This window comes from Burkholderia sp. Bp9090, assembly GCF_003857985.1.
GTDB lineage: Bacteria > Pseudomonadota > Gammaproteobacteria > Burkholderiales > Burkholderiaceae > Burkholderia.
Genome location: NZ_QTPV01000002.1, coordinates 113,877 through 170,826 on the forward strand (window position 1 = coordinate 113,877; position 56,950 = coordinate 170,826).

The window sequence follows — 56,950 nt, forward strand, 5'->3', positions numbered from 1 at the left end:
ACTCGACACGCTCGAAGCGATGGCGCGCTTTCCGCGCGTCGGGCGCTGAACGGGCCGCAGCGGACATTGACGAACGACGGAGGAAGCGAATCATGAAACGGCAATGCAATGCAGCAATCCGGAGTATGGGCACCGCGCTCGCCGCGGCTGCGTGCGTGGTGGCGATGCAGCAGCCCGCGCGCGCCGCCGACCCGCAGACGTGCCGCGACGTGAAGATGGCGGCGCCCGGCTGGACCGACATCGACGCGACGAACGCGATGGCCGGTGTCGTGCTGAAGGCGCTCGGCTATCGACAGGACGTCGCGAACCTGTCGGTGCCGATCACGTACCAGGGCTTGAAGAAAGGGCAGGTCGACGTGTTCCTCGGCAACTGGATGCCCGCGCAGGCGCCGCTCGTGAAGCCGTTCGTCGACGAGAAGTCGATCGACGTGCTGCACGCGAACCTGAACGGCGCGAAGTTCACGCTGGCGGTGCCCGACTACGTCGCGGCGGCCGGCGTGCACACGTTCGCCGATCTCGCGCGCTACGCGGACCGCTTCGGCGACAAGATCTACGGGATCGAGCCCGGCGCGCCCGCGAACCAGAACATCAAGCGGATGCTGTCCGACCATGTGCTCGGCGCGGCGAACTGGTCGCTCGTCGAATCGAGCGAGACGGGGATGCTCACGCAGGTCGAGCGCGCGGTGCGCGACAAGCGCTGGATCGTCTTTCTCGCCTGGGAGCCGCACCTGATGAACACGAAGTTCAAACTGACCTACCTGTCGGGCGGCGACGCGTATTTCGGCCCGAACTACGGCGGCGCGACGGTCAACACGGTCACGCGCGCGGGCTTTGCCGGCCAGTGCGCGAACCTCGCGCGGCTGTTCAGGCAGATGACGTTCTCCGTCGACGTCGAGAACCGGATGATCGCCGACATGCTCGACCACAAGACGTCGCCCGCGCTCGCGGCCCAGCATGCGCTGAAGGCCGATCCAGCGCTCGTCGAAGCGTGGCTCGACGGCGTTACCACGGCGGCCGGCGCCCCCGCGTTGCCGGCCGTGCGCGCGGCCCTCGACGCCCGCTGACAGCCTCCGCGCGGCCGGTTTCTCGCCGCGCCGCCCGCCTCCGTGTTTTCCCGAACGGTCGCATCGAGACCATTTGGTGTCGCCTTCAGACGGGTGACCTGAAATATGGGTTTGTATTTTTCGCCAATGGCTGCGTTATTGCGGAAAACGAAATGCCGAAGCCAGCGGACGTACCGAATTCGAATCAGCCGGCGTATTGCTGTGCGCGCCAGGCCACGGTTCTTTCCATCGAAGGGTTCAGGGAGGGTGGTCGACAATGAAGCAAAAGAAAGTTGCCGTAGCCGCCGCGCTGGCATGCGCGGCCTGTATTCCCGCCATCGGCCACGCGCAGAGCAGCGTGACGCTGTACGGGATTCTCGACGCGGGCATCACATACGTGAACAACACGGGCGGTTCGCACGTGGTCAAGTTCGATGACGGCGTCTCGTACGGGAACCGCTTCGGCCTGAAAGGCACGGAAGATCTCGGCGGCGGCCTGAAGGCCGTGTTCGCGCTCGAGAGCGGTTTCCACCTCGGCAACGGGCAGCTCGGCTTCGGCGGGGCGGAGTTCGGGCGGCAGGCTTATGTCGGTCTCCAGAACGATTGGGGCACGCTGTCGTTCGGCAACCAGCTCGACATCACCAACGAGCTCGTGTCGATCTACAACATCTCGGCATGGGGCAGCGGCTACGCGATCCACCAGGGCGACTTCGACCGCTTCAACGGCGACCGCCTGCCGAACTCGGTCAAGTTCCTGTCGAACGACCTGAACGGCGTCAAGTTCGGCGCGATGTATTCGTTCGGCAACGTCGCCGGCAACTTCCACCGCAACAGCGCATGGAGCGCGGGCGCGAGCTACACGAAGGGCGACTTCTCGATCGGCGCCGCGTACACGCGCCTGAACAACCCGAACGGCATCTACGCGTTCGACCCGTACGCGATGATCGGCACGCATACGTTCCTCGGCCAGCAGACCGTGACCGTCGATCCGGCGACCGGCGCGCGCACCGACCTGTTCGCGAACACCGCGATGGACGTCGACAGCCAGGGCACGTTCGGCGTCGGCACCAGCTACACGATCGGCAAGCTGACGCTCGACGCGAACTTCTCGTACACGACGATCAAGGGTTTCGGCCAGTCGTCGCACATGCAGGTGTATGAAGGCGGCGGCTTGTACCAGTTCACGCCGGCGCTGAGCTTCATCGCGGGCTACCAGCACACGCGCTTCGAAGGCCACCACTGGAACCAGGGCACGGCCGGCCTGCACTACCTGCTGTCCAAGCGCACCGATGTGTACATCTCCGGCGATTACCTGCGCGCGTCGCAGGGCGTCGATGCGGTGGTCGGCTACAGCTTCACGCCGTCGACGACGCAGACGCAGGCCGACGTGCGAATCGGGATGCGGCATTCGTTCTGAGCGGGGTGAGGTAGTTTTTTCGACGTCTTCAGCGAGGTCTCTCTTTGGCGCGAACCGTGGTTCGCGCTTTTTTTTTTTGCGGCGCGAGGCAACGTCGTGCGGTGTGCGCCATCCTTGCCCGCGTCCGGCGAGCATCCGGCAAGGTTTCGTTGGTTGAAGCTATCATCGCGCTTTGGCCGCATCGCGTATCGGCGATCGCCGGCCTTCCCTCCATGACGTCTCGCCGATGACCACCCCGTTACCCGAATCCACTTCGCCGTCGCCGTTACCCGCCAACCTGTTCCGCCACACACCGTTCCAGCGCTTCTGGGGCACGCGCGTGATGTCGTCGCTCGCTTTCCAGATCCTGTCGGTCGCGATCGGCTGGTACGTCTATGCGCTCACGCACAGCGCATTCGCGCTCGGGCTCGTCGGGCTTGCGCAGTTCGTGCCGATGTTCGCGCTGACGCTCGTCGTCGGGCAGGTGGCCGACCGCTACGACCGCCGGCGCATCGCGACGATCTGCCAGGGCGTCGAGGCGCTGGCCGCCGGCGTATTCCTGTTCGGCGCGGCGCAAGGCGGGCTCACCGCCCCGGGCGTGTATGCGCTGGCCGCGATCGTCGGCACCGCGCGTGCGTTCGAATCGCCGTCGGTGTCGTCGCTGTTGCCGGCCGTCGTGCCGCGCGGCGACCTGCCGCGCGCGACCGCACTGTCGACGTCCGCGAACCAGGCCGCGCAGATTCTCGGGCCCGCGTTCGGCGGGGTGCTGTATGGCGTCGGCGCGCCCGCGGCGTTCGGCACGAGCGTCGTGGCGTTCGCGATCGCGGCCATCCTGAGCGGCACGATTCCGCTGCGCAGTGCGCCGCCGGCGCGCGAACCGGTCACGCTGCGGTCGGTGTTTTCCGGCATCGCGTTCATCCGGCGCGAACCGGCGATCCTCGGCGCGCTGTCGCTCGACCTGTTCGCGGTGCTGTTCGGCGGCGCGACCGCGCTGCTGCCGATCTACGCGCGCGACATCCTGCAGGTTGGCCCGTGGGGGCTCGGCGCGTTGCGCGCGGCGCCGGCGGTCGGCGCGCTCGCAGGCACGCTGTGGCTCACGCGCTTTCCGCTGAAAGGGCGGCCGGGCCGCGCGATGTTCGGCGGCGTGATCGCGTTCGGCATCGCGACGATCGTGTTCGGGCTGTCACGCAATTTCGTGGTGTCGCTCGTCGCGCTGGCGGCGCTCGGCGCATCGGACGTGGTGAGCGTCGTCGTGCGCCTGTCGCTCGTGCAGCTGCGCACGCCCGACGACATGCTCGGCCGCGTGAGCGCGGTCAACTCGCTGTTCATCGGTACGTCGAACCAGCTCGGCGAATTCGAATCCGGCGTGACGGCTGCGTGGTGGGGCGCGCCGGTGGCGATCGTCGTCGGCGGCGCGGCGACGATCGCCGTCGCGCTGACATGGATGCGGTTGTTCCCGACCTTGCGGAACATGACGTCGCTGGAGCGCGATCATTGAGTCGACGTCAGCGGGGCGATGCGTTTACCGTTCACGGGAAACCGGCCTCATTCGCCGCAATTAATTTCAAATTGCTTTCTTGTTTCAATCGAATTCCAAACGGCATTCAGGTCGGATAATCGTCTGAACAATCAATCCGGTGCTGTCGTTTCTCGCGATGCGGGGTACCGGAGCTGAAAGCGGTGCTGGCATCATCGAGCCCACCGCGGTGGGAATCCGAAAAGAGGCTGATACTTCAGTGCCTTGCTGCACAAGGCTCCCAGCCCTGAATTTGTCAGACTGAATATCCCGATAAATTACAAAAGCCATTCATATAATTACATAAAAGTTTCCGTAATTTTTCGAAACATCGTTCTTCCGTATGACGAAGCGGGTATCGATTGAAACGAAAAGAAATATCTGGAATGATACCGATTCTCATTTTCATGACCGCGGCGACGACTGCGCTGCCGGTCACTCGTCAACCGTAGCCAGCTATGTCGCCGTCGGTCTGATCGTCGGCGGCCAGCGAGCCAGCGTATCCGTGCCTCGTGCGCGCGTCGCCGCGCGTCCACGCGGGGCGGTTTCAAATTCCGACTGGATTTTCATGCCGAACAAGACCCCGTTCGCGAGTGCGCTCGCGCTGGCCTTTGCTTTGCCTATCGCTTCGCCTGCATTCGCGCAGGGCACGAGCGCCGAATCGGCGCCGGCCGTCACCGCGAAACCGGGCAGTGCGACGCCGGCCGCGAGCGACACGCTGCCGACGGTCAACGTGTCGGGGCAGGCCGTGCATCAGGACTTCCAGGCCGAGCGTTCGAGCGTCGGCGCGAAAACCCCCACCGCGCTGCGCGACATTCCGCAGTCGGTCACGGTGATCAACAAGGCGCTGCTGGAATCGCAGGGGCTCACGTCGTTCCAGGACGCGCTGCGCAATGCGCCGGGCATCACGATCGGCGGCGCGGAAGGCGGGCAGATCGGCAACAACATCAACCTGCGCGGCTTCACCGCGCAGAACGACATCTATCTCGACGGCTTCCGCGACCGTAACCAGTACTACCGCGACACGTTCGATCTCGATTCGGTCGAGGTGCTGTACGGCCCGTCGTCGATGCTGTTCGGGCGCGGCTCGACGGGCGGCGTGATCAACCAGGTGTCGAAGAAGGCGAACGTGAAGCCGTCCGCCGAAGTGTCGACGACGATCGGCACCGACGACCACTACCGCGCGAGCGTCGACCTGAACCGGCCGCTCGGCGCGACCTCCGCGTTCCGCATCAACGCGTTCGGCCAGTCGCTCGGCTCGACGCGCGACGTGATGAAGAACAAGGACTACGGAATCGCGCCGGAGCTGCGCTTCGGCATCGGCACGCCGACGGAGATCACGCTGTCCGCGCTGATCCAGCACAACTACGACATGCCGGACTACGGCGTGCCCGCGGTCAACGGCCATCCGGCGCCGGTATCGAAGCACACGTTCTACGGCCTCACCGACGACCGCACGATCCAGGACGTGCAGACGGTGTCCGCGCGCATCGATCATCGCGTCAACGACGCGCTGACGATCAGCAACCGCACGTCGTTCTCGCACTCGATGACCGATGCGCGCGAGACGGCCGCGAACGCGGTGCTGACCGGGCCGCTCGCGTCGAGCACCGCGCTCGCGAACGGCAACTACACGTCGTTGCCGATGTCCGCGCTGTACGTGAAGCTTGCGAGTCACGATCGCGTGATCGAAAACCATTCGGTCGACAACGACACGATGGCGCATTTCAAGTTCGACACGGGCTTCGTGAAGCACGACCTGATCGCGGGCGTCGAGGTCGGGCACGACAGCTACACGAACCAGGCGTACACGCGCAGCGGCCTGCCGATCCTGTCGCTGATCGATCCGGCCTATCTGTCGTCGAGCGCGTCCAACGCGACGCAGACGCCGGCCAATCACGCTGAATCGGGCGCGACGACGCTCGCCGCGTACATGAACGACACGGTATCGATCGGCCGCGACTGGAAGTTCGTCGGCGGGCTGCGCTGGGATCGCTTCCAGGCGCATCTCGCGAACACGGTGAGCGCGCCGCGCTACGCGTCGCAGACCAACTACTTCACGAGCGTGCGGGCCGGCGTGATCTACCAGCCGACCGAATCGCAGTCGTACTACTTCTCGTACGGCACGTCGTTCAACCCGTCGCTCGAGACGCTGACGGTCACGAACAACACGCAGAACCTGTCGCCGGAACACACGAAGTCGTACGAGGTCGGCGCCAAGTGGGATCTGCTGAACGACAACCTGTCGGTCACGTCGGCGCTGTTCCAGCAGGAGAAGAGCAACGCGCGCACGCTGACGTCGACGGGCGAATACCTGCTCGAGGGCGACATTCGCGTGCGTGGCTTCCAGGCGAGCGTGACGGGCCACATCACGCCGAAGTGGCAGGTGTTCGGCAGCTATACGTACATGAACGGCGTGATCCTGAGCGCGCTCGACGGCACCCAGGGCAAGACGCTCGCGAATACGCCACGCAACACGTTCACGCTGTGGACCACGTATGCGTTCACGCCGCACTGGGAAATCGGCGGCGGCCCGACCTACATGTCGGGTCGCTACGCGGCGAACACGAACTACGTGCAGGTGGGCGGCTATACGCGCTGGGATGCAACGGCCGCGTATCACGCGAAGCAGTGGGACCTGCGCCTGAACCTGCTGAACCTGACCGACAAGTTCTATTACGATGCGCTGATCCAGTCGGACGGCGGCCGCGCGGTGCCGGGCGTCGGACGCACGTTCCTCGCGACGCTCGACTACCGGTTCTGACCGCACGCGTGCGATCGCCGCGCCATTCGATGAAAAAGGTGGAACGATGCTTGTACACATCCCGAACGTGCTGACACCCGAGCAGGTGCGCACGGTGCGTGACCGGCTCGACCAGGCGGGCGACGCGTGGGTCGACGGCCGCGCGACGGCCGGCTACACGGGCGCGCCGGTCAAGCGCAACCAGCAGATCGCCGAGCATGCGCCGATTGCGCGCGAACTGGGCGACGCGATCCTCGCCGCGGTCGAGCGCAATCCGCTGTTCATCAGCGCGGCGCTGCCGAACCAGGTCTATCCGCCGCTCTTCAACCGCTACGAAGGCGGGATGACGTTCGGCAGTCACGTGGACGGCGCGGTGCGCGTGCTGCCGAACGGCGTGAAGCTGCGCACCGACGTGTCGGTCACGCTGTTCCTGTCCGCGCCTGACGAATACGACGGCGGCGAACTCGTGATCGAGGACGCGTATGGCGTGCAGCAGGTCAAGCTGCCCGCGGGCGACATGATCGTCTATCCGGCGACGAGCCTGCACCAGGTCACGCCGGTCACGCGCGGCGTGCGCGTCGCGAGTTTCTTCTGGGTGCAGAGCCTCGTGCGCAGCGATGCACAGCGGGCGCTGCTGTTCGACATGGACACGGCGATCCAGCGGCTCAACGCCGGCGGCGCCGATACGCAGGCTTGCCGCAGCCTGGTCGGCTGCTACCACAATCTTCTGAGAATCTGGAGCGAGACGTGAGCGTTGCCGATCCCATCGACATCGACGCGGCATCCGCGTCCCGCATCGCGCCGGGCATGCGCCCGGCCGGCTCCGGCGGCGCGCGTTCGCGCCGCGGCACCTTCATCAAATGGCTGCGCAAGGTGCACGGCTGGATCGGCCTGTGGGGCGCGGCGCTCGGCCTGCTGTTCGGCACGACGGGCTTCCTGCTGAATCATCGTGCGCCGCCGCTGCGCATCCAGACCGGCGCGCCGCGCGTCGAGACGTTGCGGCTCGGCGTGCCCGATCCGCGGCCCGCGTCACCGCGCGAGCTCGAGCAATGGCTGCGTGCGCAACCGGATCTGCATCTGCCCGAACGCATGGGCCGCGTGCAGAAGGAGCCCGCGCATCCGGTCGCATGGGGCGACCGCGAAACCGTGCAGCCCGAGCACTGGCAACTCGTGTTCGCGTCGCCGCATGAAAACGTCGCGGTCGACTACTGGGTCGGCAGCGACACGATGACGCTCAAGCGTATCGGTAACGGCACGCTCGCGTGGCTGACTAACCTGCACAAGGGCGTCGGGACGAGCATCGGCTGGGTGCTGCTCGTCGATACGCTCGCGGGCGCGCTGGTCCTGCTGTCGCTCACCGGCGTGCTGTTGTGGACGGAGCTGAACAAGCGCAAGACGATCGGCGTGGTGCTCGTGATCGGCTCGATCGTCGCGATCGTGTGTGCGGCCGGCGCATAAGCGCATAACGGCTGACGGTCAGACGCCGGCGTCGCGCGCGACCTGTACGGCCGTGCCGTAGCAGATGACTTCCGTGACGCCGGACCCGATCTCGGTCGAGTCGTAGCGCATCGCGACGATCGCGTTCGCGCCGAGCTTGCGCGCGTCGGCGAGCATCTTGTCGAACGCCTGCTGGCGCGCCTTCTCGCACAGCGACGTATAGAGCGTGATGTTGCCGCCGAAGATGGTTTGCAGCGCCGCGCCGAACGAGCCGACGATCGAGCGCGAACGCACGATGATGCCCTGTGCGACGCCGAGCGAGCGGACGATCGTGTGGCCGGGCAAATCGAATGCGCTCGTGACGTGCTCGGGCGAGAGGGCGTCGACGGAGCGGGAGAAATCGGTCATGGCGGAGCACCGTGGTGCGGAAGTGGTCGAACGACGATTCTATCCGGAACGGGAAACGTGCTCGACCGGGCGCGCATGACGCATGCGCGCCCGGTGCGACTCGCGCCGGCCGAGGCCGGTCAGCGCTTGACGGTCGTACTGCCGTCGCCGCCGAGATCGACCGCATACGCAAGCGCCAGCTTGCCGAACTTCAGCGCGTGGTTCGCCTGCCGGTCCGAATTCTCCAGCGTGTCGTTCACGGTATGGATATAGGGACTGTCGTTCTGGTCGGCCTCGAACGGGAACGACGCCGGATAGCCTTGCGCATGCCACGACGCGTGATCCGAGCACGCATAGCCGCATTGCGACGTGCCGATCGCGAGCTCGGGCAGGTAGGTCTTCGCGAGGTTCGTCAGGTAGGTGTTCTGCGCGGCGTTCGTGTAGTCGGTGATCAGGTAGATGTCTTTCGGATCGCCCTGGTAGTTCGTCATGTCGAGCTGCAGCACGCCGACCACGTTCGCGTTCTGCGTGCGGAACTGCTTCGCGATCGCCTTCGACCCGAGCAGGCCGGCTTCCTCGGCCGCGTAGCCGACGAACTTGATCGTCCGTTTCGGCCGGTAGCCGTTCGCGAGCAGCACGCGCAGCGCTTCGGTCAGGCTGGCGATGCCGGACGCATCGTCGTCGGCGCCGGGCGAGCGCGTGTTTTCCGTCGTGCGGCCGACCGTCGAATCGAGGTGGCCGCCCAGCACGATCGTGCCCGAGGCCGGATTGCTGCCGCGGATCGTCAGGATCACGGATTTTTGCGGAAAGCCCGCATGCGTGAACTGCTCGACGGCGATGTCGGTGCGCGAACCGGCCAGTTGCCGCCACTGCAGCGCGAGCCAGTCCGACGCGGCGACGCCGTGCGACGTCGTGTAGTAGCGGTTCGTGAAGCCGGACAGCGACGTGATCGTGCCGACGATGTTGCTGGCCTGCAGCTGCTGGATCCAGGCCTTGATCTGCGGCGCGTTCGATAGCTGGTAGGCGGGCACGGCCGCCTGTTTCGCGAGTGCTGCGGGTACCGGCTGCAAAGCCTGCCGTGCGTCGTCGAACGAGTCGTGCACGATGTAGCCGGGCCCGTGGCCGCGCGCATGGTGGACAGCATGGGCGAGTTCGCCGAGTCGTGAATCGTCGATCTCGACGATATGCACGGTTTCGCGGCGCACGGCGCCGTCGGCCGTCTTGCCGGCGTCGACCACCGTGCTGTACTGCGCGGTTGCGCTCGCATCGATGCGTTGAAGCTGGCGGAACGCGGTGTCGCCGAGCGTGATCCACACCGGCGTCGCGTGCGCGGCGGCGGTCAGCAGCATGACGCCAAGCGCGGCGCTCAGGCGGGTCAATGTCAGAGTAGGCATGTTCGATCTCGTGAGGATGGCGATGTCGAGGAAGAGGGGCGTCGCAGGTCATGCGACGCCCCCGCCTGCTGCGGAATTACGACTTCTGCGGCACGGTCACGCCGTACGTGCAGCTCTTGTTGTATGCATTGCCGATCGCCGTGAGTTGCGCGCTGCTGTAGCCGAGCGCGGCGGCGGCCGTCAGCACCGCCTGGGCGGCGGCCTTCTGGTTCGTCGAGCTGTTGGTCATCGACAGCCCTTTCAGGAAGGCCTTGTCCATCGCCTGCGCGCCGATCGCGTCGCGCGCGACGAGGTTGCACGACGCCCAGTACTGGCCGGCCGTGTGGATCTCGGCGCCGCGTGCCTGCGCGTAGGTGCGTCCGACGTTCCAGTTCGTCACGCGGCCGCCCCAGTATTCGTTGTGGCCGTCCCAGTTGTAGACCCAGTGATACTGCGCGTCGGACGGGCTCCATTGATTGAAGTCGCGGCTGTACGCGGCGGCGAGATAGTCGCCCGTGCCTTCCGACAGGCCTTCCTGCTGCGACAGGCCGCCGTTGGTCACCCAGTCGTGGATGCCGTGGCCGAGCTCGTGGATCACGACGTCCGCATCTTCCGCGTCGTCGACACCGCCCTGGCCGAAGGTCAGCCGGCCGCTGCTCGACGAGTACGACGAGTTGTCGTCGCCCGATTCGCCGTGCGGGTCGTACTGCACGCCGCCCGTGTACTGGTAAGGCAGCGCCTTGATGCCGAGCGTCTGGTTCACGTAACGGAGGAACGTGTCGATGTGGTAGTACGTGTTCACCGCCTCGAAATACAGGTTGCCGCGCGTGAACTCGAACGTCGGCGTCGCCTGCGCCGGACACGCGTTGTCGCGCGGCGCATCGAAGTCGACGCACGACGCATACGGGCCCGACAGCACGTAGCGCGAGTTCGACTGCGCGAGATCCTTCAGCGTCACGCGCACGCGCGCCGCCGTGAGCTGGGTGGAATCGGCGTCGTTGCCGTCCTTGTAGCCCGTGCTGCCGTAGCTGCTCTTCGTCGACGAAAGCGGATCGGGCCGGAATACGAAGCCGGTGCCGTCGGTCGCATAGAACGCCTTGTCCTCGGCGCGCAGCACTTCGCCGCTGTCCGCGTCGATCAACAGTTCCCAGTCGCCCTTCGGGCCGTCCTGCGGGCGGCCGCGTACCTTCCATGCGGTATGCGTGCCGGCCTTGTCGACGAACGCGACGCGCTGTGCGTCGAGGTTCGTGAAGCCGCTGACGCCGAGATACGCGCGGGCGCGGTCGAGCGCCTGCTGCTGGTCGACCGCCTGTGTCTTGCGCGCGGTGACGGCCACGCCGTTGATCGTGTTGCTCGCGACGTACAGGATGCGGCCGTCCTTCGCGACCGTCACCGCGATGTCGCTGCCGTACACGGGCAGTCCGGCCGCCTGCTGCTGGAAGTGCACGACGGTGAAGTCGACATCGCTGCGCTCCGACGTCACCGCGAGGCTCGCGAGCGCGGCCGGGTCGAGCCCGAGCTGCGTCGCCTGCGACGCGACGAAATCGCGCGCGGCGGCCGCGGGCGTGGCGGCCGCCTTGTTCGCGCGATAGGCGGGGTTGTACAGCGTGACGGCGACGCCGTCTGCGCGGAATTGCCCCGCGGCGGTATCGGCCTTGGCCGCGGCCGGTGCCACGCCGCGCGTCAGGCTTTCGCGCAGGCTCGACGCCTGCGGGTTCGCGACCTTGGTATCGGCCGCGCTGCCGCCGACGATGCCGAAACCGAGCGCGAGACCCAGGGCGAGCGGCAATGCTTTGCGTGATGTCTGCATGGGTGATCCTCATCTCAACGGTTGGACACGCCCGCGCGCTCGTGGCGAGCAGGCACGACACGGCTCGCGCGCCGGCTCGATGGAACCGGTGCGGCGAAGCGGTGCTGGGAGATTCGACTGACTGAGGATAACTAAGCGTCAGGTCGAAACGAATCGGAACGGAATGGCGGCGGGGAAGCGAACGGCAGGCAGGTGCGGCGACGGTGAGGCGAGCATCGTCATGTCATACCCCTCGGAATTGATATCGGTTTGGCAGCCTGCGTGGCGCGACATGCGTCGGGCCCGGGCTCTCATCTCCTTAGGGCTGCCTATCTAATTGCGAGGTATGTTACAGAATATTTTCGGCAACTTTGCAATTTATTTTCGAAGGCCGCTTCGGTCCGTCGATCAATCGCCGGCATTGTTGAGCGAATGGCGGGAAACGCTGCCGGCGCGTGCAATAGCGCGCCGGATTGTACGCAAAAGCGGCGCCGTTCAGCGCGTCGCGCGGCGGTCGCTGCGCGGGCTCACGCCGAAACGCGAGCGATATGTGCGCGAGAAATGAGACGGCGATTCGAAGCCGCACGCAACGCACACCGACGTGATGCTCATGTCGGTCTGCTGCAGCAGCTCGCGTGCGCGATCGAGGCGCAGGTTCAGGTAGAAGCGCGTCGGCGTGTCGTTCAGCGTCGCGCTGAACAGCCGTTCGAGCTGGCGCCGCGTGATCGCCACGTCCTGCGCGAGCGCATCGGAGCCGAGCGGAGTTTCCATGTGCCGCTGCATCGTGTCGATCACCTGGATCAGCTTGCGGTTGTGCACGCCATAGCGCGCGGCGATCTCGAGCCGCTGGCTGTCCGAGCGCTGCCGGATGCGGCTCACGACGAACTGTTCGGAGATGGCCGCCGCGAGATCGGCGCCATGCCGCCGGCCGATCAGGTCGAGCATCATGTCGATCGACGCGGTGCCGCCCGCGCAGGTGATGCGCCGGTCGTCGATCTCGAACAGTTCCTGCGTCGCGTTCAGGCCCGGGTAGCGCTCGCGGAACGCGGCGAGCGCTTCCCAGTGCAGCGTCAGCGTTTGCGAGGCGTCGAACAGCCCGGCTTCCGCGAGCACGAAGCTGCCGGTGTCGATGCCGCCGAGCGTCGCGTCGTGCCGGTTCTGGCGGCGCAGCCAGTCGGCGAGCGCACGGTCGTAGCACACGAGCGGATCGAAGCCGGCGACGACGAACACCGTCTCGACCTGCGCGACGTCCGCGTACGCGGCTTCGGCCGCGACCGGAATGCCGTTGCTCGCGGCGACGGGCGTGCCGTCCGCGCTGATCACGTGCCAGCGGTACAGCTCGGTGCGAAAGCGGTTCGCGACGCGCAGCGGTTCGACCGCCGACATGAAGCCGAGCGCGGAGAAGCCGGGCAGCAACAGGAAGTGGAAATCCTCTGGCATCGGGGCGTGGGGTGGAAGCGGGTGGTCGTCACGTACTGCGCGGGCGCGACACGGCGAGCGGGCAGGCCCGCGCACGCCGCGCCCGGCTCGCGGAAGCCGGACGTTCAACGCACGATTATCGCGGTTTTTGCCGGCGCTCAGCGCGTTTTTGCGCCGCGCACCGTCCGGCGCGCCGTCGTCGAAGGCAGTTCGCCGAACTGGGCCCTGTACGCGTTCGCGAAATGCCCGAGGTGGATGAAGCCCCAGCGCGCGGCCGCTTCGCTGATCGGCAGGTCCGACTGCCGCGTGTCGAGCAGCAGGCGTCGCACCTGCGCGAGGCGCAGCGAGCGCGTGTAGTTCAGCGGACCGGTCTGCACGACCGACTGGAAGCTGTTCTGCATCGTGCGCCGGCTCACGCGCAGCTGCGTGCACAGGCTCAGGATGTCGACGGGCGCTTCCGGGTGCCCGATCACGTAGTCGTGCACGCGCCGCACGATGTCGGCGTGGCACGCATGCGTGAGGCGGTGCGGCGGCTCGGGCATCCGGTAGGTCAGGAGATCGACGAGCACGTTGGCGACCTCGCCGCGCAACTCGGACTGCGCACGCGCCGCATCGAACGTGGCGGGTGCCGACAGCACGCGTTCGAGCAGTGTCGCGAACTGCAGGCTTGCGCGTTCGCGTGCGGCGACCGGCACGTCGACGACGCCGCGCCGCAGCGCGCGCTCGTCGACCCGGACGTCGGCGGCATCCTCGATCTGCTGCATCAGCTCGGCGTCGACGACCACGCCGATCAGCGACATGTCGTCGGGTGAATGCAGTTCGAACGGCGAGCCGCCGCGCGCCATCACGATCGTGCCGCGCTCGATGCGCGCATCGCCGAAGGCGAAGGTGCCCGAGCCGGTGAGCGGCATTCCGAATACCGTATGGCCAGCCGGCAGGCGCCCGCGCTGGATGACGCGCACGTTCGCCGCTTCCTGGAACAACTGCACGCCGTCGAGCTCCACGTGCTTGACCGTGCTGCGATACGAGCCGCAGCCGATCTGGTCGTAACGCTGATCCCAGCCGCGCAGCGCCTCGGCATGCCGGTCTGCGTCGTCGAACATCTGGTGAAACACGAGCACGGCGCCTCCGGCGGTCGTTCGGACCGCGCAAGATTAAACCGACCGGGCGGTCGGTGCAATACGGATGAGCGCTATTCCGGCAGGGGTTCTGGCGGGGTCGGATGGGGCGCGCCGCAGGTGCCTTTCAGGCGGTTTTCCAATATCCCGAATCGGCACGCACGCGTTGCCGGTCCGGGTGCTGAACCGATTTATTGTCGAACTACAGTCGCCCCACATTACCTGAATCCCAACTGGAGGCGACATGAGAACAAGGCGACGCACCGCGGCTTTCGCGGCGACGCTGGCGTTCGCGGCGGCGTGGGACGGCAGCGCGGACGCGACGGAAAAGCCCGAGGAACTGGTCGTGCAGAAGATGCCGCCGTGGCATCCGCACGCGGTGTACGTCGTGGACATCGCGATGCCGACGATGACCGACGGGCGCATCTTCGTGTACGACGCCGACGCGAAGAAGCTGCTCGGCCAGATCGACGGCGGCTTCGCGCCCGGCCTCGCGATCTCGCCCGACCACAGGACCAGCTTCATCGCGACGACCTATTTCTCGCGCGGCTCGCACGGCACGCGCACCGACGTCGTCGAGATGACCGACAACACGACGCTCGATCACACCGGAGAGATCGTGATTCCGGCGAAGCACGGGCAGCACGTGCCGTCGCCGTACAACACCGCGTTCAGCGCGGACGGCACGCGGCTGTACGTCGCGAACATCACGCCGGCCGCGTCGGTGACGGTGATCGACGCGGTGTCGAAGCAGGTGCTGTCCGAGATCGACACCGCGGCATGCGTGCTTGCGTATCCGTCGGGGAACGACCGCTTCACCGCGCTGTGCGAAAGCGGCAAGGCGCTCACGGTCACGCTCGACGCGAACGGCAAGGAGGTGAAGCGCACGATGTCCGATGCATTCATCGACGTCGACAACGATCCGGCCTTCATCAACGCGTCGCGCTACCAGGGCGGCTATCTGTTCACGACCTACCACGGCAACGTGCGCAGCGCCGATTTCAACGGCGCCAGGCCCGCGTTCGGCAAGTCGTGGTCGCTGCTGACCGACGCCGAGCGCGCCGAAGGCTGGCGCCCGGGCGGCATGCAGCAGACGGCCGTGCAGGTCAGGCAGGACCGTTATTACGTGCTGATGCACAAGGGTGGCGACGGCACGCACAAGGATCCCGGCACGCAGGTGTGGATCTACGACCTGAAGACGAAACAGCGCGTCGCGCGCTGGGATCTCGCGCAGCAGAAGGTCGATCCGCTCGTGTCGATCCAGGTCAGCGAGGACGACAAGCCGCTGTTCTACGGGCTGACGGGCACGTCCGATCTCGTCGTGATGGACGCGCACAGCGGCAAGCTGCAGCACGTCGAGAAGCAGATCGGCAGTACGTCGACGCTGCTCGTGAATCCGTGAGGCCGCGATGACGCTCGATCCCGTACTCGCCACCAGCGCGCAGGCAGGCGCCGCCGTCGTCGTGTTGCTCGGCGCCTTCGCGAAGATGCGCCGGCCGGCCGCGTTCCGGCAGGCGCTCGCCGGCTATCGCCTGCTGCCCGATGCGCTCACCGCGCCCGCCGCGTTCGCGATTCCGCTCGCCGAAGCCGTCTGCGCCGCGGCGCTGCTGTTTCCCGATACACGCATGACCGGCGCGCTCGGCCTGATCGCATTGCTGCTCGTGTTCGCGGCCGGCGTGACGATCAACATCCTGCGCGGCCACACCGACATCGACTGCGGCTGTTCCGGTATTGCCGCGGCCGCGCGCACGGATGCGCCGCGCGGCATCGGCTGGCTGCATGTCGCGCGCGTGCTGCTGCTCGTCGTGCTGGCCGCAACCGCGCTCGTCGAGCCGGGCAGCCGCGCGGTCGTGTGGTTCGACTACCTGACGCTGTTCTCTTCCGTGCTGCTGATCGTCTGCGCGCTGCTCACCGTCGACGTGCTGCTCGCCAACGTACCGCGCCTTTCCCACCTGAGGAATTCATGATGCAAACCGCTCTCACCGTTTCCACCGCCTTGCTGTGGGTCGCCGTGCTCGCGCTCGGCGCGATCTGCCTCGCGCTCGTGCGCCAGATCGGCATCCTGTACGAACGCATCATGCCGGCCGGCGCACTGATGATCGACAAGGGGCCGGCGGTCGGCGCGATCGCGCCCGCCTTCGAGCTGACCGACATTCGCGGCTCGCAGGTGAAGGTCGGCGGCATCGATGCAGCGGGCAAGGCGACGCTGCTGTTCTTCCTGTCGCCGACGTGCCCGGTCTGCAAGAAGCTGCTGCCGCTGTTGCCGTCGCTGCAGGCGAGCGAGTCGACGCCGGTGAACATCGTGCTCGCGAGCGACGGCGATCCCGACGAACACACGCGCTTCGCGCAGAAGCACGACCTCGCGCGCTTCCCGTACGTACTGTCGCAGGAGCTCGGCCTCGCGTACCAGATCGGCAAGCTGCCGTACGCGGTGCTGCTCGACGACACCGGCACCGTGCGCGCGAAGGGGCTCGTCAATACGCGCGAGCATCTCGAGAGCCTGTTCGAAGCGAAAGAGCGTGGCGTCGCATCGCTGCAGCAGTTCGTGCACGGCGATCACGACCACGACGGCCATCAAGAGCACGCGCAGCACGCGTGATCGGCCGACCTTCCTTCAACGTCAACGGAGAACAACGGAATGGGCCTGTTTGATTCATGGTTCGAACGGTCGGCGCGTGGCGTCGCGCAGCATAGTTCGCGGCGCAGCGCGATGGCGAAGCTCGGCAAGGTGCTGGTGGGATCGGCGATGCTGCCGCTGTTGCCCGTCGATCGAACCGCGTATGCGGCCGACGCGGCCTCGGGTGCATCGGCGGCGTCCGGTGCCGCCGCATCGGGCGCGAGCGACGATCCGATGAGCTGCGACTACTGGAAATACTGCGCGATCGACGGCTGGCTGTGCAGCTGCTGCGGCGGTACGTCGAGCAGCTGCCCGCCGGGCACCACACCGTCGCCGATCACGTGGATCGGCACCTGCCGCAATCCGCACGACGGTTCGGACTACATCGTGTCGTACAACGACTGCTGCGGCAAGACGTCTTGCGGCAAGTGCTTCTGCAACCGCAACGAGCGCGAGAAGCCGCTGTACAAGCTGTCGCTGAACAACGACATCAACTGGTGCATGGCGAACGGTAATTCGAATTACCACTGTTCGGTTTCGGTCCTGCTGGGAGCGGCAAAGCAATGAAAGTGAAGCAAGCTGGAAAGATCGTGGCCGCGTGCGTGGCGGCTGCCGCCGGGTTTCTGATGCTGCCGGACGAGGCCGGTGCGCAGCAGGCCGTTCATTACCCGGCGGGCAAGAGCCTGTTCGACGCGCAGTGCGCGGTGTGCCACCAGGCGGGCGGCAAGGGGCAGGACGGCCTCGCGCCGCCGCTGACCGAGTATCCGGGCAAGTACGCGACGGCCGACGCGGGCCGCGCGCAACTCGTCGCGACGCTGTTGCACGGGATGTTCGGCGAGATCGAGGTGCACGAAAAGCGTTACAACTTCAAGATGCCGTCGTTCGCGAGCGCGAGCGATGACGACATCGCGAACGTGCTCAACTACGTCGTGTTCGATCTCAACGACCGGCACGGCGACGCGAAGCCGTTCACGGCAGCCGACATTCGCGCGGCGCGGGCGAAGGAGATGGACGGCACGGCCGTTCACGCGCAGCGTGCGATCGTGACGAAGGGGCTGGGGCTGTGAATGCGGCCGGCATTCGGCGTCGCGGCGGGCGTACGGCGGCGTTGCGGATCGGCTCGTTCGTGACACGCCGTCTGTCTTCGGCGCTGGTGATTGCTGTCGCGACATGTGCGATTGCAGCTCCCGCGCATGCCGACGGCGCGGCCGACGCCACGCTCGCGCGGCAGCACTGGGTCCTCAACTGCATGGGCTGCCACACGGCGACGGGCGGCGGCATTCCGGGCAAGGTGCCGCCGCTCGCGAACTCGCTCGGCTATTTCACGCATCTGCCGGCCGGGCGCGAATATGTGATGCGCGTGCCCGGCGCGTCGAACTCGGCGCTGTCGGACCAGGATCTCGCCGACGTACTGAACTGGGTGCTCACGACGATGAATCGCGATGCGCTGCCGCGCGATTTCAAGCCTTATACGGCTGACGAAATCGCCGCGCGTCGACGGCCCGCGTTTTCCGATGTCGCGACGGTGCGTGCGAGGCTCGTGCGCGAATTGCACGAGCGCGGGATCGACGGTGTGTCCGAGCGCTATTGATTGGCGACGACGGGGCGACGCAGCATGTCGCGGCGCTTCGGTCGCGAACACCGGATTGGCAGCGCGCGGGTTCCGCGCTACGCTCGTCGTCATTGGCCGGCGCAGGCGCCAGGCGGATCGAACGGAGGTTCAAATGGCAATCGAATACTTCGCAGAAAGCAACCCCGTCACGCGAAACCTGCCTCGATCGTTGGCGACCAAAGCCGGCGATCTGGTATTCGTATCCGGTCAGGTGGCGAGAAACGAAGACGGCAGCATCGTTGCCGGCGGGATCGAAGCGCAGACACGTCAGACGTTGAAGAACGTCGCACACGTACTCGCGCTGGCAGGATGCACGCTCGGCGACGTCGTGAAAACCACCGTCTGGCTCGAAGACGCGCGCGACTTCGCCGAATTCAATCGCGTCTATGCGGAGTTCTTCCCCGAGAACAAGCCGTCACGCTCGACGTTGCAGGCGACGAACATGGTCGGCACCAGGATCGAGATCGAGGCGATCGCGTGCAAGCCCTGAGTGCCATCGCGCCACGTCGATGCGGCCGCGTGCCGCTTCAGTGCGGCGGCGACAGCCGTTTGAAGCGGCTCCACAGCTGCTTCAACGTCTGATGATCGGCCGCGGCGCGCGCGGCCAGAAAGCCGCGAGCAAAGCCCGCACCCGGCGCGGCGTCGGGTGACGTGCGAGGCAGCGCTTTCAGAAACTGCTCGGCGACCACGGCATCGTTACGCCAGCCCAGATCATCCTGAAGTTCGGACAGCGCGTCGACGTACGAGCGGACGGCTTGCTTGCGGCACAGCGACGCGAAAAATTCGGTGGCGTACCGGACTTTCTTCGCCGCGATGCGCGCACGGTGACGCCGGTGATCGTCGAGATCGGCCAGCCTCTTGCCGCGTTTGATCAGTTTCCGGTGCCGGCGACGCAGAACTTCGTGAGCAAACGGACTCGCCGGCTGCATGATGGCATCGCGCCGTTCGTCAGGCATCCCGTCCCGCCAGCCCTTTCGGTTCACCCATGACGCGAGCTGTAACGCGAGCCGCGTGTAGCGAACCGATCCGACTGCGGAAGCCGCGCGCTGGCGATTGAGGGCGGCAATGCGCTTGCAGGCGTTCCGCACTGGACGGATCTCGTCCGGATTGCCGTTCGTGCCGGCATGGTCGAGCGTCGCTCCGGCAAGTACTTCCCAGTCGCGCGCGGCGCCGAGCTCGCCGGCGATCCAGCGCAGTTCGTCGTCAAGGCCGGGATACGCGGGAATCACTTTCGCGAACAGGTCGAGCGCCGAACGCAGGCGACGCAGCCCCACCCGCATCTGATGCACGCTCGACGGATCATGGCCGGACTCGACACCGCGTTCGTTGGCGCGGATCTGGTCCAGGCAGTTGCGCACGATCCGGCAGAACGCGTCTTCGATCGAATCGCGCTTCTTCAACTGCACCGGTCGCGCCTTGACGGCCGGCTGGTGCTCGGCGACGAGCAGCCCGTACCCGAGATCGGCCTTGCTCTCGTGATCGATGCGCAATGGCGCGATGTCGAGCAATTCCAGTGCGATGCCGTACAGGTTTTCGGGGCGGCCGCGTTTCAGTTCCAGTTCGATCGCGGCGATCGGGACCGACTTCGAATCCGCGTCGACCGTCCCCTTGTCGAGCGCGACCTCGACTTCGTCGCCGGAAGGCAGGCGCAGCGGTAGAACCCGCCGCTTGATCCGCGTGACGAACACGGGCTGAAGATCCGGTGCCGTGGCCTGGTCGCGAACCAGGCGGCCACACTCGGTGTCATCGGGGAGCGTGTCCCGCAGCCGTGTCAGATCGGGGACGTCGCCGTCGACGGGCGTCTCGAATTCGTCCCGCTCGAACAGGCCGGCCCGGGCCGATCCTTCCAGTTTCAACGTCTGGACTCTGTGGTTGCCGGCCGCACGCACCCGCAGGGAAGCCGCGCACCGGTGAAATGCGAGCGTGGCAGTGTCGAAGTACGTGCTCGTCAGCTGTTGAGTCGCACCGGCGCCGTTGGACGGCGCAAGCAACGGCGCGTGGCGCAACTTGTCGAGGTTCTTTGCGGAAACCCGCAGCTTCAGCTCTCGTTCCATACCGCCTCCGATATGTTGCCGACCATCAGTTCCCCGCCGATCCCCGGGAGTCTTCCCAGTCGTGCCACTCGATTCGATGCATGTCCACATAACGGCTTACCGCTGCGCCGATCGTCGGAAAGAAGTTGTCGTCGCCGAACATGCTGTACATGCCGTAATGTTTGAGGCTGTCCTTGACGGGGCCTTTCAGCTCCGCGAAGACCAGCTTGACCTGCCGCGCGGCAAGTTCAAGATGCAGCCGTTCGAGGACATCGGCAGCCGTGAGGTCGATGTCGGTCACGGGCTCCGCCGCGATGACGATCCAGCGTGCCGGCTCCGGCGATTCATCGACCGCGCGCAACACCCGTTCCCGAAAGATTTCGCCATTCGCGAAAAAGAGCGGCGCATCCCAGCGCAGCAGCACGAGCCCGGGCACGCGCCGCGCGTCCGGATGGCGCGACACGTCGTGATAGCCCTTCGTGCCGTCGACCCGCCCGAGCACGGCATCGTAAGGCCGCCACGCGCGCCATAGAAACGACAGCACGGTGAGCAGCAGTGCCAGCGCAATGCCGTTCACGACCCCGACGGCTGCAACGCCGACGAAGCACGCCACCGCCTGCACGAACTCGCTTTTGCGGAGCCGATAAAGCCGCACGACGCCGCGCACCTCGATCATGTTCACGCATGCCGCGATCACGACGGCGGCCAGCGCGGATTGTGGCGTGTGCGCAAGCGCGCGCGGCGCGAACAGCAACAGTGCGGCAACGACCGCGGCAGCCACCACGCCCGTCGCCTGCGTCTTCGCGCCCGCCGCTTCCGCGACGGGCGTGCGTGAGCCGCTCGCGCTCACCGCGAACCCTTGCATCAGGCCGGCGGCGAGGTTCGACAGCCCGAGCGCGATGCATTCGTGATTCCGGTCCACGCTGGTGTCGTTGCGCAGTTCGTAGGTGCGGGACAGCACGCTGATATCCGTGAACGAAACGAGCGCGATCGCCGCTGCGCTGCCCGCGAGATGCAGCCAGTCGTCGAAGCTCACGTCGGGGATGCGCGGCACCGGCAGGCCTTGCGGGACCGCACCGACGGTTGCAACGCCGGCGCGCGTCGACAGATCGAACCACATCACCACCGCCGTCGCGCCCGCCACGGCGAGCAGCACACCCGGCATCCTGGGCCAGAGCCGTTTGCACGCGAGTATCAGCGCGAGCGCGGCGACACCGAGTGCGAACGACGTTGCGTTCACCTTCGATGCCGCGATGCCGGCGACCACGTCGCGCACCTGCTCGATGAACGATTCGCCGTTGCCCTTGTAGCCGAGGAGCTTGGGCAATTGTCCGATGCTGATCGTCAGCATGATGCCGTTCAGAAAACCGTACCGGATGGGTAGCGACAGCAGCTCGGTGACGAATCCGAGCCTGAGCACCCCGACCGCGATGCAGATCGCGCCCGCGAGTATCGCGAGCGCGCCGGCAAGGGCCAGCGCATGCGCGGCATCGCCGTGAGCAAGCGGCGTGATGCTTGCGGCAATCAGCGCAACCAGCGCGGAGTCGGGGCCGAGCACGAGGATGCGGCTGGGGCCGAAGAGCGCGTACGCGAGCATCGCGGCAAGCGACGCATAGAGCCCGTTGACGGCGGGCAGGCCCGCTGCGTTCGCGTACGCCATGCCGGCGGGCACGAGCACGGCACTGAGCGTGACGCCGGCAAGCAGATCGTGCGGCAGCCAATGCAATCGATACGTGCGCGCCGCGGCGAGTCCGTTGATCCACCGCAGCAGGCCGGCATCGGGCTTGCGGGGCGGGCGGGCCGTGTGCTGGTGGGCACGGCTTTTGATGTTCATCGCAGGACGTCAGGGAACCCGGGCGGAATCGTTCGTTACGTCCGCCGGTATCGTTAAAGATTATGTTCCCGTGCCCTCGGAGCGCAAGCCCGGTTTCACGATGTTGCGTTTCGACGCGTCGGCCTGACGGTCCGGCTACTTCGCCGAATGCCGGTCCGATCCCGGCTGGCGATGGCCGAAGTGATCGGCGGTGCGATTGAATCGCCCGGCGGGAGCGGAGTCGTCCCCCGTTGTCCGCTACTTGGTCGCGCGATCGCTCGCCTCGCCGAACGAAGCCCGAACTTCGTTCGCCGTCCGGGCGGGCGCCTGCAGATGCGGAAAGTGGCCCAGTTCCGGAAGAATCGAAATGTTCACCCCGTTTCGGTCCGCGTACTCGATGCCCATTTCCTTCTTGATATAGATGTCCTTCCCGCCCCACACAACCTTAACGGGGACTTTCAGCTTTGCCATATTGGCTTCGAAGTAGTCCTGATCCCGGGTGAAGCATGCGTAGTAGTGGAAAAAGGCGTCGGCCGCGGTCAAGTCACCGTCCCATCCCTTCGCCACGTCGTCCATGAATTCCTCGGGCAACGTGTAGCGCTCGTCATCCTCCATGCCCCGGAAGAACGTGTTTGCGAGGATTTCGTCGCGATTCCTGTTCATGGCGGCGCGCACGATATCCGATGAAGGCTTCGACTTCAGGCCTTGCAGGCTTTCGTACATATATTGCGGCCGGTTGAACGGGGCAAAGTCACCAACGATGATTTCCCGCGCGATATCCGGTTGTTCCAACGCTGCCAGCAGCGCCGGAAGCGCACCGATATCCGTCGCATAAATCAACAGTCTCGAACCATCGATGCCCGACGTACGGATGTAGTCTCGCAGCACACGGGCATAGTCGCTCGGCGCGTACGAAAAGCGATCGGCGCGCGGACGCGACGATTGCCCGTAGCCTGGCCAGTCGAACGCATGCACCTCGTAGTCGGAGGACAGTGATTCGGCAATCGGCTTCCACGCATACATCGTCTCGGGGAAGCCGTGCAGGAACAGCACGATGCCCTTCGATCGTGCGGGGCGGTAGACCATGCGGCGCAGCGTGATGTCGGCATTGACCTGCACGTCGCCGACATCGACCGTGGGTTCCGGCGACGATGGCGCCGGCACGGTCGGGCACGTTGAAGAACCCGCAGCGGCGGCGGGAGAGGCGGGTGTTTTCGTTACGGGTCGAGTCATGATCGAGGATCTCGTTCGGTGCGACATCGCGCGGCACACGGTGCGCTTCGCTGTTTCGAAAGATGGCGGGGTGCAGGGGTTTCTACTGAGCCGCCGGAGGATTCAAGAGCTTGCTCAATGGCTTGAGCGGGCCGATCGGGAGCAGCGTGAACGTCATGAGGTGAGCCTTCCCCAACGGGAGTCGTTCCAGCATTTCATGCGCTTCACCCGTGTCCGTCACGTTCAGGACGAACGCGACCCCGGGCCGGTCCTGCAGGGAATACCACTGATCGATCTTGCCCGCGAGATACAGCTGTGTCGTCTCGCGGACTTCGGTCGGAAGAATGGTCTGGACGTGCTGCATGTCCGTGCCGGGAGGAAACGTACCGATCGCCAGTATCTTCGTGATGGGCGTGGTCGGCAACGCAGCGGAATGTGCCATGGAGACTCCTGCGAAAGCGAGCAGCAAGCAAGCTGCCGTCAAATCAAGAAGAAGGCGTTTCATCCTGCGGCCCCGGGCCCGGTGGCGGGACGGCTGCCGCATTGAGCGCGGCGGCTTCCCGTTCCGACAGATAACACGCGCGAAAGCGCTCGTCCACGCGCTCGCGCATCAATTGCGAGAAGAGTAGTGCGGCATCGAGCGGTCGATGATTGATGACGACGGAATCCGTATCGCCTTGCTCGTTCATATGGGCGACGACCACCGTCTCGATCGGCACGCCATTGATACGTGAACGATAGGATTCCAGATAAAGTTCGTTGCCGATCATGCCTTTGTAAGCATGCTGCTGGAACTCGTAGAGCGAGACCGCGTGCTTGATCACCGAGAGAATGTCGGCTCGCCCGTCGATCGGGCGCTTCAGCACGGTGGCTTCCAGCGTCGCGTTTTCGGCCAGGCGCGCCAGCCACCGCGGTGGACCGTCGGCTGGTGCCATCATCGGGGCCGTGTCGTTGAATTTCATGGCGGTTACTCCTTGCACGCGTTGCGCGTGACACCTGCGTTTGCGGCATCGAGCGCTGCCGCGAGCGCAACGCGTGCCTTTTCTCGGCGCCGTCGCGCAAGGCGCTCGGCGCCCGCGTCGCGCTCCGGTTCGCCCGCGAGCAGCGCGTGGATATCGGGCAGCGTCCAGATCGCGCCGCGCGTTCCCCACGCACCGTCCGGTATCTCGGTCGGAAAGATCCAGACGCGCGGTGCGACATCGTCGAACGGCCGGCCTTCCGCGCGTGCCACGGCTTCCGTGACGCGTCGGACGAGCGAGCGGCGCGATTCGTCGGTGTATTGCCCTTCGGGAACCGAAGGAATGATCCGGTAGCGCACCGTATCGGTACGTTCGCCGCCGATGTAGATCGCGGCCGGCCGGTGCAGATGGAATACGGTCACGCGCTGAACGACCGGGCTCGCGGGATCGTACCCTTCTGCTTCGATGAGGATATCGGTCAGTTCCCTGATGAGGCGGGCTTCAGCATCGGGCGTCAGTGCGTGGTCGGGCCACATCGCATCGATCATCGGCATGGGATGCTCCTGTTTTCGGTTGATCGGATGGCGCCATCGTCGCGGTTTACGCGGGCGCAGGAAAGTGGCAGCATCGCCACTATTCAAGGAAATTCGGACACGCAATGGCGATCATCCGCATCTGGGTCTATGACGGAATCCTGGCGTCCGGCGTCGCGGGCCCGGTCGATGTCTTCAGCGCTGCAAATCAGTTTCATGCGCGCCGGGCGGAACCGGGCGCGTCGTCCGCGCCGTTGTTCGCATGGCGCGTGGAGTCGCTCGACGGGCAACCGGTGAAGGCGGCGTCAGGTCAGATCATTCCGGTCGACGGCAAGATCGACCCGCGCAAACGAGCCGACGCCGTGCTGCTGACGGCGCCTTTCTTTTCGCGGATCGACGAGTTCCTCGGGCATCGCGAGCAGTTGAGCGAACTGACTTCCGCACTGCGGCGTCAACACAAGGCAGGCGCGATGCTCGCCGCGTATTGCACGGCGAATTACCTGCTTGCCGAGGCGGGCCTGCTGGATGGCCGCGTCGCGACGACGCACTGGGCGAGAGCAGCGGATTTCGCGCGCCGCTATCCGCGTGTCGAAGTCCGCGCGAACGAGCTGCTGCTCGCGCAAGACGGGATCATCTCGGGCGGCTCCGTCACGTCCTATCTGAACCTCGCCGTGCATCTCGTCGAAGCCTGCGCCGGCGGAGAACTCGCGACGATGACCGCGAAGGCGCTGTTGATCGACATGAACCGGACGTCGCAGGCCTCCTTTGCCACGCTTCTCGACGAACACGGGCATACCGACACGCTCGTGGCGCGCGCTCAGCAGCGGATGGAAGCGACATTGCAGCAAGGATTCCGGCTCGGCGATCTGGCGGCATCGCTTGCCGTCAGCGAACGTACGCTCAATCGTCGCTTCAAGGAAGCGGTCGGCCTCGCGCCGTTGACGTATCTGCAGAATCTGCGGGTCGAGGTTGCGAAACGTCTGCTGGAAACACGGCCGATCGGGCTCGAGGACGTGAGTCAGCGCGTCGGTTACAGCGATGTCAGTACGTTCCGGCAACTGTTCAAGCGCAAGACGGGGTTGTCGCCGAGCGAATATCAAGTGCAGTTCTCGCGTGCTGCGGCAAAGAGCGTGCAAGCCGAACCACGCGATCGGCGCGATTGAGCGTCGCGACGTCGCGTTGCCGATCGCAATGGAATCGCGCCGCTCCTGGTGCTCCATTTGTATCCCGAAGTATCTGCAACAGACGCGGATACGTACGCATACACATCGCCGACTTTCCGACAAGAACGGGATACGTTCGCCTGCTCCAATGCGCCAGTCGCGAGCGGAGTGCCGCACCGCGCATTGTCCAAGGAGTGTGTCATGAAAGTCGTCAAGGCCGCCGCTGTCCAGTTCAGCCCGGTGCTCTACAGTCGTGAAGCCACCGTCGCCAAGGTCGTGGAGAAGATCCACGACCTTGGCCGGCAAGGTGTGCAATTCGCCACTTTTCCCGAAACGGTCGTCCCCTATTACCCGTATTTCGCGGCCGTTCAGACGGGCATCGAACTGCTGTCCGGTACCGAGCATCTTCGGCTGCTGGAACAGGCCGTCACCGTGCCGTCCGCCGCGACCGATGCGATCGGCGAAGCAGCACGCAAGGCCGGCATGGTCGTGTCCATCGGCGTCAACGAGCGCGACGGCGGCACGCTGTACAACGCGCAATTGCTGTTCGACGCGGACGGGCAACTGATCCAGCGCCGTCGCAAGATCACGCCGACGCACTTCGAGCGCATGGTTTGGGGGCAGGGCGACGGATCGGGGCTGCGGGCGGTCGACAGCGCCGTCGGCCGTATCGGGCAGCTCGCGTGTTTCGAGCACAACAATCCGCTCGCGCGCTACGCGATGATCGCCGACGGCGAGCAGATTCATTCGGCGATGTATCCGGGTTCGGCCTTCGGGGAAGGCTTCGCGCAGCGCATGGAGATCAACATCCGGCAGCATGCGCTCGAGTCCGGCGCGTTCGTCGTCAATGCAACGGCGTGGCTGGATGCCGACCAGCAGGCGCAAATCATGAAGGACACCGGCTGCGCGATCGGCCCGATCTCGGGCGGCTGCTTCACGACGATCGTGTCGCCCGACGGCATGTTGATGGCCGAGCCGCTTCGATCGGGCGAGGGCGAGGTCATCGTCGATCTGGACTTCTCGCTGATCGACCGTCGCAAGATGCTGATGGACGCGGCCGGTCACTATAACCGCTCGGAATTGCTGAGCCTGATGATCGACCGTACGCCGACCGCGCATGTTCACGAACGCGTCGCGCAGCCGGTGGCCGGATATGACGCGGGCGCGGACGATTGGCGTGCCGCGGCTGCGTGATGCGCGGGCTTGCCCGGCCGTTGCCGAACATTCGGCTTGCCGATCGGGGCCGGCAGTCGTCGCATGAACGCGCATTTTCTTGATCGCAACATGTGCATATGCATGTAAGGGTGCGATGAAATCTTTCCTTGAAAGGTGTGTGATATGAAAACGAACGCTGCCGATGATCGGCCGCTCCTGATGTCGGGCGCCGAAAGCGCGCCTGCCGGTGCCGGTCGCAACGTGACGACGTCGTTGTCGCGCCGGCGCTTTGTCGGTATCGCGGCCGCCGCACTGGCGGCCGGCTCGCTGAGCCGCCTGGCGCTCGCGCAGACCAGCCCGGCAATCGGCACCGCGGAACCCGCACGCGGCGACAGATCGGCGATCCGGCCATTCCGGGTGCATGTGCCCGACGCGCAGCTCGCCGACATGCGGCAGCGCATCAACGCGACGCGTTGGCCGGACCGCGAGACCGTGGCCGACGAGTCGCAGGGCATTCAGCTTGCGACCATTCAGGCGCTCGCGCGGTATTGGGCGAACGACTACGACTGGCGCAAGTGCGAAGCGACGCTGAATGCGTACCCGCAATTCGTGACCGAAATCGATGGCCTCGACATCCACTTCATCCATGTGCGTTCGAAGCACGAGAATGCGATGCCGTTGATCGTGACCCACGGCTGGCCCGGCTCGATCATCGAGCAGTTCAAGATCATCGCGCCGCTCGTCGATCCGACTGCGTACGGCGCGCCGGCGTCGGATGCGTTCCATCTCGTGATTCCGTCGCTGCCCGGCTATGGTTTTTCGGCGCGACCCACGACGACGGGATGGGGGCCGGAGCGCACGGCGCGCGCATGGGTGACGCTGATGAAACGGCTCGGCTACGCGCGCTTTGCTTCGCAGGGCGGGGACCTCGGCGGCATCGTCACGAACATCATGGCGAAACAGGCGCCGCCTGAGTTGATGGGCATTCATGTGAATTTCCCGGCGTCCGTGCCGGCGGAAATTCTGAAGTCGCTGACGGCCGGCGATCCCGCACCTGCCGGCTTGTCGGACGAAGAGCGGCACGCATATGAACAGCTGAGCGCCAATTTCAAGAGGAAGCGCGGTTACGCGATTGAAATGGGTACGCGCCCGCAGACGTTGTACGGACTCGCCGATTCGCCCGTCGCGCTGGCTTCGTGGCTGCTCGACCACGGAGACGGTTACGGCCAGCCGGCGGCAGCGCTGAGCGCGGCCGTGCAGGGTCGCCCGGTCAACGGCCACTCGGCCGGCGCGCTGACACGGGACGACGTGCTCGACGACATCACGCTTTACTGGCTCACGAACACGGGCGTCTCGGCGGCGCGTTTCTACTGGGAATCGCATGCGAACTTCTTCCTAGCGGCCGACGTCGGCGTGCCGGCGGCGGTGAGCGCGTTTCCGGGGGAAAACTACCAGGCGCCGCGGAGCTGGACCGAGAGGGCTTATCACAATCTGATTTACTTCAACAAACCGGCAACAGGCGGGCACTTCGCGGCATGGGAAGAACCGATGATCTTCGCGAATGAAATGCGTGCCGGGTTGAGACCGTTGCGCGCGTGACGGGCGACGCGCTCCGCCTCGTTTGCGGCGGAGCGCGTCGACAACGGCGCGGTAGCGTGCATCGATGCGGTCTCGCCGGCTTGTCCGAAATTCAACGGAAGATGGCGATATTGCCTCTTTCGCCGGCTGCGCCTGTGTCCGATCATCCGGCCACTTTTCGTTGCGGAATCCAGAACATGACGGCCAATGCCCACCTCGCGACCGACCTGCTGTTTGCCTACGCAATCTATTTCGTCGGTACCGCGAGCCCCGGACCGAGCAATCTCGCCATCATGTCCATCGCGGCGAATCACGGCCGAAAGGCGGCATTGACGTTCTCGCTTGGCGTCCTGTCGAGTTCGATGTTGTGGGCGAGTGTGGCCGTGCTGGGCGTATCGGCTGCGCTGATCGCGTATGCCCCGTTCATCGTCGCGATCAGGATTTTCGGCGGACTGTATCTCTTGTGGCTTGCATTCAAGTCGGCGCGCAATGCGCTCGGACGGGTGCCGCCCGCCGTATCCGAAACGGCGCGAACGCCGACGTTGACCAGCATCTATTGCCGCGGTGCGATGCTTCATCTCACCAATCCGAAGGCGATCCTCGTGTGGGTTTCGATCGTGGCGCTGTCGTCCGGCGGCACCCGGCCGTCGCAAGGTGCACTGGTCGTGGGTTGTGCGGCCATTGGGTGCGGCGTGTTCGCCGGTTATGCATGGCTGTTTTCCATGGAGCCGGTTCGAAGGATCTACATGCGAACCCACAAGGCACTGGACGGGTGTCTGGCCGTCGTATTCGGGGTCGCTGGGATCAGGTTGCTGGCATCGCGTCCATAGCGCGGCTACCCGTCGCGCGCACGACACCGGATGTGCCGTGCATGAGACAAGCGCCGAAATTTCCAACGAGCGGACAGCTTTCGTTAGAATCGTTCGTCTATCAGAGAAAAGCAGCGTTGCATCGGCGCAGCGGCATCCGCTCATGAACACCGCTCGCGCTCATCCCATGTCCTTTACCGGAGGCGAACGTGCCAGGATTACTTCCCGATGTCGACCGCGACGGGCTTCTCGAATACTCGGTCGTGTACACCGACCGGTCGATCAATCACATGTCGCAGCGCTTCCAGGGCGTGATGCGCGACATTTCCGCTGCGCTGAAGAAGGTCTACAACGCGAAGGCGGTCGCAATCGTCCCGGGCAGCGGGACGTTCGGCATGGAAGCCGTGGCCCGGCAGTTCGCGACGAACAGGAAGTGCCTCGTCATCCGCAACGGCTGGTTCAGTTTCCGCTGGTCGCAGATTTTCGACATGGGCAGCATTCCGTCCGAGTCGATCGTGCTGAAGGCGCGTCCGGTCGAAGCGGGCAGACAGGCCGCCTTTGCGCCGGCGCCGATCGATGAAGTCGTTGCGGCGATTCGCGAGCACAAGCCGGATCTGGTGTTCGCGCCGCACGTCGAAACCGCGTCGGGGATGATGCTGCCCGATGCGTATCTGCGTGCGGTCGCCGACGCCGTGCATGCGGTCGGCGGCATGTTCGTGCTCGATTGCATCGCGTCCGGCACGATCTGGGTCGACATGGAAGCGAGCGGTGTCGACGTGCTGATCAGCGCACCGCAAAAGGGCTGGAGCGCGTCGCCCGGCTGTGCGCTGGTGATGCTCGGTGCGCTCGCCCGCGAGCGCATCGATGCGACGACGAGCACCAGTTTCGCGTGCGATCTGCGCAAGTGGCTGCAGATCATGGAAGCGTACGAAAGCGGCGGGTTCGCGTATCACGCGACGATGCCCACGGACAGCCTCGCGACGCTGCGCGACGTGATCAAGGAAACGGACGCGTACGGCTTCGACAAGGTGAGAGCGGAACAACTGGAGCTCGGCACGCGGATTCGTGCGTTGCTCGCCGGGAAGGGGTTCCGGAGTGTCGCGGCCGAAGGCTTCGAGGCACCGGGTGTCGTCGTCTGTTATACCGATGACGACGATATCCGGTCCGGCAAGAAATTCGCCGATGTCGGCATGCAGATCGCGGCCGGCGTGCCGTTGCAATGCGATGAGCCGGCGGATTTCAAGACTTTCCGGATCGGCTTGTTCGGGCTCGACAAGCTGAATGATGTCGATGCGGCGGTTGCGCGGTTCGCGAGTGCGCTGGAGCGGGTGCTGTAGCGCGTTGCCGATCCAGGCACGTATTGCGGCGCATGACGTGACGAGATCGATCCGATCACGGGTCACGGATGCGCCGCGTTTCCCGGATGCCGCCGCGATTGATCAACGGCCGATGATGGATGGGCTGGAGTCGAAGCGGATACGCGCCGGCTACAAGCGCTTGCGTGCGAACCCGATGTGTAAAAGGTTGGACTGGGTCAAACAGGCGGCGTCAGGTCGGCTGACTTAGTTCGGCCGTGCTCGGCCGTCCGGCGCGGTCGGCACATAGTCATCTGCGTGACCGTTCGGCTCCCGTTCACGACATTCAGCCGGTCCAGGTGCCTACGTTGATGCACGGGGACGCGTTGCTGGTTCCTGCCTCAATGCTTCGGCGATATCCAATGCTGCTTTTTGCAGCTCGGGCACATAGCGACGAGTGGCATCTTCGAGACTTACCGCGCGCGACAGGAAGACGACATTGAGACTGGCGATCACGCGTTCGTCCGCGCTGATCGCGACCGCCACCGCGCCGATTTTCGCCTGCGCGGTCCAGTCGCCGTGATTCGATCCGAAACCATCTTCGCGCACACGCCGGATCAGCTTGCGCACGAGCGTATCGTTTCTCGCGAACGCCTGTTGTTCTTCACCGCCCGCGCCGGAGCGCAACAGGTCCAGAATATCCTCGCGCTCCTCATCGGGGCACATGGCGAAGTAGGCGCGGCCCGCAGCCGTCAGCAACATCGGCAAACGCCGCCCTACCATCGCGCGATGAAACGACAGCCGGCTGAAGCGATGCGTCGTCTCGCGGATGATCATCGCGTCGCCATCGGGCGTGGTCAGATCGGATGGCCACGCGACGCGCTGCAGCAGCTGCCCCATGATCGGCGGCGCCACGGTGGCGATGCGCTCGGTATCGGTGAAGCCTTCGCTCAAGGAACGCACGGCGAGCGTCAGGCGGAAGCTGTCGTCCGATGTGCTGCGGCGCACGAATCCTTCCTCCATCAACGTTTCGAGCAGGCGGCGCACCGTAGTGCGATGCAGGCCGGTCAGATCGGCGATCTGCTGACTCGTCGCGCGTCCGTTTTCCATCGCATTCAGAGCCCGCAGTACCTGGAGGCCGCGCGCCAGTCCGCGCACGTTCGTGTAGGTCGTCACGGAAAAATCCCATTGAAATCAACAATGTGCATTCTATGCACATTCCGGAGATTTTGTTGAGGGTGTTTTCCGCCGTCCATAAACTGCGCTCATAAGCTGAACGATCGAGAGCCAGGCGCTTCGTCGGTTCGGCACATCGGACAAGCCCAGTCAGGAGACAAGCATGCGCCCCGCCTTTGAACCGGCGGCCGGCAACGGCCGCGCTCATCCTCACGAAACGACACATCGTTCGATCGACGCAGATGTCGCCATCATCGGCGCGGGCCCGGTCGGCCTGATGATCGCGAACATTCTCGGCCTGCAGGGCGTGCGCGTCGTCGTTATCGAGAAGCTCGCGCAGATCATCGACTATCCGCGCGCCATCGGCCTCGACGACGAAGCACTGCGCGTATTCCAGTCGGTCGGCCTTGTCGACGAGCTGCTGCCGCACACCACGCCGAATCACTGGATGCGCTTCACGCTGAAAGGGAAGTGCTTCGCGTCGATCGAGCCGCGCACCGACGAGTTCGGCTGGCCACGCCGCAATGCCTTCATCCAGCCGCTCGCCGACCAGATTCTGTACCGCGGTCTCGGGCGTTTCGAGAATGTATCGACGCTGCTTGGCCACAGTGTCGACAGCTTCGCGCAGGACGAGAGCGGGGTGACCCTCGACGTGACAGACGCGAACGGTGCGAAGACAACGATCCGTGCCGCATACATGGTCGGCGCGGACGGCGGCAACAGTTTTGTGCGCCGCGCGCTCGACGTGCCGTTCGAAGGCCGCACGAAGCCGAATCAATGGATCGTGATCGACGTGCGCAACGACCCGATCGGCTCTCCGCATGTCTATCTGCATTGCGACGCGCGGCGTCCGTACGTTTCGGCGGCGCTGCCGCACGGCATCCGGCGCTTCGAATTCATGGTGATGCCGGGCGAGACGGAGGAGGAACTGTCGAAGCCGGAGAACATGGCGACGTTGGTGCGCGGGGTCGTCGACGATCCTGACAAGGTCGACTACATTCGCCGGCGGGTCTATACGCACAACGCGCGGCTCGCGAGCACCTTCCGCGTCAAGCGCATCCTGCTCGCGGGGGACGCAGCGCACATCATGCCGGTGTGGCAGGGGCAGGGCTACAACAGCGGCATTCGCGACGCGAGCAATCTCGGCTGGAAGCTCGCGATGGTCGTGAAAGGCACCGCGCACGACGCGCTGCTCGATACCTACACGACGGAGCGGCGTGCCCATGCGCGCTCGATGATCCACCTGTCGGAAGTCGCGGGCGATATCTTCGCGCCGACGAGCTTTTTCGGATCGAAAGTGCGTGACGCGTTCGTGCGCTGCTTCGATGTGCTGCCCTCCATGAAGCGCTATTTCGTCGAGATGCGCTTCAAGCCGATGCCGCGCTATGAAGAGGGCGTCGTGCTTCTGGCGCGACGCGCGCGGTCCGAAGGGCTGCTCGCGCGCATGATCGCGAAGCGCGGACACGGCGCGTTCGGCAGGCTGGTCGGTTTGATGAGCGAGAAACGTGAATCGCTGATCGGGCGGATGGTGCACGGCCGCGATGCGCAGGCTGGCACTCCTGTGGGCCGCATGTTCATCCAGCCACGCGTGCGTCTGGTGGATGGCAGCATCGTCCGGCTCGACGATGCGATCGGCAACCGCTTCGCGATCGTGGGGTGGGGCACGGACCCGACCTTCGGCCTGACTCCCGAGGCACGCCGCATCTGGAACGCGCTTGGGGGGTGTTTCGTGATCGCGAAGCCCGACCCGCAGCTCGCCTTCCACGACGACGTGCCTGACGACGTGATCGCCGTTGGCGATGTCGACTCGCGCCTGCGCGACTGGTTCGCGCGCGTGCCCGAATCGGTCGTGCTGTTGCGGCCCGACCGCTTCGTGGCCGGCATGTGCTCGCCGCAATGTGTATCGGGTTGCGTGTCGCAGCTTGCGCAACGGTTGTCGCTTGTGATGGCAACGGGCGCGACGGCCAACGGCGCGACGTTCGCGCACGCCGCCGACCTGGTAGGGGCCTGAGATGCCGATCCATCTCGAATGCATGTCGCACACGCCCTTGCACGGGTATTTCGACCCCAGTCCGGAAGTCGTCGCGGAGGTCGAGCTGGTGCAGCGCGCGGCGCGCGAGCGGGTCGATGCGTTCGATCCGGAGCTGGTGATCGTGTTCGCGCCGGACCACTACAACGGATTTTTCTACGACGTGATGCCGCAGTTCTGCATCGGCGTGAGTGCGACGGCCATCGGCGATTTCGGCAGCGCGGCCGGCCCGTTGCCCGTCGCGCGCGATGTGGCGCTCGCGCTCGCCGATGCCGCGCTCGCGAGCGATATCGACGTAGCCGTTTCGTATCGCATGCAGGTCGATCACGGCTGCGCGCAGGCGCTCGAGGTACTCACCGGTGGCATCGACCGCTATCCCGTGGTGCCCGTTTTCATCAACTCGGTTGCGCCGCCGATGGCGTCGTGCCGCCGCGCCCGGCTGCTCGGCGATGCGATTGGTCGTGCCGTCGCGCGCATGCCGCGGCGCGTGTTGCTGATCGGCTCGGGCGGTATTTCGCATGAGCCGCCGGTGCCGGAAATCTCGGGCGCGGACGATGTCGTCGCGGAACGGTTGATCGCGGGGCGCAACCCGTCGCCGGCGTCGCGCGATGCGCGGCAGTCGCGCACCGTCGCGGCGGCCAAGGCATTCGCGGCGGGTGACAGCCGGCTGCATCCGCTCAATCCCGCATGGGACCAGAAATTTCTCGAACTGCTCGAACGCGGTGAACTCACCGCCGCCGATGGCTTCACGAACGAAGCGATCACGCGTGAGGCAGGCAAGTCCGCACATGAGATCCGCACGTGGGTTGCGGCATTCGGTGCGCTTGCGGCGAGCGGTCGCTACGAGGCATCGATCGATTACTACCGTGCGATTCCGGAATGGATCGCGGGCTTCGGCGCGATGCACGCGCGAGAACGGACTCTTTCCAGGAGATAGAACCATGTCGGATGACAGCAACATTCTTTCGATGGCCGCGCGCCTGCGTGAGGCGCAGTCCTTGCGTCGGGCGATCGCGCCACTGCGCGATACGTGTCCCGAAGGCGATCCGGCACTCGCGTACGCGATCCAGCAAATCAACAACGACTTGCGCGCGGCGAACGGCGAGCGCGTCGTCGGCAGGAAGATCGGCCTGACTTCGCCCGCGGTGCAGAAGCAACTCGGCGTCGATCAGCCCGACTTCGGCGCGTTGTTCGCGTCGATGGCTTACGGCGACAGCCAGCCGATGCCGCTCGCCTCGTTGATTCAGCCGAAGGTCGAAGCGGAGATCGCACTCGTGCTCGAACGCGACCTGACCGCCGAGAAACACACCTTCGCGGATCTGATCTCGGCGACCGCGTATGCGGTGGCCGCGATCGAGGTCGTCGACAGTCGCATTCGCGACTGGGATATCCGGTTTTTCGACACCGTCGCGGACAACGCGTCGAGCGCGCTGTTCGTGCTCGGTAGCCGGCCGGTGCTGCTGCGCGATATCGAGCTGAGCGCGTGTGCCATGACGCTCACGCAGGACGGCGAAGTGCTTTCACGCGGCAATGCAAGTGCGTGCCTCGGCAATCCACTGAATGCGGCTGCGTGGCTCGCGGATCGGATGGTTCGACTCGGCACGCCGCTGCGCGCCGGCGACATCGTGCTGACGGGTGCGCTCGGCCCGATGGTCGCGGTGAACGCGGCCGGCACTTATACGGCACACATCGAAGGGCTCGGCGGTGTGCGCGCCAGTTTCAGCGAATGACGGACGGAGACATTTCCATGGCAGCAGACAACACCAAGTGCAAAGCCGCGATCATCGGATCGGGCAACATCGGCACCGACCTGATGATAAAGATCATGCGTCGCAGCCGGCATCTCGAGGTCGCGGCGATGGTCGGCATCGATCCGGCCTCGGACGGTCTCGCGCGCGCGGCGAAGCTCGGCGTGGCGACGACGCATGACGGCGTGGAAGGGCTTGCGCGCCTGCCCGTGTTCGACCAGATCGACTTCGTGTTCGATGCGACGTCTGCCGGCGCACATGTGGCGAACGACGCGTTCCTGCGCACGCTCAAGCCAGGCATCCGCATGATCGATCTGACGCCCGCCGCCATCGGCCCGTACTGCGTGCCGGTGGTGAACCTCGACGCGCAACTCGATGCGCCGAACGTGAACATGGTCACGTGCGGCGGACAGGCGACGATCCCGATGGTCGCGGCAGTGTCGCGGGTCGCGAAGGTGCATTACGCGGAGATCGTCGCGTCGATCAGTAGCAAGTCGGCGGGGCCTGGCACGCGCGCCAACATCGACGAGTTCACCGAGACGACGTCGAAGGCGATCGAAGCGGTCGGCGGTGCCGGCAAGGGCAAGGCGATCATCGTGCTCAACCCGGCCGAGCCTCCGCTCATGATGCGCGACACGGTCTATGTGCTGTCCGAAGCGGCAGACCGGACGCTGATCGAAACGTCCGTCGATGAGATGGCCGCGGCGGTCCAGGCCTATGTGCCCGGCTATCGCCTGAAGCAATCCGTGCAGTTCGACGACATCCCCTCCGCTGCGCCGTTGCATATTCCCGGACTCGGCCGTTTCAGCGGCCTGAAGACCTCGATCTTCATCGAAGTGGAAGGCGCGGCCCATTATCTGCCGGCCTACGCGGGCAATCTCGACATCATGACTTCCGCCGCGCTGGCAACGGCCGAACGCATGGCCGCGTCGCTCGTGAACGCCTGAAGCAAGGAGCACCCGATCATGGACAAAAAACTCTATATCTCCGATGTGACGCTGCGCGACGGCATGCACGCGATCCGTCATCAGTATTCGATTCAGAACGTGCAGGACATTGCTCGCGCGCTGGATGACGCGAAGGTCGACAGCATCGAGGTCGCACATGGCGACGGCCTGCAGGGTTCGAGCTTCAACTACGGCTTCGGCGCGCACAGTGATCTGGAATGGATCGAGGCGGTAGCCGATGTGGTGAAGCACGCGAAAATCGCGACGCTGCTGCTGCCCGGCATCGGCACGATTCACGACCTGAAGGCCGCGTACGACGCGGGCGCGCGTGTCGTACGTGTCGCGACCCATTGCACGGAAGCGGACATTTCGAAGCAGCACATCGAATATGCGCGCAGCCTCGGCATGGATACCGTCGGCTTTCTGATGATGAGCCACATGACCGCGCCCGACCACCTCGCTGTCGAGGCGAAGAAGATGGAAAGCTACGGCGCGACCTGCGTGTACGTGGTCGATTCCGGCGGCGCGATGAACATGAACGACATCCGTGCGCGCTTCAGGGCGCTCAAGGCCGTGCTTCGCCCCGAGACCCACACGGGCATGCATGCCCATCACAACCTGAGCCTCGGCGTGGCCAACTCGATCGTCGCGGTCGAGGAGGGGTGCGACCGCATCGATGCGAGCCTGGCGGGCATGGGTGCGGGAGCGGGCAATGCCCCGCTCGAAGTGTTCATCGCGGCGGCCGAGCGCCTTGGCTGGCATCACGGCACCGATCTCTATCGCCTGCTCGATGCGGCCGACGATATCGTCCGCCCGTTGCAGGACCGACCGGTGCGGGTGGACCGCGAAACGCTCGCGCTCGGCTATGCGGGCGTGTATTCGAGCTTCCTGCGGCATTCTGAAATCGCGGCGAAGAAGTACGGCCTGAAAGCCGTCGACATTCTCGTCGAGCTCGGCAAGCGACGCATGGTGGGCGGTCAGGAAGACATGATCGTCGACGTCGCGCTCGATCTGAAGAAGCGCGAAGCACGCGCCTGAACCATTCGGTATGCCACGCGCCATGAAGAGCGCTGCATCGTTCAACCTGGAGACATCAATGAAAACGTCAACGGCTTCCCCCCCGCGCGCCGGCAGCGCCATCACCATCGGCCTGTGCTTCGCAGTCGCGCTCCTCGAAGGGCTCGATCTGCAATCCACCGGCATCGCCGCACCGCGCATGGCACGCGAGTTTCATCTCGCTGCCGCGCAGCTCGGCTGGGCATTCGGCATCGGCGCGCTCGGTCTGCTGCCGGGCGCGGCGATTGGCGGCAGGCTCGCGGATCGCATCGGCCGCAAGCGCGTGCTGATGATGTCGGTCGCGCTGTTCGGGATATTTTCGATCGCAACGACCCAGGTGTGGGATCTGCAGAGCCTGCTCGTCGCGCGCTTTCTCACGGGCCTCGGTCTCGGCGCTGCGATGCCGAACCTGATCGCGCTGTGTGCGGAGGCGGCAGCGCCCGGACAACGCAGCACGGCGGTCGGCGCGATGTACTGCGGCATGCCCTTCGGAGCGGCGCTCGCGGCGGTAATCGGCATCGTCAGCCCGAGCGTCGAGGCCTGGCGGCATATCTTCTACGTCGGCGGGATCGGGCCGCTGCTGACCTTGCCGCTGCTGGCGCTTTTCATAAAGGAGTCGACGCACTTCGTCGCGGCTGGCCAGGGTGCGACCCATGAGTCGAAGGACGGCATCGCGCGCGCGCTCTTCAGTGACGGGCGTGCGGTGACGACCATCGCGCTGTGGATCAGCTATTTGGGGACGCTGATCGTGCTGTACTTCTTGATGAACTGGTTGCCGTCGATGGTGCTCTCGCGCGGCCTCACGCCGGTACAGGCAAGCATCGTGCAGATGATGTTCAACATCGGCGGTGGCGTCGGTGCGATCGTGATCGCCGGCCTGATGGATCGCATCGGCAAGCGGGTGGTCGTGGTCGGCATGTATACCGGCATCGCGACTGCGTTGCTTGCGCTCGCCAGCGCGAACGGCAGCACGTCGATGGCATTGGGCGGCCTGCTGGCGGGCCTGTTTCTCGTCGGCACGCAGTCAGTGCTGTACGCGCTCGCCGGTGCAACGTATCCGACGCGGGTTCGAGGCACGGGCGTCGGCGCGGCGGTGGCCGTCGGCCGCGTCGGCTCGATGGTAGGCCCGTTGATCGCCGGGCAACTGTTTGCGCTCGGCCAGAGCGCGTCGATGCTTGTGATCTCCAACATTCCGCTCATCGTGATCGCGGCGCTCGGCGCGCTCGCGGTGGTCGGGAAATTTCCGCGCGAGTCGGCCGACGGCTCGCGCACGTTTGGAACCGAATCAATCTGACGAAGGAGCTCGACATGACTGACACTGTGACTCATAGCGAAGCCGCGACCAGCAAGTACGTGAACGTGGTGGAAGGCGGCACGGAACTGCGCGTGCACTACAACGACACCGGCGCGGGCAAGGAAACGCTCGTTCTGCTGCACGGCTCGGGTCCGGGCGCGAGCGGCTGGGCGAACTTCCATCGCAACGTGGACGCGTTCGCGAACGCGGGTTATCGCGTGATCCTCGTCGACTGTCCCGGCTGGGGCAAGAGCGATTCGATCGTCTGCACCGGCTCGCGCTCCGACCTCAACGCGCGCGTGCTGAAGGGCGTGCTGGATACGCTCGGCATCGAGCGCGCGCATCTCGTCGGCAACTCGATGGGCGGGCATAGCGCGGTGGCCTTTGCGCTGTCGTATCCGGAGCGCGTCGGCAAGCTGGTGCTGATGGGCGGCGGCACGGGCGGTCCGAGCCAGTTTGTGCCGATGCCGACCGAAGGCATCAAGCTGCTGCAAGGGCTGTATCGCGACCCTACGCTCGAGAACCTGAAGAAGATGCTCAATGTGTTCGTCTACGATGCGAGCACGATGACGGAAGAGCTGATGCAGACGCGGCTCGATAATATGCTGGCGCGGCGCGATCATCTCGAGAACTTCGTGAAGAGTCTGGCGGCCAATCCGAAGCAATTTCCAGACTACGGTCACCGGCTGAACGAAATCAAGGCGCCCGCGCTCGTGATTTGGGGGCGCGATGACCGTTTCGTGCCGATGGATGTCGGCCTGCGGCTCGTTTGGGGTATGCCGAACGCCGATCTGCATGTGTTCGGGCGCTGCGGGCACTGGGCGCAATGGGAGCACGCGGAGCGATTCAACCGGATGGTGCTGGAGTTCCTGCGCCAACAACAAGCCGTTTAGTCTGCTTTCCGCGATCCCTCCGTCGGGCGGCTTCTGTGCTTCGAAAGCGGCCGTCGACGGGCACCGGCGTCGTACGACCGAGATGGGGTGGCGACGGTCGTCCGCGTGCGGCGGGAGCCGGCCACCAGCTGACATTTGGCGTCTGAAGTCGAAATGCTGGCTTCTCGGCTATCTCCGGCCGCTCCTGATATGAGTCCCTCCCGGACAAGCGCACGTCTGCTGCCGAGCAAGCGAGCAGACTATTTCCCCGCCGACAGATCCGGGAGCGACAGGAAACGAGGGCATTCGCCTCCAAGGAATAGGCTGACTACCAAACTCAAACTCGACTATGTTGGCGCGTCGTTGCGAATACCGATCACGTAACGCGCATTGCGCGCCACGGACGGGTCTGGATCGGCGGTCAGCCGGGCAAGCAGGGCCGACGCCGTGCCATTGAATTCGGCGAGCGCCTGACAAATACGTACACGGGTCTGGACATCGGCTCGACCGTCCGAGATCGCTGCTTCAAAGCGCTCCACAATTTGCCTTGAGATCGCGGGGTCTTCCGCTAAATCGGCTAACGCATCGGCCGCCTCGACATCGTGGGTCCCGCCAAGAACCTGCTCGATCAGCAGGGGAATGGCGTCGCGTATCCCCCATCCGCCAAGCACCCGCGCAGCGCGATACCGCACGCGCTCCGCGGGGTCGAGGAGCGAGCCACGCAAGGTCTCCACCGCATCGGAACCACCGAGTTTCGCCAGCGCGAGCACGGCCCGTTCGCGTACTGCCGGATCGGGCTGTTGAAGCGCAGCGCCAAGTACGCTGGCGCCGCTGCCTACGGTTCTTCCAAGCGCCCAGTGCAGCGCACCTGCGACATTCGGCTCCTGTTCCTGGAGCAGTGCGTGGGCGATGAGTGCTGCAAGCGGGGCATCGCTGGACGCGGCGTCAAACGCAGCACGCTGTCTCTCAGGCGCATGCGTCGACTCCAGTCCTTTCAACAGATGCACGACCTCAAGCACTGCTGACCAATCATCGGGAGAGGTGGCAGACACAGAAGTCAGCCGGCAAAGCAACGCTTGCTCTGCGGCCAGCCGCTCGCGGCTGCGAACCATCAGCGCGTCAATGAGCACATCGGGGTGAGGCGCCTGTTGGCTGAGCGCCTGACGCACCTCGGCCAGCCCAAGGCCCAGCGAACGCAGGCTCTCCACCTGGAACAGGCGCAAGGCATCGGCTTGCGAATACTCGCGGTATCCCGCTTCCGTACGTCCCGATGGGCTGACCAGTCCGATCGCGTCGTAGTGCCGCAGCATGCGCGCGCTGACGCCGGAACGATTGGCCAACTCGCTGATGCGCATCACTTGTCTCCGGTGTCATCTGGTTCACGCCGCGTCGTGTGTCGGCCTTGGCTCCCATCGAGCCTCGAAGATTCTAACAAACCGCCAACGGCGTCCATCACCTCGGCCAACACGTGGCTCATCACATCGATCGCCGTCAACCCGCCTATTCATCGGCGTAGGGCGACGGTGCACCTGCGCGCCACGCATCGGCTGGATCGAGCACAAACGCACTCTCCGGGTCCGCGATGAGCCTGAGGCTCGCGCAGGCATGAACGCGAACCGCCGGGTCCGTGTGTCGTACCGCCGCATCGAGCGGGGCCATGGCGTCGTCTCCAAGCATGAGTAAGGCACGGCTCAGACTGCGCTTGAGGTCCTTGTCGCCGCGGCCCAGCTCGCGAACCAGTTCGCGTGCCAAGGCGGCTCGTTGCCAGGTCGGCACCAGCCCCGCCGCGGTGCGCCACGCAGTTCGTGCCACCTCAGGATCGGGGTCATGTAGATGCCCGCTCGTGATCGCTGACCAGGTTGCGGGGTCGCCGATCTTCGAGAGCGTATGCAGCGCCTGGCTACGCGCTTGCGCCAACGGCGAGCGCAGCTCGTCAAGCAGCAATGGCAAGGTCAGATCCTGCGCATGCCGGGTGAGCGCCCAGGTGAGCATGTCGCGAACGAAGAAATCCGGTTCGACACCGCAACGCTTCACCAGTAGCGTGATCTGGCCTGGATCGGGAGCCGTGCCGGCACCCAGCGCAGCCGCAAGGCGGAGCGAAGCGTCCGGATGCTCGAGTGCCGTGGTCAGTGCGTGACGGGAAGTCGGGGGATAGTGACGGGTCATGAACGCCTCCTCGCCCGACAGTGGACGCCTTGTCACTGTGACAAGGTCAAGTATTTTCGGACGAGGGGCGAATTGCACGCCCAGGCAGCCGTTCGTGGGGCCGATTACCGCTTCCTCCGCGGGTGAGGGGCGGCGGGTGGCCACAAAGAGACGTTTACCTGTTTCTCTACCGAGACATCTGGACGTCCGGTCCTAGCTCAGCCTCCGCCACTGCCATCGCCCTGCGCGTGACCAGCTCGCCGAGTGCAACGTCGGCAAGCGCAATCCCAAGCGATTTGAAGACCGTTATATCGGCTTGCGAGCGCGTCCCGGCAACTCCATTGGCGATGACATCGCCGAGTTCCGCAACGGTGCTCCAGTCAACGACACCCGGCGCCGCCATCAGCAGATCCCCCGCCTCTTTCTCTGCCTGCTCTAGTGATTCGACAACAATCATGCCGGCCCGGGAAAGCGTCGTATCGTCCACTTCGCGTGCGCTTGGCTTGCTGGAGCCGATCGCTGCGACGAAGGTTCCTGGTTTGAGGTCGGCGCCGTCGAAGAGCGGGACCGTGCTGCGGGTTGCAGTGACAACGACGTCGGCCACCTGCACCGCTGTTTCTGCGGTTGAGGCCTCAAAGCGTACGCCAGCGTAACGCGCCTGCATTTGCGCAATCGCTTCCTGCACGCCCTCGATGCCGACCACCAGTACGCGCTTGATGCCCGAATTCTCGACAAGCGCCCGGATGTGGGCTCTCGCCTGGACGCCAGTTCCGAACACGGCCAGAGCCTCAGCATCGGTGCGGCCAAACGTATCAAACGCGACGCGGGTTACCGCCGCTGTGCGGTATTCCGTGAGTGCGCCGCCGTGGATAATGGAGAGCAACCTGCCGTCACGAGTGGAAAACAACGGAATCACGAAGTCGAAGACGCCGTTGTGCGTCGAGTAGACCTTCGCACCGCACACGCCGGCAGCGGGCAGAATTGCCCCCATCGTGCTCAACGACACGTTTTCGCCGAGCGTGCGCACGCGTGACTGAATCTTTGCGTGCCGGCGGCCTTGTTCAGCAAGCGCAAAGCGCATTGTTTCAATGGCGTCGCCCATGGTGATCAGCCGTTGAACCTGATCGTCGGTAATGATGTACATGGTATTTCCTGGCAGGGTTCAGAAGCGGTAGAAGGCTGCCTGCAATGCGCGGCGGTCATCCGGATGGCTGAGCATCGCCAGCATCAGGAGAATGCGAGCCTTTTGAGGCGCCTGATCGTCGACGACGATCCAGTCATAGTCGTCGTCAGGCTGCGCGCCGTTGCGCACGACTATGCCACTGCCTGTGCGCGAAGCCCTCACCACGTGCATGCCGCCGCGCGTTGCCTCCCGCAGCGGCCCGACCATATGCTCCGCGATGTTGCCGTTGCCGGTGCCAGCGAAGACAAGGCCGCGCGCATCCGCTGCAATGGCGCGGACGAGACTACTGCCAAGCGCGCCGTAGGCGTAGACGACGTCGACTTTTGGCAACGCCTTGATGTCGTCGATGGACCACGGGGTGGAAACAGTATGATCGCGCGATGGCATGCGGTAGTAGCGAGGCTTGCCTTGGGTCACGTAACCAAGCGCGCCGTAGGGCGAGCGGAATGCCTCGAGCTTGAAGCTGTTTGTCTTCGTAACGTCTCGAGCAGTGTGGATTTCTTCGTTTGCGACGACAAGCGTTCCCTTTCCATGCGAGGACGGATGAATGGCTACCGCAATCGCGTCGTAGAGATTCAGCGATGCGTCGGAGCTCATCGCCGATGGCGGCCTCATCGAACCAACTACAACGACGGGCTTCACGCTCTTCAACGTCAGATGCAGAAAGTACGCGGTTTCCTCGATGGTGTCAGTGCCGTGCGTGAGAATGACACCGTCTACTGTGTCGTCCTTGAGCACCTCGGACACCCGCTTCCCGATCATGAGCAGGTGCTGTTCGTTGAAGTTCTCTGAGCCCGCCTGCAGCAGCTGTTCTGCGCTCAGGTTTGCGAGCGACGACGCTTCTGGAATGGCCGACAAGATTTCATCAATCGGGAGCACTGAGCACGCGTATGCTGAAGTGTCGACAGCGCTTGCGCCACGGCCGGCAATCGTACCGCCCGTGCCGATGACCACAATATTGGGTTTGTCTTTCATTCGGTATCGACTCGAGGAATTTTTGATTGAGGACAGCCGTGCGCCACAGGCTGCACGGCTCATTGGGCGAGCGCGAAAAAGCTGGACAGCGACGAGTCAGGCTTGCCGTCGATCCAACCCGTGAGCAACGCAGCTGAACCGGAGGCCAACGTAAAACCGAGCGCACCATGCCCGATGTTGAGCCAGAGATTCGGATAACGCGTGGGCCCGATAATCGGCTTGCCGCGTGGCGTGGCGGGACGCAGCCCGGTCCACTCAGTGGCGTCAGCGTGATTGGCTACAACCTGAGGGAACAGCGCGGCGGCCTCCGCATGTAGCGCGGCAACGCGTGATGGATCGGACTTCAGGGAGTACCCGTCTAGGTCGGCCATACCTGCCACGCGCAACCGGTCGCCAAGTCGCGCATAGACCACTTTGCGGGCGAAATCGGTAACACTCAACGTCGGTGCTATTGCCTGAGGTCCCAGCGAGTAGGTCAGGCTGTAGCCCTTGAGAGGATAGACGGGCACACGAACGCCCAATGGCTGGAGCAGGTGCGCAGCGCTTGCCCCAGCAGCTACGACGACATGGTCCGCTTCGAGTGTCCCGCCGCCGCTGCGCGCTACGATGTGTCCGCCTTTGGCGACCTCCAGTGCGTCGATGCGCGTATTCATCGCAAACTGCACGCCGCGTGCCCTCAAAATGGCTTCAAGACCTTTGCTAAAGCGATGGCAATCGGCTGTATCTTCGCTACGCGTATAGATACCGCCGACAATCAGCTCGCGCACATCAGTCAGTGCGGGTTCGAGCGCGACGCATTCGGCCGCAGACAGTGCCTCCTGCTCACAGCCGAGCGAGCGCTGGAAATCAAGCAAATCGATGGCACCCTTCATGGCGGCAGCGTCGCGGTGCAGGACGAGCTTTCCAGAGTGTTGAAAGTCGAAGTCGAGCGTGGGTTCGTCGCGCAGGAGTTGGTGCATGAGCGCGCGGCTCGCAAATGAGAGCGAGAGCAACTCGCGCGTGGTGAGATTGCTACGCCGGTGCGTGCAGGCGAACACGAATTTCAGGCACCAGAGCCACTGCTCGGTGCTCACCGACGGCCGGAAGCGCACTGGCGAATCCCGTCGAGCGAGCCACGCGGGCAGCTTCGACAGCACGCCCGGCCCGGCAAGCGGCGCGACGTAGCTATACGACAACTGGCCGCCATTACCGAAGCTGGTCTCGGCGGCCACATCACCATGCCGGTCGATAACGATGACCTGATGTCCGGCCCGGTTCAGATAGTAGGCGCTCGCCAGACCGACGACACCTGCACCCAATACGGCAATCTGCATGTCGCTTGTTTCCCTGTTTCACGGTGCACTCACACGAGACAGGATGTTGAGCCAGGCGACACCAGCGGAATTGCACTGAAGAGCAAAAAAATAGAAGAAACGCGACAACGAATCTCCGCCGGACAGGGTGCGCGCAGCGATGGCGTCGCCCCCCTCGGCCGCACAGCTTCAGTCCTCGGTTGGACCTGCGCGCGAACCACGCAGCTTGCCAGGGGTCACGCCGTAGGTCTCGCGGAACACCCTGATGAAATGCGCGGAATCGGCAAAACCACACTCATATGCGATGTCAGTGACCTTGCGCCCGGTGTTCAGCAGCATCCAGCGCGCGTAGCGTAGCCGCATACCTCGATAGAACTCATTCGGCGACACCTTCATCTCGGCCATGAATGCCCGCTCGAGCTGGCGCACGCTCGTGCCAATCATCTTCGCGATCACCGCGATGTTAAGCGGCGCTTCGAGGTTTTCCTCCATGAGCAGCGCAGCATGGCGTACGTTTGCATCGTCCACCGACAGGTAGCCCAGTGCGCGGCGGCGCTCGATGAACGAGGCGCCGGCCTGCCGACTTACGGTCATCTGGTGAATCACCTTCGATGCGCGGTCAGGTCCGCAATGCAGATTGATGAGCCGCGCGGCGAGCTCGATGACCGAGATGCCGCCCGCACACGTGATGCGATCGCCGTCAATAAAGTAGTCGGCATGCGTGACGACGCGTAGCCCGGGGAACATGTTGCGATAGTCGTCGAAGTGAAAGCTGTGCACGCATGCGACGTGATCCTGCATGAGCCCGGCATGGGCGAGGACAAAGCTACCAGTGCAGATGCCTACCAGCGGAACGCCCGCCTGTGCGGCGGCGCTCAGGTAGTCCCAGTAGCGCCTGTCCACCTTCTCGAGATGCGGCAGCAGGCCGCCGATGACGACGATGTAGTCGAACTGCCCGACTTCCGGAAAGGCCGCCTGCACCGGTACAGCGATACCGCAGCTCGATTCGACGGTGGTGTCGTGCACGCCAATCGTCGTCCAGAGACAGCGCAACTGACGACTCTGGTCGCTGCGATCGGCAGCGTGACGTAACGCGTCACAGAGCCCGCCAAGCGACAAGAGCGGAAAGCGCGGCCATAGCAGGATTCCGACATTGAGCTCCGCGCCGGAACGCCCCAGAAGCGACTCGGGTGCCGTAGAAAGCGAGTCAAGCCGGCCCACCAGTTCGTGGGCCGGCGGCGCTTTGGCCGGGGGATCGTCGGAGGAAAACATGGGCAGCGCGAGTAATCGGTGTCACGCCATTATAAGACCGCACGGTACGCATCGCCGCTGTCGCATTTCTTCTGTTTTCTGGCAAATCGGTGCAATGCCGCTGGTTTGTGTCTGCATAAATTTGTCTCGCCAGCGCAGACCACCTGCCGCGCGGTACAAGGACAGAGGCGACGGGGACAATCCAGCGGATCGCCCTCGATGCAGATAACTATCGATGAGGTAATGCAATGACCAAGAGCAAAATATTGGGTCGCCGTGCGACGACCTTTGGCATTCTGGGGGCGCTGGCTGCCGTTTCTGCCGGGGTGGCGCATGCCGACGAAACCGTGAAAGTCGGTGAAGTCGCGCCTCTCACCGGTCCGGCTTCATATCTGGGCAAGGACACTGAGAACGGTGCAAGGCTCGCGGTCGAGGAAATCAACGAAAAGGGGCTTGTCGTCGGCGGAAAGAAGGTCACGCTGGTTCTCGACACCGAAGACGATGCTGGCGATCCGCGCCAGGCCACGCAGGTCGCACAAAAGCTTGTCGACGCCAAAGTAGTGGCGATAGTCGGTCACATGAATTCTGGAACGACGATTCCGGCCTCCAAGATCTATCGTGACGCCGGTATCGTTCAGGTCTCACCGTCGGCTACGAATCCGGCGTACACGCTCCAGGGCTTCAAGACCGCATACCGCGTGGTGGCAACTGATGCCCAGCAAGGGCCGGCCCTCGCCGATTACGCGATGCGGAAGTTAAAAGTCAGGACAGTTGCCATCGTCGACGACGCCACCGCATATGGGCAGGGTCTGGCCAATGAATTCGAGAAACGTGCGAAGGCAGATGGCCTTTCGGTGGTTTCGCACGACGCGACCAACGATAAGGCTATCGACTTCCGCGCTATCCTGACAAAAATCAAGGGCGCGCATCCGGACGTAATCATGTATGGGGGCCTCGACGCAACGGGCGGCCCGTTTGCGAAGCAGGCCAAGCAGCTCGGCATGACGCAGAAGATTCTTGCAGGCGACGGCCTGTGTGCCGACGACCTTTCGAAACTCGCCGGGGACGCGGCCGATGATGTGATCTGCTCCGTCGCAGGCTCGCCGCTCGAGAAGATGCCCAAGGGCCCGGCCTTCATGCAGCGCTACGAAAAGCGCTTCGGTACACACCCCGTCCTCAACTCGCCATTCGCTTACGACGCTGTATACGTCATCGCCGAAGCGATGAAGCGCGCCGGCTCGACGGCCCCCGACAAGATTCTTGCCGCAATGCCAGCGACGAACTACGAGGGTGTGCTCGGCCAGACACAGTTCGATTCGAAGGGCGACCTGGTCCACGGGACGATTTCCCTCTACAAGTATGTCGGTGGAAAGCAAACCCTCCTTGACTACGTGAAGAACTAACCCGGCAGGGCCGGTTGTTCAACCCGGCACAACTTCAGTGATGCGGTTGTGTCGGTCGTACACCTCCTCTTTTTCCCTCACTCCCGCCGTCTTGATAGCGAAAACGCTGACTGCCGACGCATCCTGTCGTGCGGGGCGTAATTTCCGTAAGCGCACAACGGCCGGACGCTCTAAACCGGATATGGATATCTTCCTGCAGCAGTTAATCAACGGGCTGGTACTTGGCAGCATTTACGCCATCATCGCGCTCGGCTACACCATGGTGTACGGGATTCTGGGCATCATCAACTTCGCGCACGGCGACGTGCTCATGATGGGCGCCATGGTCGCGCTCTCCGCGATCAACGTGCTCCACAATCACTTCCCGGGCCTCGGGAACATCCCCACGCTGTGCATCGCGCTCGCGGTCGCCGCGGTCGTGTGTGCGGTCATCGGGTACGCGATTGAAAAGGTCGCGTACCGGCCACTGCGCCGCGCGCCGCGTCTCGCCCCGTTGATTACCGCGATCGGCGTGTCGATCCTACTGCAGACGCTCGCGATGATCATCTGGGGCCGCAATCCGCTCGCGTTCCCCCAGCTCATCTCGACCGATCCCATCAACGCCATCAAGCCGACTGAAACCGGCGTCGGCGCCGTGATCTCGCCCACCGAGATCGTGATCATCGTCGTCGCGTTCCTCGTGATGGCGGGCCTCCTGCTGCTCGTGCACAACACCAAGCTCGGCCGCGCGATGCGCGCCATCGCCGAGAACTCCAGCGTCGCGAGCCTGATGGGCGTGAATCCGAACTTCGTGATTTCGGCCACCTTCATGATCGGCTCGGCGCTTGCCGCGCTGGCCGGCGTGATGATCGCCTCCGAATACGGCAACGCCCACTTCTATATGGGCTTCATCCCGGGCATGAAGGCGTTCACCGCGGCGGTGCTTGGTGGCATCGGCAACCTGGGCGGCGCGATGGTGGGCGGCGTGCTGCTCGGCCTCATCGAGCAGCTTGGCGCCGGCTACATCGGCAGCCTCACGGGCGGCGTGTTCGGCAGTAACTATCAGGACGTGTTTGCGTTCGTCGTGCTGATCGTCGTGCTCGTGTTCCGTCCGTCGGGGCTGTTGGGCGAACGGGTCGCGGACCGCGCATAAAGAGGGGAACACAACATGACATCCATTCAACCGATCGAGCCGCCGACGACGCTCATCCCTGAAAAAAACACCGCGAAAACGCTCACGGTGGGCATCGTGACCGCCATCGTCGTGGCCTCGCTGCCCTTCGTGGTCGGCGCCACGGGCGGCAACTACTGGGTCCGCGTGCTCGACTTCGCGATGCTCTACGTGATGCTCGCGCTGGGCCTGAACGTGGTGGTCGGCTTCGCCGGCCTGCTGGACTTGGGCTACATCGCGTTCTATGCGGTGGGCGCCTACACCGCCGCGTTGCTGACTTCCCCGCACCTCGCCACGCAATTCGCCTGGATCGCCAACATGTTCCCGGGCGGGATGCACACGCCGTACTGGATCGTGGTGCCGGCGGCGATGGGGCTCGCCGCGCTAGCGGGCGTCCTGCTCGGCGCGCCGACACTGCGTCTGCGCGGCGACTACCTCGCGATCGTGACCCTCGGCTTCGGGGAAATCGTCCGCATCTTCATGAACAACCTCGACCGTCCGGTGAACATCACCAACGGGCCGCAGGGCATTACGGGGGTCGCGCCGCTGCATGTTGCGGGTATGGATCTCTCGCAGCCGCACACGCTGTTCGGCTTCACGTTTACCGCGGTGTACTGCTACTACTACGTGTTCGTGCTCTGCGCATTGATCGTGATCTGGGTGTGTACGCGTTTGCAGCACTCGCGCATCGGCCGCGCATGGGCCGCGATCCGCGAAGACGAAATCGCCGCGAAGGCCATGGGCATCAACACCCGTAACGTGAAACTGCTCGCGTTTGCGATGGGCGCGTCGTTCGGCGGCCTCTCGGGCGCGATGTTCGGTGCGTTCCAGGGCTTCGTCTCGCCGGAATCGTTCACGTTCTGGGAATCGGTCGTGGTGCTCGCCTGCGTGGTGCTGGGCGGCATGGGCCATATTCCGGGCGTGATTCTCGGCGCGGTGCTGCTGGCCATTTTTCCCGAGTTCCTGCGCTCGTCCATGGGCCCGCTGCAGCACATGCTGTTCGGCCATGAAGTCGTCGATACCGAAGTCATTCGTCAGCTGCTCTACGGCCTCGCGATGGTCATCATCATGCTCTACCGCTCGGAAGGCTTGTGGCCTGCCGCGAAGCACGAAGACAAGATCGCGAAGATCGCGAAGCGCACGAGCAAGAAGCCGGTGCGCGCATAAACGACCGGACGGAGAACAGACTATGAGCGACAAACCAATCCGCCTGTCGGTGAAGGGCGTGAGCAAACGCTTCGGCGGCCTGCAGGCACTCTCCGAAGTGGGCCTGCAGATCGAGGCAGGCACCATCTACGGCCTGATCGGCCCGAACGGCGCGGGCAAGACCACGTTCTTCAACGTGATCACGGGCCTCTATACGCCAGACTCGGGCGAGTTCCGGCTCGACGGTGACACCTATACGCCGACCACCGTGTATCAGGTGGCGAAGGCGGGCATCGCGCGCACCTTCCAGAATATTCGCCTGTTCGGCGGTATGACCGCGCTGGAAAACGTGATGGTGGGCCGCCACGTGCGCACGAAGCACGGCCTGTTGGGCGCGGTGTTCCAGACGCCGGCTGAGCGCAAGGAAGAGCGCGAGATCAAGGAGCGCGCGCTCGAACTGCTCGAATACGTGGGCATTGCGCAGTACGCCGACTACACCTCGCGCAATCTCTCGTACGGCCACCAGCGCCGTTTGGAAATCGCGCGCGCGCTCGCGACCGATCCGAAGCTGCTTGCGCTCGATGAGCCGGCAGCGGGCATGAACGCGACCGAGAAGGTCGAACTCACGCGCCTGCTCGACAAGATCCGCGCCGATGGCAGGACCATCCTGCTAATCGAGCACGACGTGAAACTGGTGATGGGCCTGTGCAACCGCATGACAGTGCTCGACTATGGGAAGGTGATTGCGCAGGGTTTGCCGCAGGACGTGCAGAAGGATGCGAAGGTGATCGAAGCTTATCTGGGTGCGGGGGTCCACTGATGTCCACGACGCAAGCAATGTTGAAAATCAAGGGCCTGCAGGTCAACTACGGCGGCATTCAGGCGGTCAAGGGTGTCGACCTCGAGGTCGGGCAGGGCGAACTCGTCACGCTGATCGGCGCGAACGGCGCGGGCAAGACCACGACGATGAAGGCGATCACGGGCCTGAAGGCGTACGCGGCCGGCGACATCGAGTACATGGGTCAGTCCATCAAAGGGCTGCCCGCGCACGAGCTGCTCAAGCGCGGTCTCGCGATGGTGCCGGAAGGGCGCGGCATCTTCGCGCGCATGTCGATCGTCGAGAACATGCAGATGGGCGCGTATCTGCGCACCGACAAGGACGCCATCCAGAAGGACGTCGACCGCATGTTCGGCTTCTTTCCGCGTCTGAAAGAGCGCGCATTACAATACGCGGGCACGCTGTCGGGGGGCGAACAGCAGATGCTGGCGATGGCGCGCGCGATCATCTCGCGGCCGAAGCTGCTGCTGCTCGATGAGCCGTCGATGGGTCTGTCGCCGATCATGGTCGAGAAGATCTTCGAAGTGGTGCGGTTGATTTCGTCCGAAGGCATGACCGTCCTGCTGGTCGAGCAGAACGCGCGTCTTGCGCTGCAGGCGGCGAATCGCGGCTACGTGATGGACTCGGGTCTCGTCACGATGTCGGGTGATGCGAAGCAGATGCTCGATGATCCGAAGGTGCGGGCGGCGTATCTGGGCGAGTGAATCAGCGATACCAGCGAGGACTGAATCCTTGGAAAAGCTTCACTACGGTAGACGGCTATCTGGGCGACCAGCAATACGAGGGTAGTCTCAAGTGGATGGCGCCTTCGCCACCGAAAGCCGCCATCCAGCGCTGGACGATCCGATGACCGGAAGGGGTCGATCACCGCCATTGGCGACGAACGATCGTATTATCCGAGACCCAATCTGACGTTGACCCACCAGTCAGATCCCGGCCTATACCCCCGATGCTACCGATGGCGTCTCTTCCAGTCGAACGATGGAAGCTCGATACGACTGGCGACAGACCCGTTCCAGGACGTTTCGAACCCGGCCCGCGCAAGCGCTTCCGCGACCCGGCGGCCCACTACCGCACCGCGCGCGTCGTCGCCGGCGAGGTCGCCGAAGGCGAGCGTGAGGCCGTGTCCATCCAGCGCTCTTTCGACATCCTGTCCGTGATAAAAGCAGTACCCGTGATAGCGCCCTTGCGGCGCGTCCTGCACGGCTTCCGAAACGTCCGAGTGGCCATCCGACATCGTGTATCCGGCGTTCGACAGCGCGCAGATGCCGTCGTCGTCCAGTTCATCGAACACGCGATCCAGCCGATCGCAATCCGTCTCCCGAGGCCAGGACCGTTCTGCCGCAGCCTTGCGTTCGAATTCCGACTCGATGAAACCTTCCAGCCGATCCGCGTCACAGTCCGGCTCCAGGATGTCCTCCATCATTTCCCGGACATCATCGGGGGCGTTGAAGCCTGACCAGACCCATTTGGTGATGCACTCCATCACGTATTTTTCGGTGTCCGTCACGTCATGGCCTCCAGGTGTCGTCTTCGATCTTCAACGCCGCTGCCGGCCGTTACTCGCCAGCGACAGTCCTGCTCGACGGTTCGCACCGGCGTATTGAAACCGTGTCGAGCGGCGAACGTCCCTCCGGAAAACGGTTCGGCGTCTCGATGCGCGCCAGCGGCGCCGCCCGTTTTCGCGAGCACTAGCACCAGCACCAGCGTGCGCGATCCGCAGCTTCCAGCATCACCATGTCGAATGCGCTTTCTCCAATTGCCGGTGCTCATCGTCGCGGCACCGTTTCAGCGGAGGGCAGGATCGATTTCGGCACTGCTCAATCCGAATCCCGCCATGCGCGCGCGATGCTCCGGCGAGCCCAGATACGAGCGCAGCTGCTGGTTGACCACATCGAGCAACGCGCTGTTTTGTCGATTGAACGAGAAGGCGCCCAACGGCGGCCGGTGGTGTATCCGGCCCGCTGGCGGTTCGTGCGCGACGGCCTCGAGCAATGCGCCGCCCATCCGCTTCGCCACGATCCGAAGTCCGAGCGCAGTACTCGCGTACGCGTCGACCGCGCCGGCGCGCACCGCGTCGATCGCATCGGCTTGCCGGTCGAACAGGGTGATCTGATGCTCGCTCACGCCCGCGTCTTTCGCCGAGTCGTGCTGTACCTGTCCGGTAATGATGCCAAGACGTGCATCGGGACGCGCGGCAAGCGACGCATAGCCGGTCAGTTGCTTCGGGTTTCCGGCGCGAACGAGAAAGCCGTCCGCGATTCCCCACACGGGTACGCTGAACGCGACCTTGGCGGCGCGTTCCGGCGTAACGAAGAGCGGAACGTTCATGTCCCAGCGGCCTGCGGCGACACCGGGCAGCAGTTCACTGAACGTCGTCAGGTGAGGTTCGATCCGCGTGACACCGATCGCCCGAAGGATCTCGCCGGCGAGATCGAGGTCGGCACCGGTTGCCGTGCCATCCGGTTCCGTCCATCCAAATGGCGGTTCGTCGAGGTATGCAATCGTTACCTTCATCGCTTCTTCTCGCGAGCGGGGACGGCCGCCGAATCGGGAGCCGATTGCCGACGATTCTAATACTTCGCTCGCATGATGGGGGCCGGCCGCAGCCGGCCCCCATCATGCGACTACCTGGGCCGCACTCAACCCGCCGCGTTCCGATTCGCTTCGATCACGGTCAACGCCGTCATGTTCACGATCCGTCGCACGGTCGCGCTCGACGTGAGGATGTTCACCGGCGCATTGACCCCCAGCAGGAACGGCCCGACCGCGACGTTGCTGCCGGCTTCCGTCTTGAGCAGGTTGTAAGCGATGTTCCCTGCATCGACGTTCGGGCACACGAGCAGGTTCGCCGCGCCCTTCAGCGGCGACATCGGCAGCAGCCGCGCACGCAGCGCCTCATCGAGCGCGCAGTCGCCATGCATCTCGCCATCGGCTTCGATATCCGGCGCGTGCGCGCGGATGATCTCGAGCGCCTTGCGCATCTTCACGCCCGACGCCGCGCTGCCCGACCCGAAGTTCGACCGCGACAGCAGCGCAGCCTTCGGCGTGAGGTTCAGCCATTCCATCTGCCGCGCGGCCGCGATCGTGAATTCCGCGATCTGCTCGGCATCCGGGTTGTCGTTCACGTGCGTATCCACGAGCGCGACCGTCCGCTGATTGAGCAGCAGGATGTTCATCGCCGCGTAGGTCGATGCATCGGGCTTCTTGCCGATCACTTCGTCGACGAAGCGCAGGTGGTTGTGATACTCGCCGACCGTCCCGCAGATCATCCCGTCCGCATCGCCGAGCCGCACCATCATCGCGCCGATCAGCGTCAGGCGCCGGCGCATCTCGACGCGCGCCATTTCCTTCGAGATGCCGTCGCGGCAGCGCAGTTCCCAATACGTGGTCCAGTATTGCGGGAAGCGCTCGTCGTATTCCGGATTGGTCACCTCGACGTCCTGACCGAGACGCAGGCGCAGGCCGAACCGCTCGATCCGCGCGAGCAGCACCTCCGGCCGGCCGACCAGGATCGGGCGCGCGAGCTTCTCGTCGACGATCACCTGCACCGCGCGGAGCACGCGCTCGTCCTCGCCTTCGGTGAACACGATGCGTGCCTTGCCGCCGTCGCGCACGAGCTGGCGTGCGGTCGCGAACAGCGGCTTCATGAACGCGCCCGAGTGGTAGACGAACTGCTGCAGCTGCTCGACATACGCGTCGAGATCCGCGAGCGGGCGCGTCGCCACGCCGCCTTCGATCGCCGCCTTGGCGACGGCCGGCGCGATACGCACGATCAGGCGCGGATCGAACGGCTTCGGAATCAGGTATTGCGGACCGAACGACACTTCGTCGCCGCCGTAGGCCGCGGCGACGATGTCGTTCTGCTCTTCCTGCGCGAGGCCGGCGATCGCGTGAACCGCGGCGATTTCCATTTCGCGGGTGATCGTCGTCGCGCCCACATCCAGCGCGCCGCGGAAGATGTACGGGAAGCAGAGAACGTTATTGACCTGGTTCGGGAAATCCGAGCGGCCGGTCGCGATCACGACGTCGTCGCGTGTCGCGTGCGCGAGTTCGGGGAAGATCTCCGGCGTCGGGTTGGCGAGCGCGAGAATCAGCGGCCGCGCGGCCATCGCCTTCAGCATCTCCGGCTTCAGGATGCCGCCGACCGACAACCCGAGGAACACGTCCGCGTCGCCGATTACTTCGGACAGCGTGCGCGCATCGGTTTCCTGCGCGAAGCGTTCCTTGGCCGGATCCATCAGCGTGGTGCGGCCGCGATAGACGACGCCTTCGATATCCGTCGCCCAGATGTTCGCGACCGGCAGCCCGAGGTCGACGAGCAGGTCCAGGCAGGCCAGCGCCGCCGCGCCGGCACCGGACGTCACGACCTTCACTTCCTTGATCGACTTCCCGACCACCTTCAGCCCGTTGATGAACGCGGCGGCGACGGTGATGGCGGTGCCGTGCTGGTCGTCGTGAAAGACGGGAATCTTCATGCGCTCGCGCAGCTTGCGCTCGACGGTGAAGCACTCCGGCGCCTTGATGTCCTCGAGGTTGATCCCGCCGAAGGTGGGCTCGAGGCCGGCGATGATGTCGACGAGCTTGTCCGGGTCGGTTTCGTTGATCTCGATGTCGAACACGTCGATCCCCGCGAACTTCTTGAACAGCACGGCCTTGCCTTCCATGACCGGCTTGGACGCGAGCGCGCCGATGTTGCCCAGACCCAGCACGGCGGTGCCATTGGTGATGACGCCCACCAGATTCCCGCGGCTCGTGAAGCGGTGCGCGTTCAGCGGCTCGGCGGCGATCGACTCGCAGACGCTGGCGACGCCGGGCGTGTAGGCGAGCGCGAGATCGCGCTGCGTCACGAGCGGCTTGCTGGCGACGACGGAGATCTTCCCCGGGGTCGGAAACTCGTGATAGTCGTACGCGGCCTGCTGCTGGGTCTCTGTCTGTTTCATGTTGTCGGGTCCGGGCGTGCGCGTCAGGCCAGTCCCGACGCGATCCATGAGGTGATTCTAGGGATCAGCCATAAGGAGATGATTCTGTTTTAATATCGGTCCATCACTTTTTCATGATGGTGCGGCGGTACGGCAATGACATTCGACGCGAACGACGTGGTCAGGCGGCTTGGCGCGCGCCTGAAGATGCGGCACCTGATGCTGTTGCTGCAGATCCAGCAGCACGGGTCGCTGACGCGCGTCGCGGAGCACATGGCCAGCAGCCAGCCCGCCGTGACGAATGCGCTGTCCGAGCTGGAAAGCATGTTCGGCACGCCGCTGTTCGAGCGCTCGTCGCGCGGGATGCGGCCGACCGCGCTCGGTTCGGTCGTGCTCGAGCGCGCCAAGGCGATGCTGAAGGATCTCGACCATCTCGCCCGCGAGATGGAGGCGGTCGCCGCCGGCCATGCGGCGCACCTGCATATCGGCGTGATTCCGTTTATTTCGGGCCAGATGCTGTCGG

The 56,950-nt window shown here is 64.7% G+C and carries 54 protein-coding genes (2 of these 54 only partly in view); 32 read left to right on the plus strand and 22 right to left on the minus strand.

Annotated elements, in window-relative coordinates; all coding sequences use genetic code 11:
- From betC to DIE16_RS02215, 7 genes are all read left to right on the plus strand, one after another.
- Positions 1-49: the 3' portion of a choline-sulfatase gene (gene betC, locus DIE16_RS02185; protein WP_124485156.1), read on the plus strand. The gene continues 1,487 nt to the left of window position 1, outside the view; only the last 49 of its 1,536 coding nucleotides appear in the window; the start codon falls outside the window, past its left edge; the stop codon is at positions 47-49.
- Positions 50-92: 43 nt separating this feature from the next.
- Positions 93-1,064 carry a choline ABC transporter substrate-binding protein gene (choX, locus tag DIE16_RS02190; RefSeq protein ID WP_124891676.1) on the plus strand — a complete coding sequence of 324 codons (972 nt, stop codon included), beginning with the start codon at positions 93-95 and terminating at the stop codon, positions 1,062-1,064.
- A 256-nt stretch (positions 1,065-1,320) separates the two neighbouring features.
- Positions 1,321-2,460: a porin gene (locus DIE16_RS02195; RefSeq protein ID WP_124485158.1), complete on the plus strand. Its 1,140-nt coding sequence runs from the start codon at positions 1,321-1,323 to the stop codon at positions 2,458-2,460.
- 226 nt (positions 2,461-2,686) lie between these two features.
- Positions 2,687-3,937 carry an MFS transporter gene (locus DIE16_RS02200; RefSeq protein WP_124485159.1) on the plus strand — a complete coding sequence of 417 codons (1,251 nt, stop codon included), beginning with the start codon at positions 2,687-2,689 and terminating at the stop codon, positions 3,935-3,937.
- 586 nt (positions 3,938-4,523) lie between these two features.
- On the plus strand, positions 4,524-6,719 hold the full coding sequence (locus DIE16_RS02205; RefSeq protein WP_124891677.1) for a TonB-dependent siderophore receptor: 2,196 nt from the start codon (positions 4,524-4,526) through the stop codon (positions 6,717-6,719).
- Positions 6,720-6,765: 46 nt separating this feature from the next.
- A complete protein-coding gene (locus tag DIE16_RS02210; protein WP_124492195.1) occupies positions 6,766-7,449 on the plus strand; it encodes a Fe2+-dependent dioxygenase in 684 nt (227 codons plus the stop codon).
- A 56-nt stretch (positions 7,450-7,505) separates the two neighbouring features.
- Positions 7,506-8,156, plus strand: coding sequence for a PepSY-associated TM helix domain-containing protein (locus tag DIE16_RS02215; protein WP_409333441.1), 651 nt, complete (start codon positions 7,506-7,508; stop codon positions 8,154-8,156).
- An 18-nt stretch (positions 8,157-8,174) separates the two neighbouring features.
- Here DIE16_RS02215 and DIE16_RS02220 read toward each other — a convergent pair whose 3' ends face one another.
- The 5 genes from DIE16_RS02220 to DIE16_RS02240 all read right to left on the minus strand — a co-directional run bounded on the left by DIE16_RS02220 (position 8,175) and on the right by DIE16_RS02240 (position 14,224).
- A complete protein-coding gene (locus tag DIE16_RS02220) occupies positions 8,175-8,543 on the minus strand; it encodes a YbjQ family protein (RefSeq protein ID WP_124485163.1) in 369 nt (122 codons plus the stop codon).
- Between the two features lie 119 nt (positions 8,544-8,662).
- Positions 8,663-9,916, minus strand: coding sequence for a M20/M25/M40 family metallo-hydrolase (locus DIE16_RS02225; RefSeq protein WP_124891678.1), 1,254 nt, complete (start codon positions 9,914-9,916; stop codon positions 8,663-8,665).
- A gap of 76 nt (positions 9,917-9,992) precedes the next feature.
- Complete coding sequence (locus DIE16_RS02230) at positions 9,993-11,705, minus strand: M36 family metallopeptidase (RefSeq protein WP_124521504.1); 1,713 nt, start codon at positions 11,703-11,705, stop codon at positions 9,993-9,995.
- A gap of 474 nt (positions 11,706-12,179) precedes the next feature.
- The gene (locus DIE16_RS02235; protein ID WP_124891679.1) at positions 12,180-13,124 is read right to left on the minus strand and encodes a GlxA family transcriptional regulator; all 945 of its coding nucleotides are present in this window, start codon (positions 13,122-13,124) and stop codon (positions 12,180-12,182) included.
- Positions 13,125-13,261: 137 nt separating this feature from the next.
- The gene (locus DIE16_RS02240) at positions 13,262-14,224 is read right to left on the minus strand and encodes a helix-turn-helix domain-containing protein (protein ID WP_124485166.1); all 963 of its coding nucleotides are present in this window, start codon (positions 14,222-14,224) and stop codon (positions 13,262-13,264) included.
- Between the two features lie 241 nt (positions 14,225-14,465).
- On the opposite strand from DIE16_RS02240, the gene DIE16_RS02245 reads away from it, so the two are divergent.
- The 7 genes from DIE16_RS02245 (at position 14,466) to DIE16_RS02275 (ending at position 18,940) form a co-directional block, all read left to right on the plus strand.
- Complete coding sequence (locus tag DIE16_RS02245) at positions 14,466-15,623, plus strand: amine dehydrogenase large subunit (protein WP_124891680.1); 1,158 nt, start codon at positions 14,466-14,468, stop codon at positions 15,621-15,623.
- A gap of 7 nt (positions 15,624-15,630) precedes the next feature.
- Positions 15,631-16,188 carry a MauE/DoxX family redox-associated membrane protein gene (locus DIE16_RS02250; protein WP_124891681.1) on the plus strand — a complete coding sequence of 186 codons (558 nt, stop codon included), beginning with the start codon at positions 15,631-15,633 and terminating at the stop codon, positions 16,186-16,188.
- Positions 16,185-16,820 (plus strand): methylamine dehydrogenase accessory protein MauD, encoded by a 636-nt coding sequence (gene mauD / locus DIE16_RS02255; RefSeq protein ID WP_124666908.1) that lies wholly within the window; start codon positions 16,185-16,187, stop codon positions 16,818-16,820. Before DIE16_RS02250 ends, mauD begins: the two co-directional genes overlap by 4 nt.
- A 39-nt stretch (positions 16,821-16,859) precedes the next feature.
- On the plus strand, positions 16,860-17,405 hold the full coding sequence (locus DIE16_RS02260) for a methylamine dehydrogenase light chain (protein WP_044847763.1): 546 nt from the start codon (positions 16,860-16,862) through the stop codon (positions 17,403-17,405).
- The gene (locus DIE16_RS02265; protein WP_124521514.1) at positions 17,402-17,905 is read left to right on the plus strand and encodes a cytochrome c; all 504 of its coding nucleotides are present in this window, start codon (positions 17,402-17,404) and stop codon (positions 17,903-17,905) included. The genes DIE16_RS02260 and DIE16_RS02265 overlap by 4 nt, the downstream gene beginning before the upstream one ends.
- Positions 17,906-17,946: 41 nt before the next feature.
- On the plus strand, positions 17,947-18,429 hold the full coding sequence (locus DIE16_RS02270) for a cytochrome c (protein WP_185500327.1): 483 nt from the start codon (positions 17,947-17,949) through the stop codon (positions 18,427-18,429).
- A gap of 133 nt (positions 18,430-18,562) precedes the next feature.
- Positions 18,563-18,940: a RidA family protein gene (locus DIE16_RS02275; protein ID WP_044847766.1), complete on the plus strand. Its 378-nt coding sequence runs from the start codon at positions 18,563-18,565 to the stop codon at positions 18,938-18,940.
- Positions 18,941-18,977: 37 nt separating this feature from the next.
- On the opposite strand, the gene DIE16_RS02280 is transcribed toward DIE16_RS02275, so the two are convergent.
- From DIE16_RS02280 to DIE16_RS02305, 6 genes are all read right to left on the minus strand, one after another.
- The gene (locus DIE16_RS02280; protein ID WP_124521517.1) at positions 18,978-20,504 is read right to left on the minus strand and encodes a CYTH and CHAD domain-containing protein; all 1,527 of its coding nucleotides are present in this window, start codon (positions 20,502-20,504) and stop codon (positions 18,978-18,980) included.
- A 25-nt stretch (positions 20,505-20,529) separates the two neighbouring features.
- Complete coding sequence (locus DIE16_RS02285) at positions 20,530-22,317, minus strand: SulP family inorganic anion transporter (RefSeq protein ID WP_124521519.1); 1,788 nt, start codon at positions 22,315-22,317, stop codon at positions 20,530-20,532.
- A gap of 237 nt (positions 22,318-22,554) precedes the next feature.
- The gene (locus DIE16_RS02290; protein WP_124891682.1) at positions 22,555-23,529 is read right to left on the minus strand and encodes an alpha/beta fold hydrolase; all 975 of its coding nucleotides are present in this window, start codon (positions 23,527-23,529) and stop codon (positions 22,555-22,557) included.
- A gap of 82 nt (positions 23,530-23,611) precedes the next feature.
- Entirely contained in the window at positions 23,612-23,950 is a 339-nt protein-coding gene (locus tag DIE16_RS02295; RefSeq protein ID WP_124891683.1) for a muconolactone Delta-isomerase family protein, read from the minus strand.
- 43 nt (positions 23,951-23,993) lie between these two features.
- On the minus strand, positions 23,994-24,470 hold the full coding sequence (locus DIE16_RS02300) for a hypothetical protein (protein WP_124521525.1): 477 nt from the start codon (positions 24,468-24,470) through the stop codon (positions 23,994-23,996).
- 5 nt (positions 24,471-24,475) lie between these two features.
- Positions 24,476-25,021: a tautomerase family protein gene (locus tag DIE16_RS02305; protein ID WP_124521806.1), complete on the minus strand. Its 546-nt coding sequence runs from the start codon at positions 25,019-25,021 to the stop codon at positions 24,476-24,478.
- A 104-nt stretch (positions 25,022-25,125) separates the two neighbouring features.
- Between DIE16_RS02305 and DIE16_RS02310 the strand changes: the two genes are divergently transcribed.
- The 5 genes from DIE16_RS02310 (at position 25,126) to DIE16_RS02330 (ending at position 31,042) form a co-directional block, all read left to right on the plus strand.
- The gene (locus tag DIE16_RS02310; RefSeq protein ID WP_044847771.1) at positions 25,126-26,163 is read left to right on the plus strand and encodes a GlxA family transcriptional regulator; all 1,038 of its coding nucleotides are present in this window, start codon (positions 25,126-25,128) and stop codon (positions 26,161-26,163) included.
- 201 nt (positions 26,164-26,364) lie between these two features.
- Positions 26,365-27,357, plus strand: coding sequence for a carbon-nitrogen hydrolase family protein (locus DIE16_RS02315; RefSeq protein WP_044847772.1), 993 nt, complete (start codon positions 26,365-26,367; stop codon positions 27,355-27,357).
- A gap of 180 nt (positions 27,358-27,537) precedes the next feature.
- Entirely contained in the window at positions 27,538-28,917 is a 1,380-nt protein-coding gene (locus DIE16_RS02320) for an epoxide hydrolase family protein (protein ID WP_124891792.1), read from the plus strand.
- 176 nt (positions 28,918-29,093) lie between these two features.
- Positions 29,094-29,726 carry a LysE family translocator gene (locus DIE16_RS02325; RefSeq protein WP_124891684.1) on the plus strand — a complete coding sequence of 211 codons (633 nt, stop codon included), beginning with the start codon at positions 29,094-29,096 and terminating at the stop codon, positions 29,724-29,726.
- 188 nt (positions 29,727-29,914) lie between these two features.
- The gene (locus tag DIE16_RS02330; RefSeq protein ID WP_124891685.1) at positions 29,915-31,042 is read left to right on the plus strand and encodes an aminotransferase class V-fold PLP-dependent enzyme; all 1,128 of its coding nucleotides are present in this window, start codon (positions 29,915-29,917) and stop codon (positions 31,040-31,042) included.
- Positions 31,043-31,363: 321 nt separating this feature from the next.
- Here the strand turns inward: DIE16_RS02330 and DIE16_RS02335 are convergent, their stop codons facing one another.
- A complete protein-coding gene (locus DIE16_RS02335) occupies positions 31,364-32,176 on the minus strand; it encodes a DNA-binding transcriptional regulator (protein ID WP_124485182.1) in 813 nt (270 codons plus the stop codon).
- Positions 32,177-32,339: 163 nt separating this feature from the next.
- Between DIE16_RS02335 and DIE16_RS02340 the strand changes: the two genes are divergently transcribed.
- Genes DIE16_RS02340 through DIE16_RS02370 form a run of 7 tightly spaced genes read left to right on the plus strand, consistent with a single transcriptional unit; the run spans position 32,340 to position 40,143 of the window.
- Positions 32,340-34,187, plus strand: a complete 1,848-nt coding sequence (locus DIE16_RS02340; protein WP_124891686.1) for a bifunctional 3-(3-hydroxy-phenyl)propionate/3-hydroxycinnamic acid hydroxylase — start codon at positions 32,340-32,342, stop codon at positions 34,185-34,187.
- A gap of 1 nt (position 34,188) precedes the next feature.
- Positions 34,189-35,142 carry a 3-carboxyethylcatechol 2,3-dioxygenase gene (locus DIE16_RS02345; protein WP_124485184.1) on the plus strand — a complete coding sequence of 318 codons (954 nt, stop codon included), beginning with the start codon at positions 34,189-34,191 and terminating at the stop codon, positions 35,140-35,142.
- A gap of 4 nt (positions 35,143-35,146) precedes the next feature.
- Positions 35,147-35,935, plus strand: coding sequence for a 2-keto-4-pentenoate hydratase (gene mhpD, locus DIE16_RS02350; protein WP_124891687.1), 789 nt, complete (start codon positions 35,147-35,149; stop codon positions 35,933-35,935).
- Between the two features lie 17 nt (positions 35,936-35,952).
- On the plus strand, positions 35,953-36,900 hold the full coding sequence (locus DIE16_RS02355) for an acetaldehyde dehydrogenase (acetylating) (protein ID WP_124891688.1): 948 nt from the start codon (positions 35,953-35,955) through the stop codon (positions 36,898-36,900).
- Positions 36,901-36,915: 15 nt separating this feature from the next.
- Positions 36,916-37,938, plus strand: coding sequence for a 4-hydroxy-2-oxovalerate aldolase (gene dmpG, locus DIE16_RS02360; protein WP_311769693.1), 1,023 nt, complete (start codon positions 36,916-36,918; stop codon positions 37,936-37,938).
- A gap of 58 nt (positions 37,939-37,996) precedes the next feature.
- Positions 37,997-39,250, plus strand: a complete 1,254-nt coding sequence (mhpT, locus tag DIE16_RS02365) for a 3-(3-hydroxy-phenyl)propionate transporter MhpT (protein ID WP_124891690.1) — start codon at positions 37,997-37,999, stop codon at positions 39,248-39,250.
- A 14-nt stretch (positions 39,251-39,264) separates the two neighbouring features.
- Entirely contained in the window at positions 39,265-40,143 is an 879-nt protein-coding gene (locus DIE16_RS02370; protein ID WP_124891691.1) for an alpha/beta fold hydrolase, read from the plus strand.
- A 326-nt stretch (positions 40,144-40,469) separates the two neighbouring features.
- On the opposite strand, the gene DIE16_RS02375 is transcribed toward DIE16_RS02370, so the two are convergent.
- The 6 genes from DIE16_RS02375 to DIE16_RS02400 form a co-directional block, all read right to left on the minus strand.
- Entirely contained in the window at positions 40,470-41,477 is a 1,008-nt protein-coding gene (locus DIE16_RS02375) for a HEAT repeat domain-containing protein (RefSeq protein ID WP_124891692.1), read from the minus strand.
- Between the two features lie 145 nt (positions 41,478-41,622).
- A complete protein-coding gene (locus tag DIE16_RS02380) occupies positions 41,623-42,288 on the minus strand; it encodes a HEAT repeat domain-containing protein (protein WP_124891693.1) in 666 nt (221 codons plus the stop codon).
- 166 nt (positions 42,289-42,454) lie between these two features.
- Entirely contained in the window at positions 42,455-43,411 is a 957-nt protein-coding gene (locus tag DIE16_RS02385) for an ornithine cyclodeaminase family protein (protein ID WP_124485192.1), read from the minus strand.
- Between the two features lie 18 nt (positions 43,412-43,429).
- Entirely contained in the window at positions 43,430-44,488 is a 1,059-nt protein-coding gene (locus tag DIE16_RS02390; RefSeq protein WP_124485193.1) for an asparaginase, read from the minus strand.
- Complete coding sequence (locus tag DIE16_RS02395) at positions 44,485-45,738, minus strand: D-amino acid dehydrogenase (protein ID WP_124485194.1); 1,254 nt, start codon at positions 45,736-45,738, stop codon at positions 44,485-44,487. The genes DIE16_RS02390 and DIE16_RS02395 overlap by 4 nt, the downstream gene beginning before the upstream one ends.
- Positions 45,739-45,906: 168 nt before the next feature.
- On the minus strand, positions 45,907-46,989 hold the full coding sequence (locus tag DIE16_RS02400; RefSeq protein ID WP_124666722.1) for a GlxA family transcriptional regulator: 1,083 nt from the start codon (positions 46,987-46,989) through the stop codon (positions 45,907-45,909).
- A 227-nt stretch (positions 46,990-47,216) separates the two neighbouring features.
- On the opposite strand from DIE16_RS02400, the gene DIE16_RS02405 reads away from it, so the two are divergent.
- The 5 genes from DIE16_RS02405 to DIE16_RS02425 all read left to right on the plus strand — a co-directional run bounded on the left by DIE16_RS02405 (position 47,217) and on the right by DIE16_RS02425 (position 52,209).
- On the plus strand, positions 47,217-48,371 hold the full coding sequence (locus tag DIE16_RS02405; protein WP_124485196.1) for a branched-chain amino acid ABC transporter substrate-binding protein: 1,155 nt from the start codon (positions 47,217-47,219) through the stop codon (positions 48,369-48,371).
- 181 nt (positions 48,372-48,552) lie between these two features.
- The gene (locus DIE16_RS02410) at positions 48,553-49,503 is read left to right on the plus strand and encodes a branched-chain amino acid ABC transporter permease (RefSeq protein WP_124891694.1); all 951 of its coding nucleotides are present in this window, start codon (positions 48,553-48,555) and stop codon (positions 49,501-49,503) included.
- Positions 49,504-49,518: 15 nt separating this feature from the next.
- The gene (locus tag DIE16_RS02415; RefSeq protein ID WP_124485197.1) at positions 49,519-50,688 is read left to right on the plus strand and encodes an ABC transporter permease subunit; all 1,170 of its coding nucleotides are present in this window, start codon (positions 49,519-49,521) and stop codon (positions 50,686-50,688) included.
- 22 nt (positions 50,689-50,710) lie between these two features.
- On the plus strand, positions 50,711-51,487 hold the full coding sequence (locus DIE16_RS02420) for an ABC transporter ATP-binding protein (protein WP_124891695.1): 777 nt from the start codon (positions 50,711-50,713) through the stop codon (positions 51,485-51,487).
- Positions 51,488-51,504: 17 nt separating this feature from the next.
- Positions 51,505-52,209, plus strand: coding sequence for an ABC transporter ATP-binding protein (locus DIE16_RS02425; protein WP_124485199.1), 705 nt, complete (start codon positions 51,505-51,507; stop codon positions 52,207-52,209).
- Positions 52,210-52,457: 248 nt separating this feature from the next.
- Here the strand turns inward: DIE16_RS02425 and DIE16_RS02430 are convergent, their stop codons facing one another.
- The 4 genes from DIE16_RS02430 to DIE16_RS02445 all read right to left on the minus strand — a co-directional run bounded on the left by DIE16_RS02430 (position 52,458) and on the right by DIE16_RS02445 (position 56,448).
- Positions 52,458-53,015: a DUF6891 domain-containing protein gene (locus DIE16_RS02430; RefSeq protein ID WP_124891696.1), complete on the minus strand. Its 558-nt coding sequence runs from the start codon at positions 53,013-53,015 to the stop codon at positions 52,458-52,460.
- Entirely contained in the window at positions 53,012-53,278 is a 267-nt protein-coding gene (locus DIE16_RS02435) for a hypothetical protein (RefSeq protein WP_124891697.1), read from the minus strand. The genes DIE16_RS02430 and DIE16_RS02435 overlap by 4 nt, the downstream gene beginning before the upstream one ends.
- Before the next feature lie 15 nt (positions 53,279-53,293).
- Positions 53,294-54,022, minus strand: a complete 729-nt coding sequence (locus tag DIE16_RS02440; RefSeq protein ID WP_124891698.1) for a transporter substrate-binding domain-containing protein — start codon at positions 54,020-54,022, stop codon at positions 53,294-53,296.
- Positions 54,023-54,147: 125 nt separating this feature from the next.
- A complete protein-coding gene (locus DIE16_RS02445) occupies positions 54,148-56,448 on the minus strand; it encodes an NADP-dependent malic enzyme (RefSeq protein ID WP_124485203.1) in 2,301 nt (766 codons plus the stop codon).
- 135 nt (positions 56,449-56,583) lie between these two features.
- Between DIE16_RS02445 and DIE16_RS02450 the strand changes: the two genes are divergently transcribed.
- Positions 56,584-56,950 carry the start of a LysR substrate-binding domain-containing protein gene (locus DIE16_RS02450; protein WP_124485204.1) on the plus strand. Its footprint extends 605 nt past the window's final position, so 367 of the gene's 972 nt are visible here — the first part of the coding sequence; the start codon lies at positions 56,584-56,586; its stop codon lies beyond the right edge, outside the window.

Excerpts from the sequence above, each read along its gene's own strand:
- mhpD (WP_124891687.1), top strand. The coding sequence starts at position 35,147 with ATGTCGGATGACAGCAACATTCTTTCGATGGCCGCGCGCCTGCGTGAG.
- DIE16_RS02285 (WP_124521519.1), bottom strand. The coding sequence starts at position 22,317 with ATGAACATCAAAAGCCGTGCCCACCAGCACACGGCCCGCCCGCCCCGC.
- DIE16_RS02415 (WP_124485197.1), top strand. The coding sequence starts at position 49,519 with ATGACATCCATTCAACCGATCGAGCCGCCGACGACGCTCATCCCTGAA.
- DIE16_RS02435 (WP_124891697.1), bottom strand. The coding sequence starts at position 53,278 with ATGAGCACCGGCAATTGGAGAAAGCGCATTCGACATGGTGATGCTGGA.
- DIE16_RS02440 (WP_124891698.1), bottom strand. The coding sequence starts at position 54,022 with ATGAAGGTAACGATTGCATACCTCGACGAACCGCCATTTGGATGGACG.
- DIE16_RS02295 (WP_124891683.1), bottom strand. The coding sequence starts at position 23,950 with ATGGCACATTCCGCTGCGTTGCCGACCACGCCCATCACGAAGATACTG.
- DIE16_RS02260 (WP_044847763.1), top strand. The coding sequence starts at position 16,860 with ATGGGCCTGTTTGATTCATGGTTCGAACGGTCGGCGCGTGGCGTCGCG.
- DIE16_RS02325 (WP_124891684.1), top strand. The coding sequence starts at position 29,094 with ATGACGGCCAATGCCCACCTCGCGACCGACCTGCTGTTTGCCTACGCA.
- DIE16_RS02200 (WP_124485159.1), top strand. The coding sequence starts at position 2,687 with ATGACCACCCCGTTACCCGAATCCACTTCGCCGTCGCCGTTACCCGCC.
- choX (WP_124891676.1), top strand. The coding sequence starts at position 93 with ATGAAACGGCAATGCAATGCAGCAATCCGGAGTATGGGCACCGCGCTC.
- DIE16_RS02305 (WP_124521806.1), bottom strand. The coding sequence starts at position 25,021 with ATGCCGATGATCGATGCGATGTGGCCCGACCACGCACTGACGCCCGAT.
- DIE16_RS02245 (WP_124891680.1), top strand. The coding sequence starts at position 14,466 with ATGAGAACAAGGCGACGCACCGCGGCTTTCGCGGCGACGCTGGCGTTC.
- mhpT (WP_124891690.1), top strand. The coding sequence starts at position 37,997 with ATGAAAACGTCAACGGCTTCCCCCCCGCGCGCCGGCAGCGCCATCACC.
- DIE16_RS02310 (WP_044847771.1), top strand. The coding sequence starts at position 25,126 with ATGGCGATCATCCGCATCTGGGTCTATGACGGAATCCTGGCGTCCGGC.
- DIE16_RS02420 (WP_124891695.1), top strand. The coding sequence starts at position 50,711 with ATGAGCGACAAACCAATCCGCCTGTCGGTGAAGGGCGTGAGCAAACGC.
- DIE16_RS02265 (WP_124521514.1), top strand. The coding sequence starts at position 17,402 with ATGAAAGTGAAGCAAGCTGGAAAGATCGTGGCCGCGTGCGTGGCGGCT.
- DIE16_RS02315 (WP_044847772.1), top strand. The coding sequence starts at position 26,365 with ATGAAAGTCGTCAAGGCCGCCGCTGTCCAGTTCAGCCCGGTGCTCTAC.
- DIE16_RS02220 (WP_124485163.1), bottom strand. The coding sequence starts at position 8,543 with ATGACCGATTTCTCCCGCTCCGTCGACGCCCTCTCGCCCGAGCACGTC.
- DIE16_RS02425 (WP_124485199.1), top strand. The coding sequence starts at position 51,505 with ATGTTGAAAATCAAGGGCCTGCAGGTCAACTACGGCGGCATTCAGGCG.
- DIE16_RS02390 (WP_124485193.1), bottom strand. The coding sequence starts at position 44,488 with ATGAGCCGTGCAGCCTGTGGCGCACGGCTGTCCTCAATCAAAAATTCC.
- DIE16_RS02195 (WP_124485158.1), top strand. The coding sequence starts at position 1,321 with ATGAAGCAAAAGAAAGTTGCCGTAGCCGCCGCGCTGGCATGCGCGGCC.
- DIE16_RS02205 (WP_124891677.1), top strand. The coding sequence starts at position 4,524 with ATGCCGAACAAGACCCCGTTCGCGAGTGCGCTCGCGCTGGCCTTTGCT.
- DIE16_RS02405 (WP_124485196.1), top strand. The coding sequence starts at position 47,217 with ATGACCAAGAGCAAAATATTGGGTCGCCGTGCGACGACCTTTGGCATT.
- DIE16_RS02370 (WP_124891691.1), top strand. The coding sequence starts at position 39,265 with ATGACTGACACTGTGACTCATAGCGAAGCCGCGACCAGCAAGTACGTG.
- DIE16_RS02395 (WP_124485194.1), bottom strand. The coding sequence starts at position 45,738 with ATGCAGATTGCCGTATTGGGTGCAGGTGTCGTCGGTCTGGCGAGCGCC.
- DIE16_RS02275 (WP_044847766.1), top strand. The coding sequence starts at position 18,563 with ATGGCAATCGAATACTTCGCAGAAAGCAACCCCGTCACGCGAAACCTG.
- DIE16_RS02410 (WP_124891694.1), top strand. The coding sequence starts at position 48,553 with ATGGATATCTTCCTGCAGCAGTTAATCAACGGGCTGGTACTTGGCAGC.
- DIE16_RS02385 (WP_124485192.1), bottom strand. The coding sequence starts at position 43,411 with ATGTACATCATTACCGACGATCAGGTTCAACGGCTGATCACCATGGGC.
- DIE16_RS02345 (WP_124485184.1), top strand. The coding sequence starts at position 34,189 with ATGCCGATCCATCTCGAATGCATGTCGCACACGCCCTTGCACGGGTAT.
- DIE16_RS02355 (WP_124891688.1), top strand. The coding sequence starts at position 35,953 with ATGGCAGCAGACAACACCAAGTGCAAAGCCGCGATCATCGGATCGGGC.
- DIE16_RS02375 (WP_124891692.1), bottom strand. The coding sequence starts at position 41,477 with ATGCGCATCAGCGAGTTGGCCAATCGTTCCGGCGTCAGCGCGCGCATG.
- DIE16_RS02340 (WP_124891686.1), top strand. The coding sequence starts at position 32,340 with ATGCGCCCCGCCTTTGAACCGGCGGCCGGCAACGGCCGCGCTCATCCT.
- DIE16_RS02225 (WP_124891678.1), bottom strand. The coding sequence starts at position 9,916 with ATGCCTACTCTGACATTGACCCGCCTGAGCGCCGCGCTTGGCGTCATG.
- DIE16_RS02300 (WP_124521525.1), bottom strand. The coding sequence starts at position 24,470 with ATGAAATTCAACGACACGGCCCCGATGATGGCACCAGCCGACGGTCCA.
- DIE16_RS02400 (WP_124666722.1), bottom strand. The coding sequence starts at position 46,989 with ATGTTTTCCTCCGACGATCCCCCGGCCAAAGCGCCGCCGGCCCACGAA.
- DIE16_RS02380 (WP_124891693.1), bottom strand. The coding sequence starts at position 42,288 with ATGACCCGTCACTATCCCCCGACTTCCCGTCACGCACTGACCACGGCA.
- DIE16_RS02290 (WP_124891682.1), bottom strand. The coding sequence starts at position 23,529 with ATGACTCGACCCGTAACGAAAACACCCGCCTCTCCCGCCGCCGCTGCG.
- DIE16_RS02235 (WP_124891679.1), bottom strand. The coding sequence starts at position 13,124 with ATGCCAGAGGATTTCCACTTCCTGTTGCTGCCCGGCTTCTCCGCGCTC.
- DIE16_RS02445 (WP_124485203.1), bottom strand. The coding sequence starts at position 56,448 with ATGAAACAGACAGAGACCCAGCAGCAGGCCGCGTACGACTATCACGAG.
- DIE16_RS02215 (WP_409333441.1), top strand. The coding sequence starts at position 7,506 with ATGCGCCCGGCCGGCTCCGGCGGCGCGCGTTCGCGCCGCGGCACCTTC.
- DIE16_RS02320 (WP_124891792.1), top strand. The coding sequence starts at position 27,538 with ATGTCGGGCGCCGAAAGCGCGCCTGCCGGTGCCGGTCGCAACGTGACG.
- DIE16_RS02210 (WP_124492195.1), top strand. The coding sequence starts at position 6,766 with ATGCTTGTACACATCCCGAACGTGCTGACACCCGAGCAGGTGCGCACG.
- mauD (WP_124666908.1), top strand. The coding sequence starts at position 16,185 with ATGATGCAAACCGCTCTCACCGTTTCCACCGCCTTGCTGTGGGTCGCC.
- DIE16_RS02280 (WP_124521517.1), bottom strand. The coding sequence starts at position 20,504 with ATGGAACGAGAGCTGAAGCTGCGGGTTTCCGCAAAGAACCTCGACAAG.
- DIE16_RS02250 (WP_124891681.1), top strand. The coding sequence starts at position 15,631 with ATGACGCTCGATCCCGTACTCGCCACCAGCGCGCAGGCAGGCGCCGCC.
- DIE16_RS02230 (WP_124521504.1), bottom strand. The coding sequence starts at position 11,705 with ATGCAGACATCACGCAAAGCATTGCCGCTCGCCCTGGGTCTCGCGCTC.